General features: G+C 47.1%; 55 protein-coding genes (2 of these 55 running past the window's edge). 42 read left to right on the plus strand and 13 right to left on the minus strand.

Features of this window, described 5'->3' with window-relative positions:
- The 3 genes from AC58UW_RS20320 to AC58UW_RS20330 all read left to right on the plus strand — a co-directional run.
- Window positions 1-43, plus strand: partial view of a carbohydrate ABC transporter permease gene (locus AC58UW_RS20320; RefSeq protein WP_497422429.1) — the end only. 773 nt of this gene lie to the left of the window's left edge; the window shows 43 of its 816 coding nt (coding positions 774-816); the start codon falls outside the window, past its left edge; the stop codon is at window positions 41-43.
- A 378-nt stretch (window positions 44-421) separates the two neighbouring features.
- Entirely contained in the window at window positions 422-1,429 is a 1,008-nt protein-coding gene (locus AC58UW_RS20325; RefSeq protein WP_497422430.1) for an LLM class flavin-dependent oxidoreductase, read from the plus strand.
- A 99-nt stretch (window positions 1,430-1,528) separates the two neighbouring features.
- Window positions 1,529-1,747: a hypothetical protein gene (locus AC58UW_RS20330; protein ID WP_497422431.1), complete on the plus strand. Its 219-nt coding sequence runs from the start codon at window positions 1,529-1,531 to the stop codon at window positions 1,745-1,747.
- Between the two features lie 53 nt (window positions 1,748-1,800).
- On the opposite strand, the gene AC58UW_RS20335 is transcribed toward AC58UW_RS20330, so the two are convergent.
- The 4 genes from AC58UW_RS20335 to kduI are packed head-to-tail and all read right to left on the minus strand — an operon-like array spanning window position 1,801 to window position 5,027.
- The gene (locus AC58UW_RS20335; RefSeq protein ID WP_497422432.1) at window positions 1,801-2,631 is read right to left on the minus strand and encodes a sugar phosphate isomerase/epimerase family protein; all 831 of its coding nucleotides are present in this window, start codon (window positions 2,629-2,631) and stop codon (window positions 1,801-1,803) included.
- Complete coding sequence (gene kduD, locus AC58UW_RS20340; protein WP_497422433.1) at window positions 2,632-3,384, minus strand: 2-dehydro-3-deoxy-D-gluconate 5-dehydrogenase KduD; 753 nt, start codon at window positions 3,382-3,384, stop codon at window positions 2,632-2,634. It abuts the gene before it with no gap.
- 18 nt (window positions 3,385-3,402) lie between these two features.
- Window positions 3,403-4,158: a DeoR/GlpR family DNA-binding transcription regulator gene (locus tag AC58UW_RS20345; RefSeq protein ID WP_497422434.1), complete on the minus strand. Its 756-nt coding sequence runs from the start codon at window positions 4,156-4,158 to the stop codon at window positions 3,403-3,405.
- A gap of 35 nt (window positions 4,159-4,193) precedes the next feature.
- Window positions 4,194-5,027, minus strand: a complete 834-nt coding sequence (kduI, locus tag AC58UW_RS20350) for a 5-dehydro-4-deoxy-D-glucuronate isomerase (protein WP_497422435.1) — start codon at window positions 5,025-5,027, stop codon at window positions 4,194-4,196.
- Between the two features lie 174 nt (window positions 5,028-5,201).
- On the opposite strand from kduI, the gene AC58UW_RS20355 reads away from it, so the two are divergent.
- Window positions 5,202-5,357 carry a hypothetical protein gene (locus tag AC58UW_RS20355; protein WP_497422436.1) on the plus strand — a complete coding sequence of 52 codons (156 nt, stop codon included), beginning with the start codon at window positions 5,202-5,204 and terminating at the stop codon, window positions 5,355-5,357.
- A gap of 938 nt (window positions 5,358-6,295) precedes the next feature.
- Here AC58UW_RS20355 and AC58UW_RS20360 read toward each other — a convergent pair.
- On the minus strand, window positions 6,296-7,156 hold the full coding sequence (locus tag AC58UW_RS20360) for a helix-turn-helix domain-containing protein (protein WP_497422437.1): 861 nt from the start codon (window positions 7,154-7,156) through the stop codon (window positions 6,296-6,298).
- A 132-nt stretch (window positions 7,157-7,288) separates the two neighbouring features.
- On the opposite strand from AC58UW_RS20360, the gene AC58UW_RS20365 reads away from it, so the two are divergent.
- Entirely contained in the window at window positions 7,289-8,125 is an 837-nt protein-coding gene (locus AC58UW_RS20365; RefSeq protein ID WP_497422438.1) for a phytanoyl-CoA dioxygenase family protein, read from the plus strand.
- 1 nt (window position 8,126) lies between these two features.
- Here AC58UW_RS20365 and AC58UW_RS20370 read toward each other — a convergent pair whose 3' ends face one another.
- Window positions 8,127-9,350, minus strand: coding sequence for an aspartate aminotransferase family protein (locus AC58UW_RS20370; protein WP_497422439.1), 1,224 nt, complete (start codon window positions 9,348-9,350; stop codon window positions 8,127-8,129).
- A 222-nt stretch (window positions 9,351-9,572) separates the two neighbouring features.
- Here AC58UW_RS20370 and AC58UW_RS20375 point away from each other — a divergent pair, with 222 nt between their 5' ends.
- The 5 genes from AC58UW_RS20375 to AC58UW_RS20395 all read left to right on the plus strand — a co-directional run bounded on the left by AC58UW_RS20375 (window position 9,573) and on the right by AC58UW_RS20395 (window position 15,232).
- Entirely contained in the window at window positions 9,573-10,490 is a 918-nt protein-coding gene (locus AC58UW_RS20375) for an AraC family transcriptional regulator (RefSeq protein ID WP_497422440.1), read from the plus strand.
- Window positions 10,491-10,597: 107 nt separating this feature from the next.
- On the plus strand, window positions 10,598-12,106 hold the full coding sequence (locus AC58UW_RS20380; protein WP_497422441.1) for an alpha-glucosidase/alpha-galactosidase: 1,509 nt from the start codon (window positions 10,598-10,600) through the stop codon (window positions 12,104-12,106).
- 139 nt (window positions 12,107-12,245) lie between these two features.
- Window positions 12,246-12,563 carry a cupin domain-containing protein gene (locus AC58UW_RS20385; RefSeq protein ID WP_145657127.1) on the plus strand — a complete coding sequence of 106 codons (318 nt, stop codon included), beginning with the start codon at window positions 12,246-12,248 and terminating at the stop codon, window positions 12,561-12,563.
- A gap of 72 nt (window positions 12,564-12,635) precedes the next feature.
- On the plus strand, window positions 12,636-14,480 hold the full coding sequence (locus AC58UW_RS20390; RefSeq protein WP_497422442.1) for a sensor histidine kinase: 1,845 nt from the start codon (window positions 12,636-12,638) through the stop codon (window positions 14,478-14,480).
- A 5-nt stretch (window positions 14,481-14,485) separates the two neighbouring features.
- Window positions 14,486-15,232, plus strand: coding sequence for a response regulator transcription factor (locus tag AC58UW_RS20395; protein WP_497422443.1), 747 nt, complete (start codon window positions 14,486-14,488; stop codon window positions 15,230-15,232).
- A gap of 423 nt (window positions 15,233-15,655) precedes the next feature.
- Here the strand turns inward: AC58UW_RS20395 and AC58UW_RS20400 are convergent, their stop codons facing one another.
- The 4 genes from AC58UW_RS20400 to AC58UW_RS20415 all read right to left on the minus strand — a co-directional run bounded on the left by AC58UW_RS20400 (window position 15,656) and on the right by AC58UW_RS20415 (window position 20,286).
- Window positions 15,656-16,717, minus strand: a complete 1,062-nt coding sequence (locus AC58UW_RS20400; protein ID WP_497422444.1) for a TRAP transporter substrate-binding protein — start codon at window positions 16,715-16,717, stop codon at window positions 15,656-15,658.
- 33 nt (window positions 16,718-16,750) lie between these two features.
- Window positions 16,751-18,043, minus strand: a complete 1,293-nt coding sequence (locus tag AC58UW_RS20405; protein WP_497422445.1) for a TRAP transporter large permease — start codon at window positions 18,041-18,043, stop codon at window positions 16,751-16,753.
- On the minus strand, window positions 18,043-18,546 hold the full coding sequence (locus tag AC58UW_RS20410; RefSeq protein WP_497422446.1) for a TRAP transporter small permease: 504 nt from the start codon (window positions 18,544-18,546) through the stop codon (window positions 18,043-18,045). The genes AC58UW_RS20405 and AC58UW_RS20410 overlap by 1 nt, the downstream gene beginning before the upstream one ends.
- Window positions 18,547-19,671: 1,125 nt before the next feature.
- A complete protein-coding gene (locus AC58UW_RS20415) occupies window positions 19,672-20,286 on the minus strand; it encodes a LysE/ArgO family amino acid transporter (protein ID WP_497422447.1) in 615 nt (204 codons plus the stop codon).
- 129 nt (window positions 20,287-20,415) lie between these two features.
- Here AC58UW_RS20415 and AC58UW_RS20420 point away from each other — a divergent pair, with 129 nt between their 5' ends.
- From AC58UW_RS20420 to AC58UW_RS20455, 8 genes are all read left to right on the plus strand, one after another.
- A complete protein-coding gene (locus AC58UW_RS20420) occupies window positions 20,416-21,876 on the plus strand; it encodes an aminotransferase-like domain-containing protein (RefSeq protein WP_497422448.1) in 1,461 nt (486 codons plus the stop codon).
- A gap of 7 nt (window positions 21,877-21,883) precedes the next feature.
- The gene (locus tag AC58UW_RS20425) at window positions 21,884-22,114 is read left to right on the plus strand and encodes a DNA-directed RNA polymerase subunit alpha C-terminal domain-containing protein (RefSeq protein WP_497422449.1); all 231 of its coding nucleotides are present in this window, start codon (window positions 21,884-21,886) and stop codon (window positions 22,112-22,114) included.
- The gene (rpiA, locus tag AC58UW_RS20430) at window positions 22,098-22,790 is read left to right on the plus strand and encodes a ribose-5-phosphate isomerase RpiA (protein WP_497422450.1); all 693 of its coding nucleotides are present in this window, start codon (window positions 22,098-22,100) and stop codon (window positions 22,788-22,790) included. Before AC58UW_RS20425 ends, rpiA begins: the two co-directional genes overlap by 17 nt.
- Before the next feature lie 27 nt (window positions 22,791-22,817).
- On the plus strand, window positions 22,818-23,543 hold the full coding sequence (locus AC58UW_RS20435) for an SDR family NAD(P)-dependent oxidoreductase (RefSeq protein WP_497422451.1): 726 nt from the start codon (window positions 22,818-22,820) through the stop codon (window positions 23,541-23,543).
- 20 nt (window positions 23,544-23,563) lie between these two features.
- Window positions 23,564-24,199 (plus strand): ThuA domain-containing protein, encoded by a 636-nt coding sequence (locus AC58UW_RS20440; RefSeq protein ID WP_497422452.1) that lies wholly within the window; start codon window positions 23,564-23,566, stop codon window positions 24,197-24,199.
- 70 nt (window positions 24,200-24,269) lie between these two features.
- Complete coding sequence (locus tag AC58UW_RS20445) at window positions 24,270-24,743, plus strand: DinB family protein (RefSeq protein WP_497422453.1); 474 nt, start codon at window positions 24,270-24,272, stop codon at window positions 24,741-24,743.
- Window positions 24,744-24,932: 189 nt separating this feature from the next.
- A complete protein-coding gene (locus AC58UW_RS20450; protein ID WP_497422454.1) occupies window positions 24,933-26,108 on the plus strand; it encodes an MFS transporter in 1,176 nt (391 codons plus the stop codon).
- Window positions 26,109-26,247: 139 nt separating this feature from the next.
- Window positions 26,248-26,574: an L-rhamnose mutarotase gene (locus tag AC58UW_RS20455; protein ID WP_497422455.1), complete on the plus strand. Its 327-nt coding sequence runs from the start codon at window positions 26,248-26,250 to the stop codon at window positions 26,572-26,574.
- A 132-nt stretch (window positions 26,575-26,706) separates the two neighbouring features.
- On the opposite strand, the gene AC58UW_RS20460 is transcribed toward AC58UW_RS20455, so the two are convergent.
- The gene (locus tag AC58UW_RS20460) at window positions 26,707-27,609 is read right to left on the minus strand and encodes a LysR family transcriptional regulator (protein ID WP_497422456.1); all 903 of its coding nucleotides are present in this window, start codon (window positions 27,607-27,609) and stop codon (window positions 26,707-26,709) included.
- Between the two features lie 204 nt (window positions 27,610-27,813).
- Here AC58UW_RS20460 and AC58UW_RS20465 point away from each other — a divergent pair, with 204 nt between their 5' ends.
- From AC58UW_RS20465 to AC58UW_RS20525, 13 genes are all read left to right on the plus strand, one after another.
- Window positions 27,814-28,290, plus strand: coding sequence for a DinB family protein (locus AC58UW_RS20465; protein ID WP_497422457.1), 477 nt, complete (start codon window positions 27,814-27,816; stop codon window positions 28,288-28,290).
- Between the two features lie 212 nt (window positions 28,291-28,502).
- Window positions 28,503-30,542, plus strand: coding sequence for a beta-galactosidase (locus AC58UW_RS20470; RefSeq protein ID WP_497422502.1), 2,040 nt, complete (start codon window positions 28,503-28,505; stop codon window positions 30,540-30,542).
- Window positions 30,543-30,670: 128 nt separating this feature from the next.
- Entirely contained in the window at window positions 30,671-32,440 is a 1,770-nt protein-coding gene (locus AC58UW_RS20475; RefSeq protein WP_497422458.1) for a sensor histidine kinase, read from the plus strand.
- A 6-nt stretch (window positions 32,441-32,446) separates the two neighbouring features.
- Window positions 32,447-34,000, plus strand: coding sequence for a response regulator (locus tag AC58UW_RS20480; RefSeq protein WP_497422459.1), 1,554 nt, complete (start codon window positions 32,447-32,449; stop codon window positions 33,998-34,000).
- Between the two features lie 113 nt (window positions 34,001-34,113).
- A complete protein-coding gene (locus tag AC58UW_RS20485; protein ID WP_497422460.1) occupies window positions 34,114-35,433 on the plus strand; it encodes an ABC transporter substrate-binding protein in 1,320 nt (439 codons plus the stop codon).
- Between the two features lie 103 nt (window positions 35,434-35,536).
- On the plus strand, window positions 35,537-36,424 hold the full coding sequence (locus AC58UW_RS20490; protein WP_497422461.1) for a carbohydrate ABC transporter permease: 888 nt from the start codon (window positions 35,537-35,539) through the stop codon (window positions 36,422-36,424).
- Between the two features lie 12 nt (window positions 36,425-36,436).
- Window positions 36,437-37,282: a carbohydrate ABC transporter permease gene (locus AC58UW_RS20495; RefSeq protein ID WP_497422462.1), complete on the plus strand. Its 846-nt coding sequence runs from the start codon at window positions 36,437-36,439 to the stop codon at window positions 37,280-37,282.
- A 53-nt stretch (window positions 37,283-37,335) separates the two neighbouring features.
- Window positions 37,336-38,361 carry a glycoside hydrolase family 88/105 protein gene (locus AC58UW_RS20500; protein WP_497422463.1) on the plus strand — a complete coding sequence of 342 codons (1,026 nt, stop codon included), beginning with the start codon at window positions 37,336-37,338 and terminating at the stop codon, window positions 38,359-38,361.
- A 12-nt stretch (window positions 38,362-38,373) separates the two neighbouring features.
- Complete coding sequence (locus AC58UW_RS20505; protein WP_497422464.1) at window positions 38,374-39,492, plus strand: rhamnogalacturonan acetylesterase; 1,119 nt, start codon at window positions 38,374-38,376, stop codon at window positions 39,490-39,492.
- 211 nt (window positions 39,493-39,703) lie between these two features.
- Window positions 39,704-40,522, plus strand: a complete 819-nt coding sequence (locus AC58UW_RS20510) for an AraC family transcriptional regulator (protein WP_497422465.1) — start codon at window positions 39,704-39,706, stop codon at window positions 40,520-40,522.
- A 430-nt stretch (window positions 40,523-40,952) separates the two neighbouring features.
- Window positions 40,953-44,039 carry an S-layer homology domain-containing protein gene (locus AC58UW_RS20515; RefSeq protein WP_497422466.1) on the plus strand — a complete coding sequence of 1,029 codons (3,087 nt, stop codon included), beginning with the start codon at window positions 40,953-40,955 and terminating at the stop codon, window positions 44,037-44,039.
- A 128-nt stretch (window positions 44,040-44,167) separates the two neighbouring features.
- Complete coding sequence (locus AC58UW_RS20520) at window positions 44,168-44,929, plus strand: C1 family peptidase (RefSeq protein WP_497422467.1); 762 nt, start codon at window positions 44,168-44,170, stop codon at window positions 44,927-44,929.
- A gap of 33 nt (window positions 44,930-44,962) precedes the next feature.
- Window positions 44,963-45,100, plus strand: coding sequence for an N-acetylmuramoyl-L-alanine amidase (locus AC58UW_RS20525; RefSeq protein WP_497422468.1), 138 nt, complete (start codon window positions 44,963-44,965; stop codon window positions 45,098-45,100).
- Between the two features lie 186 nt (window positions 45,101-45,286).
- Here the strand turns inward: AC58UW_RS20525 and AC58UW_RS20530 are convergent, their stop codons facing one another.
- On the minus strand, window positions 45,287-45,493 hold the full coding sequence (locus AC58UW_RS20530; protein WP_497422469.1) for a DUF1657 domain-containing protein: 207 nt from the start codon (window positions 45,491-45,493) through the stop codon (window positions 45,287-45,289).
- A 201-nt stretch (window positions 45,494-45,694) separates the two neighbouring features.
- Here AC58UW_RS20530 and AC58UW_RS20535 point away from each other — a divergent pair, with 201 nt between their 5' ends.
- The 4 genes from AC58UW_RS20535 to spoVAE are packed head-to-tail and all read left to right on the plus strand — an operon-like array spanning window position 45,695 to window position 48,418.
- Entirely contained in the window at window positions 45,695-46,555 is an 861-nt protein-coding gene (locus AC58UW_RS20535; RefSeq protein WP_497422470.1) for a DUF421 domain-containing protein, read from the plus strand.
- An 18-nt stretch (window positions 46,556-46,573) separates the two neighbouring features.
- Window positions 46,574-47,047, plus strand: a complete 474-nt coding sequence (gene spoVAC / locus AC58UW_RS20540; protein WP_497422471.1) for a stage V sporulation protein AC — start codon at window positions 46,574-46,576, stop codon at window positions 47,045-47,047.
- A gap of 4 nt (window positions 47,048-47,051) precedes the next feature.
- On the plus strand, window positions 47,052-48,071 hold the full coding sequence (gene spoVAD / locus AC58UW_RS20545) for a stage V sporulation protein AD (protein ID WP_161406152.1): 1,020 nt from the start codon (window positions 47,052-47,054) through the stop codon (window positions 48,069-48,071).
- Window positions 48,068-48,418 (plus strand): stage V sporulation protein AE, encoded by a 351-nt coding sequence (gene spoVAE, locus AC58UW_RS20550; RefSeq protein ID WP_145657083.1) that lies wholly within the window; start codon window positions 48,068-48,070, stop codon window positions 48,416-48,418. Before spoVAD ends, spoVAE begins: the two co-directional genes overlap by 4 nt.
- Window positions 48,419-48,895: 477 nt before the next feature.
- Here the strand turns inward: spoVAE and AC58UW_RS20555 are convergent, their stop codons facing one another.
- On the minus strand, window positions 48,896-49,090 hold the full coding sequence (locus AC58UW_RS20555) for a hypothetical protein (RefSeq protein ID WP_497422472.1): 195 nt from the start codon (window positions 49,088-49,090) through the stop codon (window positions 48,896-48,898).
- Between the two features lie 1,052 nt (window positions 49,091-50,142).
- Here AC58UW_RS20555 and AC58UW_RS20560 point away from each other — a divergent pair.
- The 7 genes from AC58UW_RS20560 to aroE form a co-directional block, all read left to right on the plus strand.
- Window positions 50,143-51,102 (plus strand): AAA family ATPase, encoded by a 960-nt coding sequence (locus AC58UW_RS20560; protein WP_497422473.1) that lies wholly within the window; start codon window positions 50,143-50,145, stop codon window positions 51,100-51,102.
- Between the two features lie 4 nt (window positions 51,103-51,106).
- Entirely contained in the window at window positions 51,107-52,393 is a 1,287-nt protein-coding gene (locus AC58UW_RS20565; RefSeq protein ID WP_497422474.1) for a DUF58 domain-containing protein, read from the plus strand.
- Window positions 52,386-54,617 (plus strand): transglutaminase domain-containing protein, encoded by a 2,232-nt coding sequence (locus tag AC58UW_RS20570; RefSeq protein ID WP_497422475.1) that lies wholly within the window; start codon window positions 52,386-52,388, stop codon window positions 54,615-54,617. Before AC58UW_RS20565 ends, AC58UW_RS20570 begins: the two co-directional genes overlap by 8 nt.
- A gap of 61 nt (window positions 54,618-54,678) precedes the next feature.
- Complete coding sequence (locus AC58UW_RS20575) at window positions 54,679-55,458, plus strand: alpha/beta hydrolase (protein ID WP_497422476.1); 780 nt, start codon at window positions 54,679-54,681, stop codon at window positions 55,456-55,458.
- A gap of 90 nt (window positions 55,459-55,548) precedes the next feature.
- The gene (locus AC58UW_RS20580; protein WP_497422477.1) at window positions 55,549-56,043 is read left to right on the plus strand and encodes a YqeG family HAD IIIA-type phosphatase; all 495 of its coding nucleotides are present in this window, start codon (window positions 55,549-55,551) and stop codon (window positions 56,041-56,043) included.
- Window positions 56,044-56,051: 8 nt separating this feature from the next.
- Window positions 56,052-57,167 (plus strand): ribosome biogenesis GTPase YqeH, encoded by a 1,116-nt coding sequence (gene yqeH / locus AC58UW_RS20585; RefSeq protein WP_497422478.1) that lies wholly within the window; start codon window positions 56,052-56,054, stop codon window positions 57,165-57,167.
- 17 nt (window positions 57,168-57,184) lie between these two features.
- On the plus strand, window positions 57,185-57,671 hold the 5' portion of the coding sequence (aroE, locus tag AC58UW_RS20590; RefSeq protein ID WP_497422479.1) for a shikimate dehydrogenase. Its footprint extends 374 nt past the window's final position; 487 of the gene's 861 nt are visible here — the first part of the coding sequence; its start codon is at window positions 57,185-57,187; its stop codon lies beyond the right edge, outside the window.

The following is a 57,671-nucleotide window of genomic DNA, read 5'->3' on the forward strand; positions in this document are numbered from 1 at the left end:
TTATTTTGTTGCTGGCGTGATGGCGGGGTCATTGAAGGGGTAGGTAGTGCGGCTGTCATTGGATGAAATCCAACGAAATGTGATGATTTGGGGTGCATATGCTATTTTCGTTGGATGAAATCCAATAAAAGTCTAATTTTTTAGTGAAAAAGCGTGATTTTCCCCGAGGTCATTGGATTTCATCCAACGAGAAGGAGAAATTTCTCCTGATGAGGGCATTCTCATTGGATTTCGTCCAATGAGCATTGCGCATCTGTGTTGGCCACATGCAGAATGCCAAAAAAGTTGCCTTTGCCTTACGTGTTAAACACTCCCGGATAGCACAATATATGGAGGGCAAAAACAGTCAAGGATTGAGGCTTGACTGTTTTTTGCTATTCTGTGCTTTCTTGTGTTACAGTTAAAGATGAGGTGATCGACGATGTTTAAATTGGGTATTTTGGACCAATCACAAATAGGGGAAGGCCGTACCGCGGCAAGTGCGCTGGCCGAAACGACGGAGCTAGCGCAAGAAGCGGATAAATTAGGGTATTCGCGATACTGGGTATCGGAGCATCATGCTTCACAAGCGCTCGCGCACTCAAGTCCAGAGGTGCTTATCGCACATTTGGCTGCCAAAACGAATCGCATACGATTAGGGTCAGGCGGCATTATGATGCCTCATTACAGTGCTTATAAAGTAGCAGAGAACTTCCGGTTGCTGGAGGCGCTTCATCCGGGACGGATTGACGTTGGTCTCGGCCGCGCACCAGGCGGTATGCCGTTATCCACGCGTGCCTTGCAAGAAGGAAAATACACAAGTGTAGACCAATACCCTCAGCAGGTTGCTGATCTAACGGGCTATTTGTATGACTCGCTGCCGCCGAGCCACCGTTTTGCGGCTTTGCACGCATCTCCAATTATTGAGACTGCACCGGAAATTTGGCTGTTGGGTTCTTCCTACGACAGTGCCCGAATAGCTGCTGATCAAGGCGCCGCTTTTGGCTTTGCGCAATTTTTTGGCAATGCAGACTGCGAGCAGGCATTGCGGATTTATCGTGAGAACTTCAAGCCGTCGATCCTGAATGAACAAGCTCACTCACTTGCAGCGATCATGGTCATATGCGCGGATACGGAAGAAGAGGCAAAACGTCTAGCTTCGAGTTCGGATTTGTTTTTCTTGTCACTAGGCCGCGGTGCACTGCTGCCTTCCTTTCCTTCAGCAGAGACTGCAACGAATTACCCTTATACGCCGGGGGATCTGGCTTTGATCCAAGACCGCCAACATAAGCGTGTCGTCGGTACACCAGAGCAAGTCAAAGCGCAAATGATAAAGCTTAACGAAGCTTATCAAGCTGATGAATTAATGGTTGTGTCGCCCATTCATGATGTAGCAGCGCGAATTCATTCCTACCGGTTATTGGCTGAAGTATTTGACATGCAGGACTAATATAGGTGAGATCCGCTTTCCGTAATCCGTTATTTTAGAGTAAAAATTTGCGTTTTTTTGCTCTTGCCATTACACTTAAACCAAAAATGGAGTGGTGAAATGAGCAAGAACAGAGTTTGGAACAAGGGAAAACGTAATGGCGGCGGTGGACCGGCACCTGGAACGGGTTATAAGGAGAAGCTAGCCGAGGCTGCAAAGGCAGAAGGCAAAAATCCGGAGATTGACTACAACAATCCGATTAACCAAGTTCGCCCAATGAAACGCGAGAATTGGGTCGAGCGGCCTGTTCGCGTCATCCGGGAACAACCTAAAACATAAATAAAAAACCTATTCGATCTTGTAAGGATCTGGATAGGTTTTTTTGTTTTATTTTAAGGCATAAGACTTCTTACATAATGGAAAGTATCGTTCATCGTTTCATCCGAAAGCTGCTCTAATGAAATATCAACGCCTGGTTTAACGCGGTGGAGCTTTTCCAGGAATGATTTGGTTTGGAAAATTCCTTCGCCGGAACGCACGGACTTGAGATTGCCGTCTTGAACAACAACATCTTTCAAATGCGCAAGAACGATGCGATCCCCGAATGCTGTAAATGCGTCATCCAAGAACTTCTCTTGTGCATCGATGGCAGTTGGTGGAAGCAAATTGACGGGATCAAATACTACTCCCAAGTTACTTGATGGGACTTCTTTTAGGATACGGACCATTTTTTCTGTGCTGGATAATGTATGTGTTAATACAGGTTCAAGACCAATGTGAACACCCCAGCGTTCCGCTTCCTCCGCTAATTCCTCAACAGTTTGCTTAAGAAATTCCCAACCGATGGCTTCATAACGCTCAGGATCCTGCGTGAGATAAGTCGTTAAATCAGCTGTTTCCGTTGCTACGATGGACGTTCCTAGATCTCTCGCATAACGCAGATGTTCTTTGAATCTGTTGATTTCATGGCGACGTTGCTGCGGGTCTGGATGAATCGGATTGATGTAACAACCGAGTACGCCAATGCGGACGCCAGCGCGCTGGAACTGTTCGCCAATATGGCACGCGAGCCCAGGGCTAAGCTTGCCCAAACTTGTGTCGATATCGCTGATGGCTTTGCTAAGAGCCAACTGCACGAAGTCAATGCCTCGTCCGCGCAGCTTCTCTGTTAATTGATTCAGTGGAAGATGACCGACCGTATGAGCTAGCGTCCCGATACCCATCTATCTCGCCATCCATCCGCCGTCCACGCATAATACGTGTCCGTTCATATAATCAGAAGCGCTCGAGGACAAGAAAACGACAGGCCCTTTGAGATCCTCAGGTGAGCCCCAACGGCCAGCTGGAATGCGCTCTGTAATGGATTGTGTACGCTTCTCGTCTTTCAAGATCGGCGCTGTATTATTCGTTGTCATATAGCCAGGAGCGATGGCGTTGACTTGAATGCCTTTGCCCGCCCATTCGTTGGCCAGTGCTTTGGTAACACCTGCAATCGCATGTTTGCTAGCTGTATAGCCAGGCACGTTAATGCCGCCTTGATAAGTTAGCATGGAAGCAATATTAACGATTTTGCCGCTGCCGCGTTCGATCATGTGACGGCCGATCAGCTGGCATAGGAAGAAAGCAGAGTTCAAGTTCAAGTCGATGACATCGTGCCAGTCTTCACGAGAATGGTCAACAGCCGGTGTACGACGAATAATTCCCGCGTTGTTCACAAGAATGTCGATGCTGCCATAAATGCCAACAGCCCGGTTCACGACATCCTCAAGGATGTCTTCGTTGCTTAAATCAGCTGCGATCAGCTCAGCTTTACCGCCTAATGCGCGAATTGCTTGGGCGGTTTGTACGCTTTCGGAAGAAGATACAGCAATGACGTTAGCGCCTGCTTCTGCAAGTCCGATGGCCATTGCTTGCCCTAGACCGCCGGAAGCTCCGGTTACGAAAGCTGTTTTTCCTGCTAAGTTAAAAAGTGTCATGAAACATACTCCTTTTCACTAGTGAGTGACGATTTGGATGCCCGCATCACGGTATTGTTTGGCCGTTTCTGCGGGCAGGTTACTGTCGGTGATAATCATGGCGACCTCAGACAAAGAGGCAAACGTGCGCAGGGCGCATTGGCCGAATTTGTAATGATCGACAACTCCATAGACGGCTGCGCTGGATGCAATTAACGCCCGTTTGTAGTCGGCGTGATCGCTCGTATAAATCGTAAAGCCGTGCTGCAGATGGACGCCCGTTGCAGAAATAAAGCATTTCTGAATGTTAAGCGAATTCACATAGGCAACAGCTTCTGGTCCAGCAAGCATATTCCGTGTTCGGTACCCTCCAGGTACAACGAGCCGGATTTCTTCCTTATGAACGAGCTCGGAAATAATGTATAAATCGTTGGTCACGACAGTAAGCGGCTGATTGTCCAGCCGCCTAGCAATCTCAAGTGTTGTACTGCCGCCGTCGAGGGCAATGATGTCCCCTGGCTGAATGTAGCGAAGGGCTATCGTCGCAATTTCCGATTTTTGATCGGCATGCTTGATGATTGGCTCCTTCGCCGAAAGAATGCCAAGTTGATCGCTTTGAGCGAGCATGGCGCCGCCATGAATGCGGACGAGCAGCCCTTTTTCCTCCAGCTTGGCCAAATCTTCACGAATTGTTTTACCTGTTACGTCCAGTCGTTCACTAAGCTCGTTAACCGTGACTTCTTTCTGTGCCAGGAGTATTTCCATTATGGTTTCATATCTGCGTAAAGGGTTCATCGATGATCATCACTTTCCAAAAGAGAGATTACCGATTATTTTAAATCTTTCATAGCCACGGCGTCCATATCATCGAACATTTGATTTTCGCCAGCCATGCCCCAGATGAATGTATAGTTATTAGTGCCTACGCCGCTGTGAATGGACCAGCTCGGGGAAATAATCGCTTGCTCATTGCGCATAACAACGTGACGCGTTTGTTGCGGCTCGCCCATCATGTGGAAAACAACAGCATCTTCCGGCATATCGAAATAGAAGTAAACCTCGGAACGGCGGTTATGTGTGTGTGAAGGCATTGTGTTCCACATGTTACCCGGTTTGAGAAGAGTCATACCCATAACGAGTTGACAGCTTTGAATGCCATCTAAGTGGATATATTTGTAGATTGTACGTTCATTGGATGTATTGATGCTGCCCAGATGAGCTGGAGTAGCTTCGCTAATTGCTGCTTTAACAGTTGGGTATGTTTTGTGAGCAGGCGTTGAGTTGAAGTAATACTTAGCTGGATCCGCTGCATTTTCGCTGGCAAAAGTAATGTCCTTCGAGCCTAGACCGATGTAAATGCAATCCTTGGGATCCATATTGTAAACCGTACCGTCAACAGTGATTGTTCCGCGGCCGCCAACGTTAATGATACCGATTTCGCGACGCTCTAAGAAATAATCAGCAGCCATTTCTTTCTTATCAGCTTGCAGCTGCAGGGAACCTGTAATCGGAAGAACGCCGCCAATGATGAAACGGTCAACGTGGGAGTACACGAGTTTAATCTCGTTGGGTACAAACAAAGCGTTGATTTGAAACTCGGATTGTAAGCGCTCTGTGTCAAATTGTTTAACTTCGTTCGGGTGTGATGCGTAACGGATATCCATGTGATAATCGCTCCTTGGAATGGTTTATTTGAGTTGATATAGGTTCATATAGGTTTAATTTACTCCAATAAGGAGGATTAAGCAAGTGTTTTCGAAGGATGTTACAAATCATTCCAAAGAAGTGTATAAAGGAGAAAGGTTAGGGAAAAAACAACCCTACAGGAGGTTATGTCTATGGATAAAAATCATTATTTCGACCGCGTCGGCAACGATACGATCCCGACTAAGCCAGAGGAAGAATCTACGACGCCAACCGATTTGCTCAGTGAGGCAGTCGAGGAAATTATGGACAATATCAAAAGCGCCTTCTCGACGAACGAGCGGGATTAAGAGAAAGGACGAAGCAGGGTTGCTGCTTCGTCCTTTTTTCATTTTGTTAACTGCATGGCGGCTGCCGATGCACGCTCCTAAGATGCATCATTAGAACGCTGATTTCATCAGAGTTCCGTGCGCTCATCCCGCCGAAAGTCGCAGATAGCGATCTCTTCAACTAGCTTAACAACAGAGGGTCTGTTGCCCCTCTGAACTATCACCGACGGCTGAGTTCAGCCGTTGATGGGAACTACAGGGCGCTATTTCTGGGAAATGCGCCGTTTTTGAAAAGAAGCGGAACTACGCTCCGCTATTTCAAGTTATTTGGCGGAAGTTCCGCCTAAAACATTGAAATAGCGCCCTGTAGTTCCCCAATGCTTAACCCATCGCCGCTTTTCTGCGAAATAGCGGCCTGTAGTTCCGCTAAGGTGGCTGCTGCACGCTCCTAAGATGCATCATTAGAACGCTGATTTCATCAGAGTTCCGTGCGCTCATCCCGCCGAAAGTCGCAGATAGCGATCTCTTCAACTAGCTTAACAACAGAGGGTCTGTTGCCCCTCTGAACTATCACCGACGGCTGAGTTCAGCCGTTGATGGGAACTACAGGGCGCTATTTCTGGGAAATGCGCCGTTTTTGAAAAGAAGCGGAACTACGCTCCGCTATTTCAAGTTATTTGGCTGAAGTTCCGCCTAAAACATTGAAATAGCGGCCTGTAGTTCCCCAATGCTTAACCCATCGCCGCTTTTCTGCGAAATAGCGGCCTGTAGTTCCGCTAAGGTGGCTGCTGCACGCTCCCAAGATGCTTCATTAGAACGCTGATTTCATCAGCGTACCGTGCGCTCATCCCGCCGAAAGTCGCAGATAGCGATCTCTTCAACTAGCTTAACAACAGAGGGTCTGTTGCCCCTCAGAACTATCACCGACGGCTGAGTTCACATCACGCCTCTCATCACCCTCATTGACACATCCGCCATTGCACAGGCGTCATCCCAATTATGCGCTTAAACACAGTGGCGAAATGCTGGGAGGAGGCGTAGCCCAGGATATTTGCGATTTCGGTAATTGTAGCGGTGCTTTCAGCCAGCAAGCTGCAAGCTTTTTTGATTCGTATCCGTTCGATATAACTCATTGGAGGCAGTCCCGTGTACGACTGAAAGGTTCGAAAAAAGTGGGAGGGACTGACGCGGACAATGCCCGCCAGTTCTTCAACGTCAGGTCGCCATTCAGGCTCATCCTCGATGCGGCGAAGCAGCAGGGCGAATGGATCGGCCAGATCGTCCGCAAGCGAAACCATTCGCTCATTCGTCTGCACAATGGCAAGCAGCAGCCCCAAAACAGCCTGCCGTATGGAGGTGGACCGCAGCGGACTATTGCTATTTATCGCGTCGCCTAGCTTCCTGAAGCCTTGAACGGCTTGCAGGCCGATATGGCGAACTCGCGGGAGCATCTGCAAAGCGCTAGCGAAGCATCCGCTTTCTCCCGAAGGGAGTCGAAGCCAATCTTCCGTATGGGGTGGTGTGACGATAAACCACCAAAACCTGCTCGGTTCAATGACGTTGAAGCCACCGCGATGCAGCTCGCCAGGGCAAGTGTGAAAGACATCGCCTGCTTTGGTTTCATAGACTTGGCCATCCAGCTCCCAACTTGCTTTCCCGCGTTCTACCAAAACAAATTCATACCCGTCATGTTTATGATAGGAGAGGGGAAGCGCCGATTTGATCTCATCGAAGCCGAAAAGGACCAGCTCAGGAACATCAGGAATCGATTCTTGCAAAGCAACGTCATAGGTCCAGCGGGGACTTTGTTTGGCAACCACAGATAAGCCTCCTTGTTCGAATATGTTCTTATTTATCTTCTATGTTTCTCATACTACTCAGCAGGTCTGTGAACGTCAATAATCAGCGGAATTCGTATGATGAAAGCAAGACGAATAAGGAGGCATGTTACAATGACTATGCAAGCAGAAAGAACTTACAAGATTACTACTCAGGACAAAGAAACCTTCGAGCGGGATGGCTATTGGATTTCGCCGAAGCTACTGGACGATGGGCAGATTGAAAGACTTCGTGAGGCGCACGAACGAATTTGGAGCGGTGATTATGACGGGGACGGGCTTCCGATGAACCATTATCGGCCAAACTCGAACCCTGACGCTCTCCGCAAGCTGGACAATGGTTGGTGGATTAATGACGAGGTCCGCCGCACCGTCACGGATCCGTTGATCGGCGAGTTAACGGCGGACTTACTGCAAGCGGATGAAATTCGATTGTGGCATGATCAGGTGATCTATAAGCCAGGTGTCGGGGACAAAACGACGGCGGTAGGCAACGTGGGCTGGCATCAAGATTATGGTTACTGGCAGTGTTCCAGCAATCCGGGCATGGTGACCGTGTGGATTGCGCTTCAGGACACTGACCTGACAAATGGCGGGATGAAGACGATCGTTGGTTCGCATAAATGGGGGTTGATCCCGGATAGCAACACGTTCTTCAATCCCAATATGGAAGAGCTCAGGGACAAATATGCAGCCGGCCGCGATTGGGTGGAAGAGCCCTGCATCTTGAAGGCAGGGCAAGCTAGCTTTCATCACGGACTTACGTTCCACGGGTCCGGCGCGAACACAACGACGGAGCCACGTATGTCAGTTGTCGCACATTTGATGCCAGGCGGCACAAGCTACCGGGCAGGTATTCAGCGTCATGACAATATCCGGTTGTTAGGGCCGCGCCCGCAGCAGGGTCAGCCTTTTGCGAACGCGTATTTTCCGGTTTTGTTTAAGAGGTAAGTCAGCCTTGCACAACTGTGCCTTTAAAAATTCGATCCATCACGCTGCACAAAAGGGTCATCATCTCGTCGATGTCCGCTTTCGATACAATCAACGCCGGCATTAAACGGATGGTATTCGGACTAGACGAGTTAATCAGCAAGCCAGCATGCAGGCAAGCGGCTGCCAGCTCGGCACCACGCGGCTCAGGGAGATCAAAGGCCAGCAGTAATCCCTTCCCACGGATGTCGGTGAGTCCATATTGCTCCTGTATCTCGTGAAGCCGCTGCAGTAAATAAGCTCCTTGCTCTGCGGCTTGCTGAGGAAGTTTGCGCTGAAGCACCTCTCCTACGACTGCAAGGCCCACGGCCATTGCAAGTGGTTGCCCTGTATAGGTTCCACCTTGGTCGCCTGCTTCAAAAAGGTTATACGCTTCTTTCGTAAGCATCGCCGATAGCGGAAATCCGCCGCCAATCCCTTTGGCAAGTGTGAGGACATCCGGCAGTACACCGTAATGCTCATAAGCGAACATGGTTCCAGTCCGGCCAATTCCGGTTTGGACCTCATCGAACATGAGCAAAATCCCCATCTCATCGCATAACGTGCGAAGTTTCTGGATGTAGGCAGTATTAGCTTCATATACGCCGCCCTCACCTTGGATGAGCTCCACTAAAATAGCGCAAGTATGGGGAGTAATCGCTTGCTTCATTGCTTCAATATCATTAAAAGGCACTTTCACGAAGCCGGGCAGTTGGGGAGCAAACATGTGCTCCCAGCCGGCTTTTCCCGTTGCCGCCGTAGTTCCCAACGAACGCCCGTGGAAGCTGCGCTTTGTTGTAATAATTTCGTAAGCGCCATTTTTACGGACAGCTCCATATTTACGAGCTAGCTTAATCGCACTTTCATTCGCTTCCGCGCCTGTGCTGCCAAAAAACACTCGCTCTAATCCCGATAATCCTGTCAAGAGGCGAGCAAATTCAACCATCGGCTTGTTAAAAAAGCCAGGACTTGCATTAACGAGCTTGCCTGACTGCTCTAGCAAAGCATCGCTGATGACTTTAGGAGAATGGCCTAGGCTGGTAACCGCCCAACCCCCAATAAAATCCAAGTACCTTTTCCCGTCCGTATCCCGCAAGTACATCCCTTCGCCATGCTCCATGACGACCTGAGGCCGGTTTGCAATAAACAAAATTGATGCATTAGCCTCTGCCAATAATTCATCCGTGAATGATTTTGTCTTTTCCATGCAGACACATCCTTTTTAATAAAAATAAGAAATAATGAATAATTATACACATATACGTATTTTTATTCAACCAAATAAATGTGGTGATCTTCCATTTTTATTTTGGTGGTGGAATGCCCTGCATATGGCTTGTGCATAATTGGTTGCCAGAGGATTTTCTTTTTATTAATAGGCAGTTACAATGACCTTAGGAATGACAACGTGTTTGTGGAGGGAAAGGAGATGTTTATGCCTGATAACGCATCGTTATTTCCGGCTCTTTTGATGGAAACGAACGGCCACCCGCACGTGATGGCGTACTATTTTAAACAGTGGCAAGGCTTTGAAATGCCCTTTCACCGTCATGATGCGACTGAAATTATGTATACGATCCAAGGCTATTGCGAAATCGAGATCCAATCCCAGCCGTCACATACCGAGAAGGTCGCTCTCAAAAAAGGCGAATTTATTATTATCAACGCCAATGTCCCCCACCGATTGCTAGTGGATGCAGCTAATCCATGCAGAATGCTGAATGTAGAGTTTCGGTTCATACCCAATAAAGGGGTATTCCCCTCGATTCAGCAGTTGGCTGCCGAAGATAACCTGTTGATCGCCTTACTGGAGTCAGAATCCCCCTATTTGGTGCTGCGCGATGGGGACGAAGTTTACCATATTATGAAAAGCTTGGTGCTTGAGCTGGATAAGGCAGCAAACAAAAGCGACTTGATGGTTCAGCTTCTGATTACACAGCTTCTGATTCGAATTGCGCGAGTTTGGCGTGAAACGGTAAATAGCTCAGAGGCGCAGAGTGAAAGATATGTCAAAATTTCAATGGAATATTTGCATCAGAACTATGATCGCGACATTCAAGTGAAGGATATTGCCGGGGCTGTTAATCTGCATCCTGGGTATTTGCAGCGAATTTTCAAATCCCTGACGGGTCAGACACTTATGGCTTATTTAACCGGTATCCGGATGGAAAAAGCCAAGATGCTGCTGCTCGAAACCGATGTGCCCATTTCTGATATTTGTGATTACATCGGCGTTGGAAGCCGGCAGTATTTTCATATGCTTTTCAAAGATTATACGGGTCTGACTCCAACGGATTTTCGTAAATCGATGTATGCGGAGAAACGGAATTATCCAGAAGGAAGTTAGAATTTTTGACAAAAGTGAGATGAGGAAGTTAGAAATTTGATAACGGTTTCTCTTTCGTGCTTGATACAATGTGAAAGGTAGAGAACACGATAGAGAGGGCGATCAACATGTCATTTAAAGTAGCTTTTATTGGAGCAGGAAGCATTGGATTTACACGCGGATTACTAAGGGATTTATTATCAGTTCCTGAGTTTAATGATATTCAGGTCGCTTTTACAGACATTAATCAACATAACTTGGATATGGTTACGGAACTATGCCAAAGAGATATAACGGAGAATGGTCTGAACATCCAAATTCAAGCAAGCACAGACCGCAGAGAAGCTTTGAAAGACGCAAAGTATGTGTTATGTACGATTCGTGTCGGGGGTCTGGAGGCTTTTGCAACGGATGTAGATATCCCGCTCAAATATGGCGTTGATCAGTGCGTCGGGGATACGTTATGCGCAGGGGGCATTATGTACGGTCAGCGTGGGATTTCGGAAATGCTGCGTATTTGCGGGGACATTCGCGACGTAGCTTCACCGGATGTGCTGCTGTTAAACTATGCGAATCCAATGGCGATGCTGACATGGGCTTGCAATACTTACGGCGGGGTACGGACGATCGGGTTATGTCACGGCGTGCAGCATGGACATCGTCAAATTGCTGACGTGTACGGTTTGAAGAAGGAAGAAGTCGATATTATTTGTGCAGGCATCAATCATCAAACCTGGTATGTACAAGCCCGCCATCAAGGCAAGGATCTGACGCAAGGACTGCTTGAAGCGTTCGAGAATCATCCGGAATACGCCCGCACAGAGAAAGTGCGCATCGACATGCTTCGCCGTTTCGGCTACTACAGCACGGAATCCAACGGGCATCTTAGCGAGTATGTGCCTTGGTACCGGAAGCGTGCCAGTGAGATCCAAGACTGGATCGATCTAGGGAGCTGGATTAACGGTGAAACCGGCGGCTACCTGCGCGTATGTACAGAAGGGCGGAACTGGTTCGAGACGGATTTCCCGAACTGGATGAAGGAAAAGGCTATGGTTTACACGGCCGAGAAGCGCAGTGAAGAGCACGGCTCCTATATCATCGAGGGACTTGAAACCGGCCGTATGTATCGCGGACATTTCAACGTAGTGAACAATGGCGTCATCTCGAATCTGCCAAACGATGCGATCATTGAAGCGCCGGGTTATGTGGATGCCAACGGCATTTCGATGCCGCATGTTGGAGATCTTCCACTGGGACCTGCTGCTGTATGTAATGTCAGTATTTCTGTGCAGCGTCTTGCAGTGGAAGCGGCTGTGCATGGGGACGATAAATTGCTTCGTCAAGCGTTCATGATGGATCCTCTTGTTGGGGCTGTCTGCAATCCGAAAGAAATTTGGCAAATGGTGGATGAGATGCTGGTTGCCCAAGAGAAGTGGCTGCCTCAGTATGGAACTGCGATTGAAGACGCCAAAAACCGTCTTGCCGCTGGCAATCTTATCCCAACCCGCGGGGACTACGAAGGTGCAGCGCGCTTGAAGGTGAAAACGGTGGAAGAAATGAAGCTGGACCGTGAAGCCGCTAACAAAAATGCAGGCGAAGCCGATAAAGGGAAAGATCGCGCAGCTGTTTCCTCGTAACATTCAGCGTAATGTTCGTTTATTTTCAAGTATGTTCATTTTGGTTCTTTTAAGTTATAATTAGTTCTGTAAGTGAAGGGCCGCTTGCGGTCCTTTTTTATTTTTCTATGATCGCTCAAATCGGAGAGGGGAAAGTCAGATGTCGAATATTGGCGTATGGGAACCGGCTGAGCCGGGTGTTAAGCGCTGCATTTTGAAAGCTGAAGTTGGGTTAATGATGATGGAGGTTCACTTTGAGCCAGGAGCCGTAGGATATCAGCACAGCCACGTGCATGAACAAATGTCCTATTGTTTAAAAGGCAAAATTGAGTTTACGATAGATGGTGTTGTGACGGTCATCGAACAAGGACAAACGGTTTACATACCTAGCGGAGCGCAGCATGGCGTAACAGCTTTGGAAGCATCTGCTTTGCTGGATGTATTTACACCGATTCGTGAAGATCTTGTGAAACGTTAACCAGTTGCTCTTGCAACTGGTTTTCTTTCTTTTGAATTGAATGCGTTTACATGTTGAACGGGAGAGCTAACTATGGGGAGAAAAAGCCGCCGAGCTTGGACCTGGTTCTATAGGAACTTGTTTTTACGCGATCGGCCGTTGACCGTCAAACTGCTTGTATATTCCGCTATGCTGGTCGTTACTCCGCTGCTTATCGTCGGGCTCATTTCGTATCAGAAGTCATCGGAAGTGCTGCGCGAGGAAGCGAGTTTAAGCAATGAACAAATCATAGAGCAGGTGAAGCTGCACATCGAATATTACATTCGAGATTTCGAAATCGACTCCATCCGGATGCAAAATCACCCCTCGATGCAGCTGTTTCTTCGCATGACAAGTGAGCAGGAAGTGAGAAATTCGGGCATACGCGAGCCGATGATGCAGCTTCTGAAAGATACAGCCTACTCCCGATCGGACATTTCCCGGATCATGCTTATAATGGAAAATCAAACGGTGCTCGATACGAGTATGAATAAAAATGTGACACCGGCGCTGCAGCTTATTCAGGAGCCGTGGTTTGCCAGCGTGCCTTCTAACAGCGACATTATGCTCATTATTCGCCCGCCTTCCGAACGATATGAGCTGGAGGATGTGCCGGTCCTGTCCATTGTAAAGCGGTTGGTCAGCCCCAATACGTTAGAACCTGTTGCCACTCTCATCATGGAAGTGAATTTCAAACGCATTCAAGAAATAGCTGAACGAGTAACGATTGGAAGAACAGGGTATTTATCGATTCTAGACCCGGGCGGAAGGTACATTTATTCCCCGGAGTACGCGGATATTGGTCATTTGGCGGCGTGGGATCAGCTGGACTATATTTTGCAGCAAGAGAGTGGCTCCTATCAGGCGTTAACTGGAGATAAGCCTTTTTATACGTTTAGTCGATCGTCCTATTTGAATTGGAGGCTGGTAACGACCATCCCTGAGCACGAGTTGACGCGCGGAACCCAGTATATCCGGCAAACGATTTGGTGGACGGTAGCTGTGACACTCGTTATCGCTTATTTGATCGGGATTGGCTTTGCGACAAGCATCGTTCGCCCCGTGCGGGCCTTGCAATATTTTATGAAACGGGTAAAAGAGGGAGATTTTCAAGCTCGGGTGGACATCGAATCGAAGGATGAGATCGGGCAGTTGACGAATGATTTTAATAAAATGGTGGAAAAGCTGCAACTCTTGCTGGGCGAGATTTATTATTCCCAGCTGCGGGAGAAGGATCTCCAGCTTCGCCAGAAGGAAACCGAGCTCAAGGTGCTCCAATCTCAAGTGAATCCCCACTTTCTTATGAATGCCTTGGAAACGGTACGGGGGATGGCGCTGGAAAAAGATATGACTGACATTTCGGTGTTAGTCGCCTCCTTGGCGAGGCTGCTGCGCTACAATTTGAATCATGCGGGAGCAACGAGCGCTGTGCAGCAGGAAATTCATATCTGTGAGATGTATTTGCGGATACAGCAGTACCGTTTTGAGGAGAAGCTCAGTTATGAGTTTCAAATTCCGCAGTGGGCGGAAAATCAGATGATTGCGAAGTTCGCGCTGCAGCCCTTAGTTGAAAATTGCGTGATCCACGGCATTGAGACGAGCGACCGTCCCGTTCATATCGTCATTTCCGCTAAGCAGCTGGATGAGCAGCAATTTGTCATCGAGATTCAAGATACCGGGATGGGGATACCGGCAGAAAAACTTCGTGCTTTGCAGCTCGATTTGCTGCAGAAGGATATGGTTGCGGCTGTTTCACAGATTGGGATCGTGAATGTGCATCGGCGCATCGCCTATTTATTCGGGGAAGCTTACGGTTTGGAGTTGGAAAGCAGCGCAGGCGCAGGAACGACCGTTAGCTTGAAATTGCCGCTTGGACATGGGCTGCGGGAAGGGGCATAGGGATCATGTACAAAATCATTCTCGCCGACGATGAAAAATGGGTTCGGGTTGTGCTGCGCAAGGCTGTGGAGCAAACGAAGCTTCCCGTTGTGATTGTGCAGGAATGCGCCAACGGGCTTGAAGCCTTGGATGCGGTGCACAAGCATGCTGCGGATCTAGTTATTTCCGATGTGAAAATGCCGATTATGGACGGCATCGGTTTGGCGGAACAGATGGCGACGATGACAGCGAATCTGGTGCTTGTGAGCGGTTATGACGATTTTCAATTCGCGCAGAAAGCGATACGCTACGGGGTCAAAGATTATTTGCTAAAGCCGGTGGAAATGGAGGCGATGACGGATTGCTTGGAGCGATGGATACAAGGTAGAGCGTTGTTGAAAGAGGCGATGGGAGGCACGAACGATACTTTTCAGACGGAGAAAGCCGAAATGTCTGTCATCGAGCAAGTGCAGCAGTTTGTTGCAGCTAATTTAGCGAAGGATATTACATTAACCGATGCAGCAGCGTTGGTTCATTTGAATCCTAGCTATTTGAGTCAGTTGTTCAAGCAGCAAACGGGAGGTAAGTTTGTTGATTATGTTATCGTCATGCGGATGGAAGAAGCGAAGAGGCTGCTTATCAAAACAGCTTTGCGCGTATCCGAAATCGCGGAGAGGCTGGGATATGGCGATATTGCGTATTTCAGCAATACGTTTAAGAAGCTGACGGGTAGCTCTCCTTTGGAATACCGGAAAAGTGGAGGGAAGCCGTAGGAGAAGAAAGGAACCTGAGGTGGGCGCAGGTTCCTTTTGTTTATTTATGTTAGCTGAGGCGCCTTCATGGAGCTCAACTTGGAATCGATCAGCTGTGTAGATGGATTATTTGTGGATTACTGGTGATTACTAGTGATTACTGGTGATTACTGGTGATTACTAGTGATTACTAGTGATTAACGCCGATTACTCCTGCTATTCTCCGTAATTGATCCATGTTTGCCCAAATAACTGGATTTCCTACCGCTAATATCGACTTATCCAGGAGATTTTGCTCCGTTTCCGGCGATTTAGATGGAGTTTCTCCTGCTATTATGCTTTCTGCTTCATAACGGCGTAGAATAGCGGTAGATTTTCCATTTATTTGGGAAACGAGATTTGGAGAACAATATTTAGAGAACAAGATTTAAAGAACAAGCGACTTTACTTTCTCGCCTTTTCAATAGCTTCCAGCGTTTCTTTATACTCTGTGCGATACTTCTCGATAACTGGTTTTACCGCGTCTTGCCATGGCTTGAGATCAGAAACGTCGGTGATGGTGACTCCTGCCGCTTTGACTTTGGCCTCGGAGTCTTTCTCGAATTTATCCCATTCGGCTTTCTGGGTTTTGACGGATTCGAGGGCCGCTTTTTTGATCAGCGCTTTGTCGTCATTGCTGAGCTTATCCCAAGCTACTTTGGAGATCAAAAGCACTTCCGGCACACGTTGATGCTGGTCAAGAATAAGATTTTTTGCCTGCTGAAAATGATTGGAGGAGAAATAGCTCGGATAGTTGTTCTCAGCGGCATCGATGACACCTGTTTGCAAGGCATTGAACACATCCCCGTATGGCATAGGCGTTGCATTCGCACCGAGCGCGTTCATAAGATCAATGTTCACTTTATTTTGAATAACGCGAATTTTAAGCCCTTTCAGATCAGCAATGCTTTTGATCGGTTTCTTGGAGTAGAAATGACGCGCCCCTGAGCTGTAGTAAGCAAGACCTTTCATACGCGAGGACTCCAAGCTGTCCAGCAGCTTCGTGCCTTGTTCGCTCTCCAGGAACTTCCATTGGTGATTGTCATTGTCGAAAATATAAGGCAAGCTGAACACTTCATATTGCTTGTTGAAGCCGCCAAGCGCTCCAGTGCTGACTCGGGTGAACTCAATCGCACCTAATTGCACCTGTTCGATAACGGCTTTCTCTTCACCGAGTTGGGAAGCTGGGAAGACGTCGATTTTGATGCGGCCATCGGAGGCTTGATTCACGAGTTCGGCGAATTTTTTATCGCCAAGTGTCGTCGGATAGTCAGCAGGATGCGTTTCAGCCAAGCGAAAAGTTAGCTTAGGGCCATTAGCTTTCTTGGACGCTGCAGGGCTAGCTGCTCCCGGTGCCGTTGTGGAGCTGCTGGTTGTGGGGGTGCTTCCCCCGCCGCAAGCGACTAGCAGTAGACTTGCACCGAGCATTGTGCAAAGTATGGTTATGTATGATTTTTTCATTTTCATAATGGTGATCACCCTTTTCATAGATTTAGTTGATTATTTCAGAAGATTTGGCAGCCACATCACAAGGCCAGGGATATAAGTCAGGATCATGAGCACGACGCACATGACATAGAAGAAGGGCATCATCGCCTTGGTGCCTTCAGAAATGGAGATATTGCCAATGGCAGAGCCGACGAATAAAACGGTTCCAACAGGAGGCGTCAGCAATCCAATGCCTAAGTTTAACATCATAATGATGCCGAAGTGAACAGGGTCCATCCCAAGGGCGGTGACGACAGGCAGCAGAATCGGTGTCATGATTAGGATGAGCGGAGCCATATCCATAGGTGCGCCAAGCAAGAGCAGCAACACGTTGATGATCAGCAGAATGACAATGGGGCTATCGGTGATGCCGAGCATCCAATCCGTAAGCATGCCGGGAACCTTGAGGAAGGCGAGCACATAACTGAATGTAGCGGAGGCGGCAATGAGGAAAAGCACCATCGCGACTGTTCGGAACGTGCGTTTAAGGATGACCCACATGCGGCTAATCGGAATATCTCGGTATACGAGAAAGGTTAGGATAAAAGCGTACAAACACGCTAACGCGCCGCTTTCTGTAGCCGTGAACCAGCCGGTGAAAATACCGCCAAGAATGATGACTGCTGTTAAAAGTGAAAGCAGACCGTCGCGCACAATTTTGGGAATGTCCCTCATCGGAACGGCTTCGCTTTTGGTGTAGCCGCGTTTAATGGCAATGATATAGCTTGTAATCATAAGCGATACGCATAAGATCAAGCCGGGTACGATGCCGGCGAGAAAAAGCGAAGCAATCGAGATCCCGCCTCCAGCTGCGAGAGAATACAGCACGAGATTGTGGCTTGGAGGAACGACGACGCCTTGAATGGCGGCGGAAACGGTGACACCTACGGCGTAGTCGGTGTCGTAGCCTTTTTTCTTCATCATAGGAATCATGACGGACCCGATGGAGGAAACATCCGCAATGGCGGAGCCGGAAATGTTCCCGAAGAACATGCAGGCAACGCAGTTGACCATGGCTAGGCCCCCGCGAATACCACCTACGAGAACTTGGGCGAGATTGATGAGGCGCAAAGCCATTTGGCCTTCGCTCATGATTTGCCCGGCCAGGATGAAGAATGGGATGGTCAATAGCGAGTAAGAATTCATCCCTTGAATCATCGTTTGTCCTACGGTGGCGAGCGGGACTTTCAAGTAAAGCAGAGTAAGCAGCGAAGAACCGGCTAAAGCTAGCGAGATCGGGAAGCGCAGGATAATCAGGAGGGCGAAGACGATGCAAAGAATGAGTATGGCAATGGTCGGATCCATTAGTGGATGCCTCCTTCCTGAAGATTAACATGCCGCTTCGTTTCGATCCCGAACAACTGCAGCAGCGCGTAAGCACAGGTCATAACGCCTGTTATCGGCATGATGATATAGAGTGTGCTGTTCGGCAGGCCAGTGGCCGGCAGTTCAGATTCATTCATCATGACGGTGAAATCCCAGCCATAGAACACCAGATAGATTCCGAAGCCGAGAATGACTAGCTCGATGACTTTATCCAAAGCTTTGTTGATGGGCGCTGGAAGCTTGTGGGTGAAGGAATCAATGCCGAGATGCAGCTTTTCCCGAAAGCCAATTGCGATGCCCATGAAGGAGAACCAAATGAGCAGCAGCATGGTCACTTCTTCTGACCAGAAGAATACGAAATCGAACAGCTTGCGCGTCATCACCTGCACAGTGACGATGATGATCATGCTGAGCAAGCCGATGAGTGCGGCGGATTCGATGAAAGTATCGATGCCTAGCGCTATTTTGCGAAGTAATCGCATCGTCAAGCGACCTCCCTTCTTTATTTTTGTAAGTGCTTTCATTTGGTTTGACTTAAGTATAGCGTTCCAGGGTTTGGGCTGGAACGCCATTGCTTTTAGGTTTTTTTGTAGTTTTTTTAGGAGATTGAGGAAAGTGTGTGGTGAGAATGGAGGAGAAGTTGTGGAGATGAGTGAGGGAGAATGGGGGAGAGAAGTTGTGGAGATGAGTGAGGGAGAATGGGGGAGAGAAGTTGTGGAGATGAGTGAGGGAGAATGGAGGAGAAGTTGTGGAGATGAGTGAGAGAGAATGGAGGAGAAGTTGTGGAGATGAGCGAGGAAGAATGGGAGAGAAAAGTTGTGGAGTGGAGTGAGATGAGAAGTGAGGCGAGGCGAGGCGGAGAGAGTACATGCTGTGTAAAAACAAGATGGTTATTCAAGGGTTGATGCTATTTTGAGAAAAAGACCTGATGCCAGTAAAGTCTTGAGGGTCTTTGCTATGACCGAGGATTTAGGCAGCGGTACTTGGTCGCATTGCACTATGTTGTAGTTTGTACAACCTTAGGGGTGTCTATTTGGTTCATTACCCCTCTATGTTGCAGTTTATACAACTATTTCGCATGAAATGGGCATTTCTTTGTTATTTAGGGCTCAAATGATTGTATGTTGTACAATGAAGATGAAATTGCTGCGTAAAAAGCGCCTGTATGTTGTATAAGATACAACATGCAGTTGGCTTTTATGTGTTCATCGTGGCGAGGTGAAACTGCTCCACCTATTGGCGCAGAGCACTACCTCCTACTCCCAAAAATCTCATTGGACATATTCCAATGAAGCCAAGCTTTAGGCGCGTAAATTCTACTTTTCATTGGACATATTCCAATGAGAGGACTCATTTCACCGCTTTTTGAGGTCAATTTCTTAGTGTCTCTTGGAATTCGTCCAATGAGATGATGCATTCTGCGCTGAATTTGCTGAGTTCATTGGATTTCAGCCAACGGCCATCAGCGATAGAGTAACATTCCAGTAGAATCAACCTGCAAAGATACTTTCATACTCCACGGGTGAGTGATCCGCAGATGCACCTGACCTGACCTGATCTGGCCGCACCACCGCACGCACCATACTCACCCCACCAAACCTCTCACTTCACGCGAACTGCAACCCCATATACACGGCTACACCCCATATCATGCAAGCCGACACTTTATTCAACCTCGCGATAAAACGCCCGCTTGTATCATGTTTACCAACGAGCCGCCCTGCAAATGCTAATCCAAAAAACCATAGCCAAGACACACAAACGATGCTAATAAGGAACACCCATTTTTCCCCGCCAGCATAGTTCAAGGAATTTGTACCAATAACGCCAATCGTATCTAAAATAGCGTGAGGATTCAGCAAGGAAACAGATGCCGCAAACAGAATTTGCTTTTTTGGTTGGCGTATCTCTGCTTCCTGTGTAGAAGGATCAGTGCTGGGCTTACTGCGCCAAAGCACCCAGCCCATGTAGAGCAGGAATAAGCAGCCAACTCCATACAATGCCGTTTGCAGCCATGAAAAGGTCAACACGATAAGGGAAACCCCAAAAACCGCTGCGAGAATAAGCAGGGTGTCACAGAGGGAAGCCGTGAGGATAACCGGCAGTGCCCCAAGGTAAGAGCGCTGGCTGGCGCCTTGATTAAACACAAAAACATTTTGTACCCCTACTGGTAAAATAAGGCCAAAGCCCAAAACAACCGCATGTATGATCGTTTGCAACAAAATAATCGCCCCTATCTAGCTGTCGAATTATTTCTTAGTATAGAGGGAATCTGATAATTGTCTCCGTCCAAATGGATGGAATTGACCCCAACCAAATGATATAGTGGAGCTGTAAGGAAGGAGGAAACGATGGATTGGAGACCTGATTTATCATCTGAAACTCCGTTATATCAACAAATTAAAGAGTTTATTATCCATAAAATATCGTTGGGTGAGTGGGCAGTGGGGACCAAAATTCCCTCGCAGCGGGCTCTGGCTGAGCATTTTGGCGTGAATCGAAGCACCGTTGTAACGGCAATCAGTGATTTGATTGCTGATGGATTATTGGAGGGCAACACCAAGGGCGGAACGAGGGTTATTAATAACTCGTGGAACCTGTTAACCGCTTCTCCTCCGCCAGACTGGAGCTCGTATGTACAAGCTGGAGCACACTATCCGAACCAGCCGGCTATCCAGCACATCAATCGCGCAGAATTTCAAGAAGGCATCATTCGGCTTGGAACCGGGGAGCTTTCACCTGATTTGCTGCCATCTGAGCGGATGAAGGAGATTTTCGCCGAAAGCTCGACGAATTCGTTCCTCTTGGGCTATGAAGAACCGAAGGGGAATCTTTATTTACGCAAGCAGCTAGCAGCTTACCTGCAAGGAATCGGCGTCAACACTTCGCCATCGAACATCCTGATTGTCTCCGGGGCTCTTCAAGCTTTGCAGCTCATTTCCATCGGGCTGCTGCCGCGTGGTTCTTCGATTCTCTTAGAAAAGCCGTCCTATTTGTATTCTGTCCATGTTTTTCAGTCAAACCGTATTAAGCTTGTAGGTTTACCAATGGATGAGGATGGCCTGCTTACGAACCAGATTGGACGTTACAAAAAGGGATATAATGCCTCGCTGCTCTATACGATACCAACTTTTCATAATCCAACAGGCACTTTGATGCCCGAAGGGAGGCGTCAGGCGCTCATGAACGCTTGCGCCGACGAAGGTCTCCCGATTATTGAGGATGACGCGTATAGAGAGCTTTGGTTTGATGAACCGCCTCCGTTACCACTTAAAGCGAGGGACCCACACGCGTTGGTCCTATATCTGGGGACGTTGTCCAAGACGCTAAGTCCAGGGCTTCGAATTGGTTGGGTGGTTGCTCCTGAGCCCGTCATCGAACGACTAGCGGATATCAAAATGCAGAATGACTATGGCTCGAGCTCTGTCTCCCAATGGGCTGCAGCGGAGTGGCTTGGAAGAGGCTTGTATCAGGAGCATCTTGTCACGATTAGAGCGCAGCTGAAGATGAGACGGGATAGTACAGTGCAGCTGCTCCATACTTATTTTACTGGGATTGCTAGTTGGACTGTACCAACGGGAGGTTTCTACATTTGGGTTCAGCTAGCTGTCGAGGTTCCCATGCAAATCCTATTTGAGCGAGCTTTAAAAGAGGGAGTTTTGTTAAATCCCGGTTCGATCTATAATCGACTTACAGGGAACTATTTGCGAATCTCGTACGCCTATGCCAAGCTGCATGAGCTTGAATGGGGTATGAAGCGAGTAGCGATTTTGATTCGAGATTTGGTTGGGTACAAAAGAGTGGAAAGGTGAGCGAGACATGTCCACGAATGACACGCGAATGAATAAGGAAGATGAGCAATCAGACCTGCCTAAGCTTTCAAACCCAGCACTTCGTGCACTCGCAGGTGCCGGAATTCACCGGCTTGAACAGCTCAGCAAGACAACTGAGAAAGAGATTATGAAGCTGCATGGCATGGGACCTAAGTCGCTGGACCCGCTTCGCCGTGCACTTGCCGAGAAGGGACTGACATATGCAGATGAATCTTGAGAGCAGTAATCCCAAGCGAACTGCCGCCGAAAAAGCAGTGGAGTATATACAAGATGGCATGACCGTAGGCTTAGGCACAGGCTCCACAGCTTATTGGGCTATCCAACAAATTGGAAAAAAAGTTCTTGACGGACTACAAATAAAGGCAGTAGCAACTTCCGTACAATCTGAGAATTTGGCCAAGGAGCTTGGAATCCCGTTGATTCCTTTTTCTGAAGTAGAGGAAATTGATGTGACGATTGATGGCGCTGACGAAGTGGATGGAGCGTGGAATCTGGTCAAAGGCGGCGGCGGTGCGCTGCTGCGTGAGAAAATCATTGCTTCTTCCAGCAAACAACTTATTATCGTTGTTGATGAAAGCAAGGTTGTCGACCAATTGGGGAAATTCCGCTTGCCAGTTGAAGTTGTGAAGTTCGGTTACGAGCTTACACGCAACAAGCTTAGCGCGCTTGGCTGCGAGCCAAAGATGAGAATGATGGATCAGCAGCCTTTTACGACGGACAATGGCAACTATATTCTGGATTGTGATTTTAAGCAGATTTCAAGGCCAAGTGAATGCCATGATGCCATCAATAACATTCCGGGTGTCGTCGATAATGGATTATTTATTAAGATGGCTGCCCGAGTCATCGTCGGTTATCAAGACGGATCTGTGAAAGAGCTGAGGCTTGTCTAATAACTAGGAATGGTGGGAGCGCAGGAGATGTTGTTGAACAAGGCAGTTTGTGTAACCGGGACGGACAGAGGGATTGGACTCGCAATAACTGAAGCTCTATTGCATCAGGGATATACCGTTTATGCTGGCGGCATTCGAGGCAATAACGAGGAGCTCAGCAAGCTCGCGGTACAATTTCCGAATCAGCTGCACGCTTTCCAATTGGATGTGGGATCTGACGAGAGTGTGAGGGAAGCAGCCCGTTATATCAAAAGTAAAACGAATCAGGTAGAGCTTTTGATTAACAATGCTGCCATTCTGGGCGATACGGTGAAAACGATCGAAGATGACCTCGATTTTGAAGAGATTCAGAAGGTGTACAATGTGACAGCTCTTGGCGCCATTCGGATGTCTAATCGCTTGATTGAACCGATCATGAATGGCGGGAAGCTGATTGTGAACATATCCTCCGAAGCGGGCAGTATTGCGAACAGCCATCGGGATGCGTGGTTCGGGTATTGCATGGCCAAATCGGCTTTGAATATGGGCTCTACCGTCATTCATAACCAAATTCGCAAAGAAGGCGGGCGTGTCCTGCTGATCCATCCAGGCTGGGTCAAGTCTTATATGAGCGGTGAATGGAATTCAGCGGGCACCTTTACATCGGAAGAAGCCGCGGCGAATATTTTGCTGCGAATTGAAGAGCACAAGGACAAGCCTATGGAGCTGCCGCTTTATATCGAAGTTGGCAGTGGAAAAGAGCTGCCCTGGTAAATGGGAGAGGAGAAGGACATATGCGCGAGATAAAAGTCATGTTGATTGGCGATAACACGGATGCTCCTTGGCATCCACTGGAGCCTGCTAGAGAGCAGCTTGCAGCCATTCTTGGCAACGAGTTTGCGATAATCGCTACGGAAGATTATCAAACCTTCGCGGAACTGGACCATGAAGTGTATCCTCTATGTATTTCCTACACGGACTGTTGGAATCGAGACCTGACGCAGCAGCAAACCGCAGGTCTTCTGCGATATGTCGCAGGGGGAGGCAGCTTGCTAGTCATCCATAACGGTATTTCTCTCCAGAGCAGCTACGAGCTTCTGCAGATGATCGGCGCCAAGTTTACAGGTCATCCTCCTTATCAGCCTTTAGCTTATTATGGTTCAGCCGAAAATCATCCTTTGTTAGAAGGTGTCGAGAACTTCAACTTGGAAGAAGAGCCGTACTTGTTCGAATTTGATCCTTTTACAAAGAAAACGGTTTTTATGGAGTTTGAATTTGAAGGGAAACGGTACCCCGCGGCATGGGAGCACGATTATGGTCTAGGGAAGGTCGTGTATGTGCAGCCCGGGCATCATGCCCCTTCTTTTCAGCCGGAATCGTACCGACGTCTCGTGCTAAACAGCGCGCGTTGGTTGACCAGGCAGGCGTAGATTTCCATATACTCCCTAGCGGGGAAGTGTGCTACAATTGGCCAAAAGAGTCGCTAAAGGAGTGAGAATGTTGGAACATTATTTGTTCAAGCAGCTGGCATTCGTTAGAGATCAAGTTTTACAAGCAGTCGAAGGGATTTCGGAAGAGACAGCAGATCAGATTCCGGATGGATTCCGCAATTCAATCCGTTGGCAGTTGGGGCACATTTATGTCGTGATGGAAAGGTATGCTTTTCAATACATGGAGCTTCCTCTTCATCTACCGCAGGGGTTCAAGGAGCAATTTGAGTATAAGACTTCCCCTTTAACTACGCCGTCAGACATTGTCGTTCCTACTCTCTCGGAGCTGAAAATGCTGCTAAGAAGGCAGGTAGAGAGAATTCACAGTAAATTGGGTAACCGACTGCACGACAACGTGACGCCTTATACAACTTCCGCAGGGATGAAACTCGAATCCTTGGAGCAGTTCCTCAGCTTTAATTTATATCATGAAGGCATGCACTTTAGTGTTATTAAAATATACAAGGTATTATTATTCAAATAAATTATCCAATCGATTATCCAACTAAAAGACAGGTTGACGAATGGAGGAGATCCTCAAATGATGAGGTTTATCAAGTTTGCAAGACCTCCCTGCTAAGACGTAACCTTTCGTTGTTCACGAGCACCCCCGATCCGATTGCGTCCATATACCCAATCAGATTTCGGAGAGGAGCTCCATATGAACCACACAATGAATATACGAATCCTATTTGCGCTTCGCTTTTTTTCCAGTCTCATCCCAGCTTACGTCATCGAGAGATTGTACTGGGAGGAGCGGGGCATGACGATTCAAATGGTCGTGTATACGGAAATTATATTTGCACTGACCATCGTACTGCTAGAAGTTCCAACAGGTGTAATCGCGGACAAATGGGGCAGGAAAAAAATGCTCGTACTGAGTGCTCTGCTGGGCTGCTGCGAGTTCCTGATTCTGATCGTTGCGACCGAGTTCTGGCATTTTGCGCTCGTCGTTTTCTTGGCCGGTATTTCTCGTTCGGCAAGCAGCGGCTCTGAGAACGCCTTGTTGTATGATACGTTAATGCAGCAGGGCAAGGCGTCCCAGTTCGAAAAACTGCTTGGACGATTGAACGCCTGTGATTTGCTCTCAGCTATCCTTGCGGCACTCTGCGGGAGCTTGCTCGCTGGCAAATTCGGTCTTGAACTGAATTACTGGCTATCGCTCGTCAGTTCATGTATTGCCTTAATGTTAGCATGCCTGTTGATTGAGCCGCCGATGGGTGGAGACGGCAAGGAGAATACGGAGGCAGCCATTCCATTTAAAACGTATGTTACGGCATCGTTGCGTTTTTTTAGGAAGAATCCCAATGTCTCTCTTGTTATGATTTCCGGCATGGTCACAGGCGCTTCGATGAGCTACATTGAGGAATTTTGGCAGTTGTACGCTAGCCGAATAGGGACGCCTGTATATTTTTTCGGGATGCTGTCATCGGTTATCATGGTGTTGCAGCTGCCTGGCAATCTGCTGGCCTATTCGCTTTTGCGGCAATTCAGCTACAGGAGGCTGATCGTCCTTATTGTGGCGATCATCACGAGCGGCTTCCTCTGCGTTTCTATCAGCCATGATTTCATCGGACTGGCAGCCATGCTGAGCATTTGCCTATTCTCTGGCGTCATGCAGCCGCTTGCCTCCGGTTATCTGCATCACCGCATAGATTCGAACATGAGGGCAACGATCGATTCCTTCCAGTCGTTGGGGGAGAATGTGCTGAGCACGTTCGCTGGTCTTGGCTTCGGCTATTTCGCTGCCCGGAATGACGTGTTTGGCGGTTATGGGTTTATTGCTCTACTTTGTTTTGCTTCTTTTGTTTGGTTTGTTTGTGCATCGCACAATACGAAACAAATATAAAGACGGAAAAACGGAAGTCCTTGGGACTTCTTTTTTTTGTTTATTTTTATTTTGAGGAGGATGAGCATTGACGGGACAGGGTTAGCGCGGTAAAGTAAAAGTAATCGGTTATCCAATATATGGGGAGAGGGTGTAGCGCATGACCACTAGCGGGAAGTTCGCATGGACATGGACGATTCGGGAGGAAGATCTGGAGGAATACGTCCGAATGCATTTGGCGCCTTGGCCAGAAATCATGGATGAACACAGTAAAGCAGGGATCAGGGATTACTCGATCTTCCAAAATGGCAATCAATTTTTCTATTGCTTTCTATGCGATGATTTGGAAGCCGCTTTTGCTTATTTGGCTGAGAGTGAAGCTTGCAATCGATGGAACGTAATTACGAGCAAAATGGTCGTGGGTTCCTTCGATTTCCGTGAAGCCGTGCCGATTCAACCGATGCGTGAAGTTTTCTATTTAAAATAGGACATAAATCACAAAAGAGGCTATTCCAGAAGTCATGAAAATGACGGAGGGATAGCCTTTTTTTGTGGTCGAATGACTCGGTTGGCTGAACTCGCCTGACCCTAAAAGGGGAACTCTATTCCCTTATTTCCTCTACGAAGATTTCGCTTGTTGAATGACGGCTTCGAGATAGGCTCTAAGAGTTTTAATAAAGGTTCGCATAGCGTATCCGACATACCTGTCACTGCGGTAAATCAGACAAATGTCCTGAGAAGGAGTAGGATGCCGCAGGTTCACAACCTTAATGTCTTTGTTTGGAAGGGTATCCAGCAGCAATCGTGGCAGAACACATGCGCCAACTCCGCTCTGCACCATCTGTAGGAGGGAGGATAACGTTGTTGTCACCATATGCGGCTGCAGAGTAAACCCTTTATCCATGCAGAAGCGATCGATCAGCTTACGACATTGATGGTCGGGAGGAAACATGACCATTTTTAACTCATTTAGCCTGCTTAGTGGGATGAAATTCTCAGTTGCAAGGGGATCATTCACACCGACGGCCAGTGAAAATTCTTCGTGAAATAGAGGAATAGCGGTGAGGCGTTCATCGCTAACAGGTCCGATCGTGACGCCAACATCGATGCTTCGGTCCAGAACTTGCTCGGTGACTCTCGTGGTTTCCAATAGAGAGAGCGAAATGGTGGGATAGGTCTGATGGAAATTCAGCAGCAAGGCATTAAACATGAGATCCGCATCGCCGGGCAAGACACCGATGGATAGCGATCCTCCTTGCATCTGCTTCAAGTCAGCAATGGCGTCGCTCGCCTGCTGCAGATGCCCGAACACGGCCGCCCCGTGTTCTTGCAGAATGGCTCCTGCTTCCGTTAGGACGATAGTTTTGCCCACTCGATCGAAAAGGAGAACGCCTAACTCTTCCTCCAATCTCCTAATCTGTTGGCTGATGTTGGGAGCGCTGACGCCCATCTTATCTGCGGCTCTCGTGAAGTGAAGCTCTTCACAAATCGCCATAAAATACTGTAGCTGCTTTAACTCCATAGCTCACACTCACTTTCAAAAGCATCGCTGAAGGGCTGAAGGTATTTTCAATCCTTATTGTTGCTTCATCTTGTTTCTCTGTCAATGCATGATCGTTAACTTATACTTAACGTTCCGGTAATTCGCACGGCATTGATGGAACATCCCATCAAACCTATACTAAAAACAGATCAAACGCTTCTCAATTCGAAGGAGGTTAAACATATGTCAGCAACAATTATCGGTACGGCAAAAACAGTACGTCAAGTGGCCCTGCACAAGGTGCAGGGCATCTCAGAAGAACTATTCGATATTCAAGCAGATTCCTATAACAATACGATTCGCTGGAACGTTGGGCACATGATTTATTGGATGGACGCATACATGAAGATTGGTTTCTCAAAGGATTCGATGATTCCCGAAAGCTATACCTCGTTCTTCAATTCCGGAACATCGCCGGCAAGCTGGGACCAAGTGCCACCTTCGAAAGAAGAACTCACCCAGCAGCTATCTGCTCAACTTAACCAAATAAGCGAGTTATCTCCTGAGAGTCTGGAAGTTCGGTTTGAAACGCCACTGCAATTTGGACCACTCACGTTTCATAAAGTGGGAGAGCTGCTTAACTTCGGAGTTGTCCACGAAGGAATGCATCTTGCAACCTGCGATTGCTTGCTTAAGGTGATTCAAAGTGATTCAAGGTAATTCAAAGTAAGCCTTAAAAGATGCACCAAATAAGCCGGGGTATGGATGAACCATGCTCCGGTTTTTTTATTGAAAAATGAGGTTGCACTTGTAAACGATGTCATGGATACTTATGGTATGAAATTGAGACTTCTCTCAACACCAAAACTATCTAAGAGGTGAACAGCTTGCCACACAAATATCCGCCCGTTAGCCCTAAGCTGCCTGTATTCATGCATGGCGCCGATTACAATCCCGATCAATGGCAGCATGATCCGCAGGTGCTTGAAGAAGATATTCGTTTAATGAAGCTTGCCAAATGTAATGTAATGGCTGTCGGCATTTTTGCCTGGTCCGCTCTTGAACCGGAAGAAGGGGTGTTTACCTTCGAATGGTTGGACCGTGTGCTGAATGCCTTTGCCAAGAACGGCATCTACGCCTGGTTGGCAACGCCGAGCGGAGCAAGACCGGCATGGATGGCGGAGAAATACCCGGAAGTACTGCGTGTTGGCGCTAATCGCGTGCGCAATCTCTTCGGTGCTCGCCATAATCATTGTTACACATCTCCCGTGTATCGTGACAAAATAGCGGTGATGAATCATAAATTAGCTGAACGATACTCCCAGCATCCAGCCGTTGTCGGTTGGCATATCTCCAATGAATATAGCGATGATTGCCATTGCAATTATTGTCAAGACGCATTTCGTGAGTGGCTGCAAAGCAAGTATGGAACACTTGATGCGCTGAACCAGGCATGGTGGACAAGCTTCTGGAGTCATACGTATACAAGCTGGTCACAAATCGAATCTCCGGCACCGCACGGCGAGAAGCTTGTGCATGGCATGAATCTGGATTGGAAGCGCTTCGTGACAGATCAGACCGTTGACTTCTGCCGTCATGAGATTGCTCCACTGAAAGCCATCAACGCAGAACTTCCTGTGACAGCCAATCTCATGGACGCTTATGAAGGATTGAACTACTGGAAATTCACTGATGTGCTGGATGTAATCTCGTGGGATGCTTATCCAACTTGGCATCATGCGAAGGATCAAAGCAGCTTGGCAGCCTGGTTCTCGCTCAATCATGACATGTTCCGCTCTTTGCGCGGCGGACAGCCATTTCTGCTGATGGAAAGCACGCCGAGCCTAACGAATTGGCAGCCCGTTTCCAAGCTTAAGAGGCCGGGCATGCATCTGCTATCCTCTTTGCAGGCTGTCGCTCATGGTTCAGACTCTGTTCAATATTTCCAGTGGCGCAAAAGCAGAGGAGCCAGCGAGAAGCTTCATGGCGCTGTTGTCGATCATGTCGGGCATGAGAACACGCGCGTATTTCGCGATGTTGCGGAGCTTGGTGGTCATCTTGAGCAGCTGACTGAAGTTATAGGTACAACAGTTCCTGCGGAAACAGCTATCATTTTCGATTGGGAGAACCGTTGGGCAATTAAAGACTCGCAAGGTCCACGCAACATTGGAATCAACTACGAGCAGACAGTTCTTAGTCATTATCAAGCTTTCTGGGATCAGGGAGTTCCCGTTGATGTCATTGATATGACAGGTGATTTTAGCAAATACAAGCTCGTCGTCGCTCCAATGCTTTATATGGTTCGTCCTGGGGTAGGGGAGCGGATTGAGCAGTTCGTTGCTGACGGAGGCACTTTCGTAGCTACCTACTGGTCAGGCATCGTGGATGAGAATGATTTGTGCTTCCTTGGCGGATTCCCAGGGCCGCTTCGTCAAACGCTCGGCATTTGGTCGGAAGAAATCGACGGGCTTTACGATCATGATGAGAATCAAATCATCTACACCGAGGGTAACTCGCTTGAACTCTCAGGGACTTTTAAGGTGCATGAGCTTTGCGAGCTAATCCATTTGGAAGGGGCTCAGGCTCTTGCTGTCTATGGGGACGATTTCTATGCGGGAAGACCAGCCCTGACGGTTAATCGATTTGGTCAAGGCAAAGCTTACTATATCGCAGCTAGAGCGGAGCAATCGTTCCAGAGCAGCTTCTATAAGCAGATTATAAAAGAGGCAAATATCAAACCAGTTCTACAAACGGAACTGCCTCACGAGGTTACAGCGCAAATTCGAACAGATGGCGTGAATGAATTCGTCTTCCTGATGAATTTCAGCGACCAAGATCAGACAATTATGCTGGGTGAACATGCCTATTCAGATATGTTTTCTTCTGATGACACGGCTGGTTCTGGCAACGTCAGCACAAGCTTAGAGCTTCAGCCATACGGCGTGCGAGTTCTGAAACGAAGCAGATCGTAGACCGATAAGTGGGATGTTGGGAATTAATTCCAACATCCTTTTTTTATGCAGTTAAAGGGAATGACGCCCTCAACCGCGAAGAATCAGTGCTACAAGACTTTACACAGGAAGAAAAGTGGTGACCTTACATGAAGACGGGCTTCCGCCTCTGGTTCGATGAAATCCGTAATATGCGGATTAAAGCGAAGCTGTTTCTGCTTATTACCATTACGATGGCTGTTAGCTCAAGCATTTCACTCGTAGGCTTACAGATCGGCTTTTCGATGTATGATCAGCAAATTTACGAGAAATCGTCGCAAGTTCTTAATCTTTCCTCCACGCTGATTGAGAATGAACTCAATAAAGTGGAGCGGTTGACTTTTAGCATCATGTCGGATGAGCAAATTCAGCAGCATTTGAGTGTAATGAATTCGGATGAATCGGACTATATCCGCATCCAGTCCCGTGCTAAGCTCGTAGACAGGCTAGTCCAGTATATCAACTCTGAGACGTATATCTCAGCCGCGGATATTACCGATGTGATGGGAAATAGCTACTCCAGCGGAAATTTGACAACGCTTTCTCCTGAGCGGAAAACCTTGATCCAAGAAACGTCCGATCGTGGAGCGGGCAGCTTGGGTTGGGTAAATCCGGATGCACAGGATTACAGTCTCATTGCGACGAGGCAAATCCGATCCTCCGACAATTTGGAGCTGAAGAAGCTCGGCAGCCTGGTGCTGCATGTCAATTTGGACAAGATGGTGAATCAATATGCCCGAGAAGCTGTGACGCGGGACGGCGAGCTCATTATTGTTTCCAAGGGGGGCTTAGTATACCCGAGGTCTGTGAGTATGAAGTCATTGATTAGCGAAGGCAGTCCAGTAGGATCTTCCATGAGGGGATTTCGCATTATCGAACAGGATGGCGAGAAATATTTCGTGTCGCATATTCATTCCGATTATTTGGGGTGGACGTACTACAACACGCTGCCGTTCCAAACGATCTTTTATAACCTCACATTGATGAAAAATTGGATGATCGCCGCATTCCTTATTTCTTTTTTTCTGCTTGTCGGATTCGGTATGGCGGTTGCGCGAAGTGTTACTCGTCCCATCGAAGGCTTAATAAGCAATATGCGAGGGCTGCAAATTAGCGATCTGGAAAATTCGGAGCTTCCGCCGATTGCACCGATTTCTCAGCAGATGGATGAAGTTGGATTGCTTCAGCGGACGTACCGCATGATGATTGTGCGGATTCAGGAATTGATCAAAGAGAATTACACGAAGCAGATCATCATCAAAGAGACCGAGTTCCGCTCCTTACAGGCGCAAATCAACCCGCATTTTCTGTACAACACGTTGGAATCGATCAACTGGATTTCTAAGATGAATGGGCAGAAACAAGTTTCGCAAATGGTGGAATCGCTCGGTTACCTGCTTCGTTCGTCGATCAGTTTAAAGCAGGATATGATCTCGATTGAAGACGAACTGAAGCTTGTGCAGCATTATATTACGATCCAAAAGGTTCGCTTTGAGGAGCGGCTTGATTTCCGCTTGGAAGTTCCTGAGGCTTTGCGAGGTCATTGCATTCCAAAATTGACGCTGCAGCCCCTGTTAGAAAATGCGATTAAGTATGCTGTCGAGGTCATGCTGGAACCCTGCATCATCCACATTACGGGGCGTGAGGAAGGCGATGCTGTCTTGCTGATTGTTGAAGATAATGGTCCCGGTATCGATGAGGCTTACTTAGAACAAATCCTGACGGGCGAACGTCAATCCAGAGGCACAGGCATTGGCCTGAAAAATATTGACGAGCGAATTAAGCTTTCGTTTGGCGAAGAATTCGGTATTCAAGTAGAAAATCGCACGGATGGCGGCGCACGGATTACCATTCGAATTCCGATTACGAAAAGAGGGTAACGACCTATGTACAAGGTGTTATTGGTTGATGATGAACGGATGATTCTAGAAGGGATTTCTTCCATTGTGGATTGGAAATCTGTCGATACCGAGCTAATCGGAACCGCCCGCAACGGGATTGAAGCCTACGCCTTTGTCTGCGAGCATCAGCCGGATATTGTCATCAGCGATATTCGGATGCCCGGCATGGACGGCTTGCAGCTAGTGGCGAAAGTCAAAGAAACCCATCCCCATACACGCTTTATTATGCTTTCGGGCTTTGATGAATTTGAATATGCGCAAATTGCGATGCAGCATGGCGTTAAGCACTACTTGTTGAAGCCTTGCAACGAGAACAGTATTTTGAAAGCGCTCAGTGAAATCGCTTCCGAGTACAAACAGGAAGAGAGCAAGGAAGGCTTCATCCAGTCGATGAAAGCAAATTTACAGAAGGTCCTGCCTCATGTCAAAGAGCAATTCTTGAAGGAATTCGTAACGAATAAATCGTATGGCAGCCGAGACTGGGAGTATTATCAGGATTTATTCGGACTGCATGTCAGCGGAAGGAAAGTTCGATTGTTGTTATTTCGGTTGGAAGACAAGTTCGAATATGAGCATTTATTTGCCGTGAAAAATATTGCCGAAGATATTCTCGATGAGCCGCTCCTCAGCTCTACCATTGCCGAGCAAATTTTGGTGATGATAGAGGATCAGGACGATATGAAGCGACTGCAGGAGCAAATTGAAGAAATTCGACGTATTTTTATGCTGTATTACAAAATCGATACAACCGCCGCTTTAAGCGAGGCTGGGGAAATCGGGGAAGCAAGAAAGCTCTATTTGCAAGCGATTGATTGCTTGAGCCATCGTTTTTACCTCGGCGAAGGTGGGCTTATCACGATGCGCGACATTTTGGGTTCTGCGCAGCCGAGTAAAGCCCAGTTTGTCTTCGATGAAGATCGCATTATATTTCCGATCCGCGCAGGAAACTGGGGAGAAGCTGAAGCTAGTATTGAAGCGTTTCAAGAACTTCTTGTGAACTCCCGATTAGACATTCAGACGACAAAATCGTATGTCATTCAAAGCTTTATTTCCATGACAAGATTATGTGCAGAACCGCAAATGCACCAATATATGGGGCTGATTGGCCATATCTCACAGCTGGAAACACTGCAGGCGAGCATCCAGCTGTTGAAGCAAACCGCATCCGAAATTACCCACGCCATTTTTGAACAGAACAGAAATAAACACTCCCAAGTCATTCAGAAAGTGATCGACATTGTGAATGCGGAGCTATCGAACGCCGAGCTGTCACTCAATTGGGTGGCCCACAAAATGCTGTACATGAACCCGGATTATTTGGGGAAATTGTTCAAAAAAGAGACTGGCGAGCGCTTCTCTAATTACGTCGTCACGGTGAGAATCCGAAAAGCCATGGAGCTTATCAAATTGAATGATGATGTCAAAATGTTCGAGCTAGCCGAGCAATTAGGCTTCGGTGATAATCCGCAGTACTTTTCGCAGGTGTTCAAAAAGATTGCCGGCTGCGCTCCTTCTGAGTATAAGAAGCTGGCGCTGTAAACACGTATTCACTGTTTTTTGAACATTTAACGCGGTAAATTAGATTCAACTTTTGCTCCTGCGAGCCCATAATAAGACATGTGGAGTGCAGGGTACACAGGAGGACGCTAACAATGAAACGCAGACTATTCCCGGCCATGCTTTTAATTCCATTGATGTTCTCCCTAATCGGATGCAGCGCGAAACAGCCATTTGTGAATGGAAACACGAAGACAATTGAGTCTGAAGGAAGCAGCTCCAAGCAAGAAGTTAAGCTGCGAATTGCCTGGTGGGGCGGTCAATCGAGACATGATTACACGTTGAAACTGATTGCCATGTACCAGGAACTGAACCCGAACGTGAAAATTGATACGGAATATGCCGGCTTTGATGATTTCTGGAAAAAGCTAGCTCCGCAGGCTGCGGCGAATCAATTGCCCGATATTATCCAGATGGATATCTCGTATCTAACCCAATATGCGACGAAGGATCAATTGGAAGATTTGTCTGAGCTGACGAATGACGGCACGATCGATGTGAGATCAGCATCGCCCGAGACGATTGATTCCGGACGAGTGGACGGGAAGCTGTACGGCATGCCGTTAGGCGTGAATGCGATGGGTACCACCTACGATGCTGCGATGCTGAAGGAGGCAGGGATATCTGCCATCCCCGAAAGCTGGACTTGGTTCGATTTGGAACAAATCGCCAAGCGAATGAAGGCAAAAGGAAAAGTGCTCGACCATATGCGCTTCGATCAGTTTTTTCCTTACTATCTGCGCACGCAAGATCAGCACTATTTTAGCCAGGATGGTACGAGTCTTGGATTTAGCGATCCGCGATATTTTATAGATTACTTCACCATGTATCTTGAGTGGTACGAAGCTGGTTACATGCGCGATTGGGACAAAGAGTCGCTGTCCAAGCTGACGCCTGAGGAGAATCCGATTGCCTTAGGAGATGGCTTCATGACAATGGCGTGGTCGAATCAATTCACATCACTGCAAGAAGCCGCCAAAAAGCCCCTCAGCTTAACCGGACTGCCGGGACCCAATGGGAAACAAGGGCTATACTTAAAGCCCACCATGCTGTTCTCCATCGCCAAAAGCTCGAAGCAAAAGACCGAAGCGGCCAAATTCATCTCATGGTTTTTAAATGATTTGGAGGCTAATAAATTGATCAAAGGTGATCGGGGGATTCCCATTTCCTCTAAGGTCAAGGACGGTTTGAAGCCTACACTCTCTGAAGAAGAAATGAAAGTGTACGATTATGTAACGTGGGTGGAGAAGAACAGCAGCCCCATGGATCCGCCTGATCCGATCGGGTCCGCAGAGGTGAGCAGGCTGCTCCGTGATATGCAAGAGCAAATCTTGTATCGCAAGATTTCGGTGGAAGAGGCCGCTGCCAAATTCATGAGTGAAGCCAACGTCATTTTAGCTAAAAATAAGAAGTAAATACTTGGATGGTTGCAACACATTGTACAGGTATAAAAGGGTGGCTCTAAATCGGCTGCCCTTCCCAATACACAGAAAATGACAAGCATAAAGGAGTGGAATTATGAAACTACGTGAAAATGATCACATAGTCGGCTATGTGTTTGTCTCACCTTTCATTCTTGGTTTTTTGATCTTCACGCTGTTTCCCATGTTTTCTTCGCTCTATTTCTCATTTACGGAGTATGATTTGTTGTCTCCACCGCGATGGGTAGGATTTTCGAATTACGAGAAGATGTTCACGAGTGATGACAAAATCATAGATTCGATTCGTGTGACGTTAACTTACGTACTTACATCCGTTCCGATGCGTCTAATCATCGCATTGCTAGTAGCCATGCTGCTCAATCGTGCTGCCAGAGGGATTGGGTTATATCGGGCCACCTATTACTTACCGTCGTTGATTGGTGGAAGCGTAGCAGTATCTATCATGTGGCGTCAAATTTTTGGAGACAAAGGGCTAATCAATGCGTTCCTAGGCAGCATAGGTATCCACACCACCACCTCTTGGATTGGCTTGCCGGCTACGGCACTTGGTACGCTGGTGCTCTTGTCGGTCTGGCAGTTTGGTTCTTCGATGCTTATCTTTCTAGCTGGGCTCAAAAACATCCCAGGCACCTATTACGAGGCAGCAAGCGTAGACGGAGCGGGACCTGTTCGCAAATTTTTTCACATCACATTGCCTTTGTTAAGTCCAATCATCTTGTTTAATCTCATTTTGCAAACGATTTCGGGCTTCTTAACCTTCACGCCTGCCTATATCATTTCGAACGGTGAAGGCGGACCGCTGAATAATACGCTGTTGTATTCGCTGTATTTATTCCATCGCGCATTTGTCTTCTTTGAAATGGGTTACGCCTCAGCAATGGCTTGGTTCATGCTCATCTTAATCGGTCTCATCACCTTGGTTATTTTCAAAACATCAAAATATTGGGTTCATTACGAGAGCTAGGAGGGATCTGACATGGTTTTTCGAGCCAAAAATATAAAAACAGTGCTGTATCATCTGTTCGTCTGCCTTATCGCACTTACAGCGATTTATCCGATTCTCTGGCTGGTCGCCAGCTCCTTTAAGCCAAATGAGGAGATATACACAACTGCAACCTCTCTGATCCCCAGCCGGCTGGAGTGGAGCAATTATGTGTCCGGTTGGAAGGGATTTGCAGGCATCACGTTTGCAACCTTCATGAAAAACAGCTTCATTATCGTTATTCTGTCAACGATCGGTGCTGTAGCTTCTTCTGCTGTTGTCGGATACGGCTTCGCTCGCATCAAGTTTGCCGGGAGTAAGTTCTGGTTCGCCATGGTCATGCTGACGCTATTGTTGCCTCAAGATGTGACCATTATTTCGCAGTATATTTTGTTCGCCAAAATTGGCTGGTTATCGAGCTTTAAGCCGATTATTGTACCGCAATTTTTTGGAATTCCGTTCTTTATTTTTCTTATTATGCAGTTTATTCGCACGATTCCGCCTGAGCTTGATGAAGCCGCGAAAATGGATGGCTGCAGCAAATACAGTATTTTCTACAAAATTATTGTTCCGCTTATCGTCCCGGCTCTAGTGACATCGGCAATCTTCTCCTTCTACTGGAGATGGGACGATTTCTACACGCCGCTGCTCTATTTAAATAATGCCGAGCTTTACCCGGTATCACTAGCGCTTAAGCTTTTCTTGGACAGTGAGTCCTTAAATAACTGGGGCGGTATGTTCGCCATGTCGACGTTATCCTTAGTCCCGATCTTCGTGGTCTTCATGATTTTCCAGAAATATATTGTTGATGGAATATCGACGAGCGGCTTGAAAGGATAACGAGTATGCATACTCATTTAATCAATAACCGTCTACAGGGAGGAAATGAAGAGATGCCAGCTTTACAATTCGATCCAGATGAAATTCGCCAAGTCATTGACCGCGTTGTTCATAGAACGTTCCGCATGGACTTTAACTGGGATTGGCCAGGTGGCGTAGCTTTCTACGGTGTGACGGAAGCTTATGAAGCAACGGGAAATAAAGAGTATCTTCATATGTTAAAAGAATGGGTCGATGAGAAATTGGTGGATGGGCTGCCCAAGCTGTCCGTCAACGGCATCTCGATCGGTCACTCTTTGTTAACCTTGTACAAGGAAACCGGAGAAGACCGATATATGGAAATCGCTACACAGATGGCGGACTTCCTGAAACATGAAGCGGAGCGTTTTGGAGATGGCATTTTCCAACATACCGTGAACTCGGAAACGTACAATTTCCCTGAACAGGCATGGGTGGATACGATGTTCATGGCGGGCTATTTCCTGGTCCGTATCGGATCAATGTTGAATCGTGAGGATTACTTCGAGGACGGCTTGAAGCAGTATCACGGACATGAAAATGTGCTGCAGGATGCTGCAACGAACTTGTATTATCACGGCTGGGACAATTTGGCGCAAAATCACATGTCAGGCATCTATTGGGCACGCGGCAATTCATGGGCTGCCATTACGATGGCGCGGGCATTGAGACTTGTGCAAGTGACGCATCCCTCTTTCATGATTATTGAAGGATCTCTGCGTGATCAATTAAGCGCACTCGTGCGTTTGCAGGACGAGAGTGGACTATGGCACACGGTTCTGACGGATAAGGATGCGTATTTGGAAACATCCGGTTCCGCAGGAATTGCGGCCGCTCTCATCGGCGCAGGACCGTTATACAATAAATATACAAACAAGTCGATTAAGGGTATTCTTTCGCGCATCACAGAGGACGGTACTGTTGCGGGCGTATCTGCTGGCACAGCGGTAATGCGGGATAATGAGGGCTACAAAGGGGTTCCTTACAAAAGAATTCAAGGATGGGGTCAAGGTCTGGGACTCATCTTCTTATCTTCCTTGCTTAACCGCAGGGACTGGTAGAGGGTAAAAATAATGAACATCCATTTGAAATTTGATTTTGGTCCTGAGCAAAGTGGTGCGAAAGAGGGTTATACGAAAATTAGCCATGATTCTTTCTATCAAGAGAGTAGTGGTGAGGGATTTGGCTTTCTGGCTGGCTCTGAGGTGTATGAGAGGGATCGCGGGAGACCGGAAGCGCTCCGTCAAGACTTTTGCATTCCTGCCCGCGCTGTATTCCTTGTCGATTTGCCGAATGGCAATTATACGATTCACACGCTCATGGGTGATCTGATTACGGCAACCTCTACGGGCTTGAAGGCAGGACAGGGTAGACTCCTGCTGTCGGAATGCCGTACGGCGGCGGGGGAGTTCGTGTCTAATAGCTTTAGCTTAAATGTAACAGATGGACAATTAAGGCTTGCGTTCTCGGGCGTTGCGCCTCGTATTAACGCGTTAGAGATCATTTCGGCGCCTCAAGCGGCTACCTTGTACTTGGTTGGCGACTCCACTGTAACCGATCAGCCGCAGGATGGATATCCTTACACAGGCTGGGGGCAAATGCTTCCGCTTTTCTTCAAAGCAGATGCTGCGGTAGCGAATTATGCGCTGTCAGGACGCAGCTCCAAGAGCTTCTTGAATGAAGGGCGTTTTGCGCCGATTCTTGAGGCGATGACAGCGAATGATTATTTGTTCATACAATTTGGGCACAACGATCAAAAGCTGGACGAGGAGCGGGCGACTTCCCCTTTTACAACGTATAAAGAGCATCTAATGATCTATATTCAGGAAGCTCGGACGCGGGGAGCTGTTCCCATTCTAGTGACGCCGGTGCAGCGGAGATTTTTTGATGAAGCTGGTAACATCATCGACACGCACGGTGACTATATCACGGCTATGAAGCAGCTGGCGGAAGAGGCGGACGTAACTCTCATTCATTTGGCGGAAGAAAGCAAGCAATTGTTTGAAACGCTCGGTCCTGAGGAATCCAAATCCTTGTTCATGTGGGCCTGGCCCGGGGAGTTTCCGAATTTCCCCAAAGGCGCAGAGGATAATACGCATTTCCAAGAAAAAGGCGGTATCGCAATCGCTGAATTAGTAGTAGCGTGTATTCGAAAGCAACAAATACAGCCGCTTTGGCGTTATCTTCGATAGGTTAAAACCCCATGCCCATATTTGGGCGTGGGGTTTTATTGTTGTATCCAGCAAGCGAATTCCTGTGTGAGAAATACGTAAAATTGTTACTTATAATGAATACATTTGTTACTTATTTTGCGGGTAAATACAAGCAATAATAGACAGAAATGAGTTGTGTATTCAAACAAATTAGAAAGCGTTATCAATTCACGTTGGAGGGGGTATTCCAATGTATAGACAAGACATCTTCTACGAAGTCATTCAGCCACAGTTGTCACTTCCATTCCGTCTTTCCTCAGCAACCTATGCCCTCAATCCTATTGGACATTTTACTGAAGGGAGCAGTTATGGCGAAATCATATTTTGTATAAGAGGCAAAGGCTTGCTTCGAATGAGTGGCGATCTCGAGTATGTCATTCAGGCAAATCAGATGATTATTTTTATGCCATATACGAAATATAAATATCAGCCATTAGATGAATTATGGGAGATCGCATCCGTTCGCTTTGCATGCAATTCTACTCTTCTTTTGCAATTTGGTTTGAAAATGAACAAGCCCTTGCTTGTCAATGCGTCAAATAGAATTTTAGTATTGATCAATACCCTTTGTAAGCCCGAGGAGGATTCCAAAGACAGACCATTAAAGAGCTCTGAAATTATTTATTCATTACTGGCAGAAGTTAAACTTCAGACTATGAGCATGCCTATTCATGCAAGCACTCCTAAAGTGACCATCGAGAAAGTCGTAAATTTTATCAATATTCATTACTCAAGCAAACTCACGTTAGATGAAGTTGCCCGTAAGTTCGGTTATACATCTCAACATTTAAATAAGCTTTTCAAGAATGAATTAGGTAACTCCATCTATCAGTATATTTTGAAGGTGCAATTAGAGCAGGCAGCAATTTTGCTTGAGAATGAAGATATGACAGTTGAACAGATCGCTGAAAATGTTGGTATGGAGTCACGATCTCTATATCGAATGTTCCAAAGAATGTACAGGATTTCACCTGGTGAATTTCGCAGAACAATGAGAAAATCTGTGTAGTTGAACATTGGAGCCGCGTATTTCTATGTATGGAGTGTAATTACATTTAATTATTGCTTTAACAATAATCGTACCCGTCCTGATTACAAGGCGGGGCGATTTTTTTGTTAGACACGAACAAATTGAATAAAAAAAGGCTCCCTTACGGGAACCTTAGAGAAAGCGCATTCATTTTGGAGGAGAAGGCGCTGAAATACCGCAGGGTAAACGTGTCCTAACTAGTTATGTTCATATTATATGCCAAATGAGCGAAAAACCAATGTCGAAAAGAAAGGTGTTCCCTGTATAAAATGAATTTTATTCCTTCATTATCGTCATATACAGGTTTCATCTGTACATCACATAATTCCCCCTATTTCGCTAAACTGAATGTGACAAATGTAAAACTTGCATTTTGTGTCATTGTTTAACCATTAGGGGAGGAAAAAAAATGAAGAGAAGTTTCAAAATCATTACTTCGTTAGTATTGGCATTCTCATTATCAACATCGGTTGCATTAGCCGCTGGGGTGGATCAAGAAATAACAACCTCATCGGTTAAAACTACTGGGGACTTTAAAGATTTAGGCACCATTGATGCTGAACTGAGAGCCGCAATCGACGCTTTGCTCAAACTAGGTTATATGGATGGCAAAGGAGAGAACTTTGATATCACGGGGAGCATGACTCGGTCTGAAGCTGCCAAATTGATTGCAAAAGTATGTAAACTAGCTGTTGATGAGAAGGCGAAGTCAAGTTTTGCGGATGTTGTCGAATCGGATGCCTCCATCCTTTGGGCCATTCCTTTCATCGAAGCCGCTAAAACCAAAGGGGTGATCGACGGTGTAACGGTTGATACATTTGCCCCCAAAGAAGAAGTGACAATCGGTCAATTGGCGACTTTAATTGTGAAAGGTTTAGGGAAAGCCTCGGAAGTAAAGCCAACGAATCCTTGGTATAACGGCTATCTGGAAGTTGCAAAAGCCAATGGGATTGACCTTGGGACAGACGGCGCGAAAATCGCGACTCGCACCGACCTTGTTAAAGGGTCATTTAAAACGTATCAAGCACTTGAGAATGTAAACAAGCCTGCTAAAGCATCTGTCAAAGCTGCCAAACAAATAGGTGCCAAAACGGTTTTAGTTGAATTTGACCGTGATATAGATACAGCAAAGGCAACACTTACGCTAATGAAAGGAGCGTCGAATATTGCATTTTCCGTTAAATGGTCAGAGGATAAGAAATCAGCTGCACTTGCGCTTACGGATACGAAAATTGGGGATGGCGATTACACCGTGACGATGGCGGGAATAGATGCTTCATTCATTGACAAAGCCAGTGCCACTTTTAAAGGAGAAGCAGAGAAAGTTGCAAAGATTGAATTTTTGAGCACAAGCGATACGATCGCGAAATCGCCCAAAGTGCGTGTTGAAGTGATGCCATCGAATCAATTTGGTGAGACAGCTACTTTCAATAGTGGGAGTTATACGGTCTTCGCATCTACGGCAAATCCGCCCACTTTACTAAAAACAGAGGATGGCAGATTGTACATGAAGTTAAATACGTCAGATGCTGGGCTAATTTCGAATAACAGTCAAGTTACTATTAATATCTACGATAATGATCAACACGTCTCCGCAACAAAAAACTTTAAGATAGGCAGCCAGCCGATTTTGTCTAAGGTTGAGTTGGGTGGGGTTACATACAAAAGCGGTAAGTCAGCATTAAGCTTAGCTGGTGAAGTAGCTGTGATCTCCTTGATGCAATATGATCAATACGGTTCAATCATTACCAAAGATTCCGAAGCGATGGTAAATCCATTGGTTTCTATGGCACCCTTCGAGCCAAAACTGAGTGCCCAAATCATGGATGAGAACAATGATGGTACCGATGATGTCGTCGTTAAGGCAACTTCCAAATTAGAAACAAGCGGCGAGTATACGGTTTCCGTATTTGGGGGAGGATCGACAGCAACTGCCAAACTAGCAGCAAAGCCTACGGCTGTAGCGAATAAAGTAGAGTTAGTTCAACCAAGCGGCACTTGGGCTTATGGAGACAATAACAAATACATTGATATCATTGCTTATGATTCAGAGGGCAGCAAGCTAACAACAGACGATATTGCGCAAAATGCGAAAGATGGCAAATTTACGATTTCAGTTACAGGTAACCTGATTACTGGCCCTTCAACCGACGTACCAGCTGTTATGCTCGATAGTAAAGGGCTAATTGTAACTGAAGGGCCTAATAAAGGGAAACTTTATGTGAAAAAAGTAGCGGGAAAAGGGAATGCCAACGTATTCATTGGTATGTTCGGTCTTGGCGTAAATAGCCAGTCCCAACTCAATATTCCACTCGTTGCCGTTCGATATCCTACTAGTTTAAAAGTTGCAACAGATGTTGCATCTAAAGCTGTCGACAATGCGACTGTTAATGGAAAGCTTCAAATCATTGATCAATACGGAGATACAATAACTGGATTCTCTAAAAATCAATCAGGAGACGTGATTGAAATCGCTGAGAATGGCCGTTCCGTTACTTATGACGTGTATGCGTCAGTAACTCCATCAAGTGACTACGTTGGAACTTATTCTGGTGACTTAACACTTATCTCGGGCACACAAGTGCTCACAATCGGTCAAATTAGCGATAAAGAGTTTAAATTCACACCGACTTCGTCTGCCAAAAATTCCTCTTTATCCGTTAAATTTAGCTTAAGAAAACGGGATTATACTGGCGGCGCGGCTGGTGCCATTCTTGACGATGGTGTTGGTTCAATAACCAAGAAATTCACGGTTATCGACCCTTCGAGCGTGAAGCTGACATACAGTCTAAAAGGAGCAAGGGATTTGTTCAGTACTTTAGCTGATGACACTGCAAAAAATATTGTGGCAGCACAGCTTATCGATTCTTCGAATAAACTGACTGCCGAGCTTACCCTTTCAGCAACGGATGAATCAGCGGCAGAAGTGAAAGTTCCAAATACGATTTCCACAGTAGTTTCCGATACTTATCAAACGGCTCGGGCACAAGTTGTAGCCGGAAAAGCATATGTACTCGGGAACAAAGCTGGGAAAGCCAATATTATTGCGGTTTATACGAATGCGAAAGGCGACTCCCAGTTCGTTTCAACTGCAATTACTGTGAAAAGTGATCCCATAGCTATTCAATCTATTACAAGCAGCGCCACTAAGACTTTTGCAAGATCAACGGTTTATGACATTGATGGTACGACAGTAAAAGTCCAAGGCGCTGACGGTGCATTCGCCTGGCAGTTAATGGAAGTAGTATTAAAAGACCAGTATAGCAATGAATTTACTAAAGCCAACATCGCTAAATACAAAGAAATTGTTCCTGTAATTTATATGATAAACGACGTATCGCAAGGAATGACGATCAGTCTAACTAACAGCTCTGAGGGTGTTAGCAATCAAGTTAATGTTAGCTTCGTTCCAGGCATAACAAGCGGAAGTTTTACAATAACAGCGGTTGCAAACAATGGAAAAACAACGTCAACTAGAGTTTTGGTTAACAATTAAACAAATGTTGAACATTAATTAATTTTGCCGCGCGCATGCCCTACGGGTATGCGCTTTTTGCACGCTCCTGCCTATGGGTGAATATACTGGAGTACAATTCCACAAACGGGCAATGGGGAGGAAAACAGATGAGAAGGAAGTTAACGGTAAAGCGCGATCAACGTGACTTTCGCGACTATTTTTACAGAAGCACCAATTATGTCCGTGAATCTCAGCTCCCCCGCAAAGTCGACTTGCGGAGCAAGCTTTCTCCAATTGTCAATCAAGGGAATTTAGGTTCTTGCACATCGAATGCCATTGTAAGTGGGCTGCGTGAATATTGGCTGCGTCAAGAAAGCGATTCATCGCTTCGCTTATCCCGGCTTTTTCATTACTGGCATGAGCGGCAATTAGAAGGTACGGTAAATAGGGACTCGGGTGCAACGGTCCGCGACGGTATGAAAGTGCTTCAGAAAGTCGGTGTTTGCCCAGAAAGCGAATGGCCGTATCAAATTGCGAAATTTAAAGAGAAGCCTGATAAAGAGGCTGAGCAAACGGCAGGGAATTATCGAATTGGCAGCTATCATCGCATTCACGATCTCGCGGGAATCAAAGCGGCTCTGGCAGACGGCCAGCCTGTTGTCTTCGGCATATATTTATATGCCTCTTTCGAAAGCCTAGCAGTTCTAAGAACAGGACGTGTCCCCTATCCAGACCGGAAAAAAGAAATGCTGTTAGGCGGGCACGCCATGCTGGCTGTTGGGTACAGGGATGGCAAGAAGAAAGGCCAGGGTGAGGTGATCGCCCGAAACTCATGGGGAAAAGGCTGGGGTGACCAAGGCTACTGTTATTTGCCTTATTCCTTTTTCAAAAGTAATCTTCTGACCTTTGATTATTGGACCGGAAAATAAAGTGAGTGATCTTCTAGGAGGGAATAAGCTGTGATGAGTGTTGAAGATGCTAATAAAATCATTGCCTTTTTATCAGCGGCGTACATGGCAACGGAGGATCCGCAGGCAAGAGAAGAGTTTCACCGACTTGCGAATGAATTGAGAAAAGCTTCCGGTCAACCAACGCAATAGCATAATTTTGACTAAAATGATCTGAAACAAGGGGCGGCTCGCATGCCAAAAGAAGATAATCTCAAATTGCTTATTTTAGTGCTTTTTGTATTGCTTACGCTAATTCTTCTCTTGATGTATTAAATGCAAAAACAGCCGGTACACGAGAACTTTTCTCGTGAGTATCGGCTGTTTTTGTATACAAAACTAGAATCCTTTGTATTGTGGCTCTTCGTTTTCCAGTTGCTGCACCCTGGAGGAAACCTGATTAACAATGTCTTGCGCGGCCATCGCGGCCGTTTCATACAGTTGTTTCGCTTCTTGATTCTGCGTTGCTAACGCAAACGTCTCTAGGCTTGCTTGCGCGCTTTTGAGAGAGGCTAATGTTGTTTTTACTTGAGCAGCTACAGTCATGATAGACACCTCTTCATTTGAGTTTGGATTATTGCAACCAAAGAGAGCATAATGATTTCACTTGTTTGCGCTCATTAATATACCCTGTCTCATCTTTCTCATAATTAACAATTAAATACAAAACAATTCAATGATAGCACTCGCTTATTTTGCACATAATGACTTTGTTTGGAGCATGATGAAGGAGAGGGGAACGAGCCCGTGGCTGATTGGGTACATATCATTATTCGGGCGTTTAGCGCGCTGGTTATTCTGTTTGTACTGACACGAATCCTTGGGAAAAAACAAATATCTCAGTTGACTTTCTTCGAGTATGTGATTGGGATCACGCTCGGTGACTTGGCAGGTGCCATTTCAACGGATATAGAAAGCAACTTCATGCATGGGATTGTCGCCATATTAGTTTGGTGTCTTGTGCCTTTTATATTGGAACTACTGACACTCAAGAGCAAAAGCTTGCGCATGTTGTTTGAAGGGAAAGGCACAGTGGTCATCAAAGATGGGAAGGTTCTTGAGGATAATTTGAAAAAAGAAAGATATACAGGGGACGAGCTACTCGAGCAGTTGCGCACAAAAAGTGTTTTCCGGCTGGCGGATGTGGAGTTTGCTATGCTTGAATCCAGCGGTGATCTGAGCGTTTTGCTCAAAAGCGAGATGCAACCTTTGACGCCTAAACATCTAGGGATGAAGCTGGGAACAGAAAAACCGACCCAGACGGTTATTATGGATGGTGTGATTCAGAAAGAACCGCTGGCTGCAGCAGGCAAAGGAATGGGATGGCTGCAAACGGAACTGGATAAGCTAGGAGTAACGAAAGAAAATGTGTTTCTTGGCCATGTGGATACCAACGGGGAATTTACCGTTGATCTCTATGATGACAAGCTGCAAGTGCCTCAGCCGAGCGAAAGACCTGCGCTTCTAGCAACACTGAAGAAATGTGAAGCGGATCTAGAGCTGTATTCCTTAACAACGAAGCATCCTGATGCGAAGATAATGTATCAAGATTGTTCCGTGACGATGACGAAGGTCATTCAGGATCTTCATTCCCTGTTAAGAACCTAATCAAGCAGGAGGGAAAGTATGGCCAACAATAAGAAGAAAAATCTAACAATGACCCAACAGGAATATCAGGAATTAGCAAAACGGATTGAACCCAAGAGACCTGTTTTGAAAAATTGCCTTAGAGCTTTTTTAGTTGGCGGCGCGATTTGTTTAATTGGTGAGTGTTTTATGCAAATCTTTATCAATTGGTTCGGGTTTACAGAGAAAACAGCTGGCAACCCGACCGTGGCTGTCCTGATTATTATTTCAGTCATTCTAACAAGCTTCGGCGTCTACGATAAAATTGCTCAGTGGGCTGGCGCGGGCAGCGCAGTTCCTGTTACAGGCTTCGCGAACTCCCTGTGTTCCGCTGCGATCGAGCACCGGGCTGAAGGACTGGTCCTTGGAGTAGGCGGGAACATGTTCAAACTCGCAGGCTCTGTTATTGTTTTCGGCACCGTGGCTGCTTTCGTTGTGGGCCTCTTGCATCTAATCATAATGGGTGGGGGCTGATTATATGCTGAAAGGGCATCAAAGCTGGGTTTTTGAGAATCGTCCAGTCATTCTATCGACGGGGACAGTAGTTGGGCCTGATGAAGGCGAAGGCCCGTTGGCTGAAGATTTTGACATCGTGCACGGCGATCTGACCGTAGGTCAGAAGACGTGGGAGAAAGCAGAGAAGGCGCTGCTTGAGGAAGCCGCACAGCATGCGCTCGACAATGCCGGGCTCACCGGCGGCCAAATCCAGTTCTATATTGGAGGCGATCTGATGAATCAGATCATCTCCAATACGTTCGCGGCACGCACGCTGGGCATGCCGTATCTTGGCATCTTCGGCGCTTGCTCGACCTCGATGGAAGGGCTGGCGCTCGCCGCGCAGCTGTTGGATTCAGGCGCTGCCAATTATGCGATGGCAGGCACCTGCAGCCACAACTGCACGGTCGAGAAGCAGTTCCGCTATCCGACGGAATACGGATCGCAGAAGCCGCCGACAGCGCAATATACAGTGACTGGCGCTGGGGTGGCAGTGCTTGGGAAGACGGGGGATGGTCCCGTCATCACATCGGCAACGATCGGGAGGGTCGTGGATATGGGCATCACCGACCCTTTCAATATGGGCGCAGCGATGGCTCCGGCTGCGGTGGATACGATTCAAGCTCACTTCCGCGATTTGGGCCGTGAGCCGGGGTATTACGACCTCATTGTAACCGGGGATCTTGCTGCGGTCGGTTCCGAAATTGCACGTGAACTATTTGAGAAGCACAAGGTTCCGATCGAACAAACGACGTATGACGATTGCGGTTTAATGATCTATCAGCGGGATAAGCAGAATGTGCAGGCAGGAGGCAGCGGCTGCGGTTGTTCTGCAACGGTCACATATGGGCATCTCCTCAAGCGCATGAAGAAAGGAGAGCTGAAACGCATTCTGGTTGTTGCTACAGGCGCGTTGCTGTCTCCGCTCTCCTTCCAGCAAGGGGAAAGCATCCCGTGTATCGCGCATGCAGTATCTATCGAGTCTGGAGGGTTGTACGCATGAACTTTTTTTGGGCTTTTGTCATTGGCGGCGCTATCTGTGTCTTCGGACAGCTCTTAATGGACGTTGGGAAGCTGACGCCAGCACATACGATGAGTACGCTCGTCGTTCTTGGGGCTATCGCAGACGGTTGCAATTTGTACGACCCATTCATTGAATTTGCCGGTGCGGGAGCGACCGTACCGATTACTAGCTTTGGTAACGCCCTGGTGCATGGAGCTCTGGAAGAGCTGCACAAGGATGGCTACATTGGGATCATAACCGGGATCTTCAAAGTAACCAGCGCGGGTGTCTCGGCAGCGATTATTTTCTCGTTTATTGCCGCTGTGTTTGTTAAACCAAAGGGATAGAAAGATCTACAAAGAGGGGCTGTTTCAGAAGGTCAGGAATGACCTGATGAATAGTCCTTTTCGGCATCTATTTAATCCATATTGGATCCCACTCCCGACCTTGCAATCAGCCTACTTGGCTTAATAGCGCCCTGTAGTTCCCATTGTACAAGAACAAGCGATAGGCAAATGAGCCTCCGGTAGAAGTTAACGTTGCAAAACAAGCTTAATGCGTCTTGTGAGAGTCTCGCTCGCGCCAACGGTGTCCCTTCCAACCCGACAAACTGCAAAACGTACAGCAAATGATCTCACTTTTGCCGTTTCTGGCGATAAACATGTAAAAAGTACATGTCATTCATTGCTTTTTACCCGACATACGCAGAAATCACCAATTTAGCTGCATTTTTTGCAGGATATAAGTCTAAATCTGTGACTTCCGCCAAATTTGCTGCACTTTTTGCAGGACTTGTATGGCACGAGACATACGTCTCCACTCCCCTATCCAAACTCGCGGCGCCCGCCACAACATCCCCGCCCCACGTATTCGCAAAGTTCAACCAAAGCTACTCTGAACGGAATACTTTTAGCATGCTGCGTTTGGTTATAGTACGGCAATGAATGGGCCGTTACACACGAATTGACCATCAGGCTTTCGAGAAAGTCTCGTGGAGTTTTCGTCAGTTTGATTTTCATGTGCTGGATCTCTCCTTTTAAAAAGAAAAATCAATTTAAAACGATCTGAGCACCAACTTTTTTTATAAATGACACCATTTCTATCAAACCAAAAAAGGGCACTTTCTCGACAGCCTGAGAAGCTCCATCTAAATCAGGGGTAGCTGAATGAAAACCGGTAGATCCATCGAAATTAGCGGTAGATACTGGAGCTAATTGTGAGAAAGTGGTGCAGCAGCGGAGAAGTAGCAGGAGGAATCGGCGTTAATGACAATTCATCAAGCTACTCCTGTGCCCAGTTACAGGTTGGCGCGTCATTTAGGCGGTTCGGCTGAGTTAGATGGAAAATCTACCGTTAATCTGCGCTGATTGTTGGCAGGGAATGGAGTAGCGGTAGAAACTCCATCTAAATCGGCTGTAGCTGGACGAAAACCGCTAGATCCGCCGATATTAGAGGTAGATATTCCAGCTACTTGGGCAAAAGTGGATCAGCAGCGGAGAAGTAGCAGGAGGAATCGGCGTTAATGACAAGTAATCAAGCTACTTTTGTGCCCAGTTACAGGTTGGCGCGTCATTTAGGCGGTTCGGCTGTGTTAGATGGAAAATCCACCGTTAATCTGCGCTGATTGATGGCAGGGAATGGAATAGCGGGAGAAGCTCCTTCGGGTGTCCGACAATTCAATGATTCATGCTTATGGGACACCCGCTTTTTTACCTTTTCCAAACACCGCTCAAACTCTTATCGAAGGGCCAAATTCACATGGGTAATTTTAACAAATAAATTTAGAGGAATTACAAGTATACGGACGAAAAACTTTGCTGTAAACTGGATTTACGCACTTTTCTCTTCTATTTTAAGAATTACGGTCATTTTGGCGATTTTTTGGCCTGACGGTCGTGATAAGATGAGGTTTACATGTCATGCAGCAAACGCTTACGAAAACTAAGCCCATGCTTACGACGTAAGTTTTCAAATGATAACCATCAGCGCTTACGAAGTAAGTTTTCTTACGAAAACTCAGCAGTGCTTACGAAGTAAGTTTTCTTACGAAAACTCTAAGGAGGATTAAGTCATGGAAACTGCCACCCATCATCATGTAGAAGTTTTAACTAGACTGAAAACAAATTTAGAATCATGCATTCTCGGCAAGAGCGCTGAGATTGAATTACTTTTGACTGCAATGCTGGCCGGCGGTCATGTGTTGCTCGAAGATGTGCCAGGTACGGGCAAGACCGTGCTGATTAAGGCTCTCGCTCGTTCCATCGACGGCCAATTCCGTCGCATTCAGTGCAATCCCGATTTATTGCCTTCCGACATTACAGGTGTTTCTATATATCATCCTAAAGAAGAAAAATTCCTGTTTCGTTCAGGTCCGATTATGACGAATATTTTGCTTGTCGATGAAATCAATCGCGCAACGACCAAAACTCAGTCGGCTCTACTAGAAGCGATGGAAGAGCAGCATATCACGGTAGACGGCGATATTCATGAGCTGCCATCTCCTTTTCTCATGCTGGCCACTCAAAACCCAATTGATTTCGAAGGCACTTACATCCTGCCAGAAGCACAGCTTGACCGTTTCATGATTAAGCTTAGCTTAGGTTATCCGAGTGAAGCTGCCGAGAAACAGATGATTGCTTCGCAAAGCAAGGCACATCCGATGGAAGCCTTGCATGCGGTGATGGATACTTCCGAAGTATTAGCAGCCCAAGAGCAGGCACGCAATGTACATATGGATGACGCAGTCTCGGATTATTTAGTCAGTATCTCCAGAAAAACGCGTGAGCATCAGGCTGTATTTCTGGGCGCAAGTCCGCGAGCCACGCTTTCATTAGTGCTAGCGTCCAAGGCGTTTGCTTTCCTGAAAGGCAGAGATTATGTCATTCCGGATGACATCAAATACCTTGCGCCTTTTGTGCTCGGTCACCGCATGATTCTTCATTCCGAAGCACGCATGGATGGAGCTACCGTTAACTCCGTGCTCGGTTCGATTTTCGAGCAGGTTCGCGTGCCGGTTCGATTGGAGAAGTGAGCCTATGACTCGACCGGTATTCAAACGATTCGGGGAACGTCCCCGGTTTCCGGCTCCTTTATGGCTACTGATCGGCTGCTTCACAGCTAGCTTATTCTTCATGCTGTTTCAAGGAGGCAAGCTGGCCTCCATGCTTTTCATTATCATCACCCTTTTGTCGATCTATTTGCTATCGGGCAACTGGAGCGGCATCAGGCGTGCTCAAGGAACGAGAAAGCTCTCCATTCCAGGGCAGGACGCACAGCTTGAAGCGGGTCAATCGCTGCAAATCGGCATCGGTGTGCAAATTCCTGGTTTTTGGCCGATTCCTTATATGATCATCAAAGATCAGTTCATTCGTCAGAGCGGAGAAGAAACCATCTTTGAAGGCTCATTGATCCCCGATTGGAAGCGAAGAGGGGAACTGCTGTACAGCACGCCTCCACTGCGAAGGGGGTATTACCGGTTTGGTGATACGGAGTGTCTGACCGAGGATATCTTTGGCTTCTTTCAGCACAAGGGCCGCTTAGAACTGCAGCAATCGATTACGGTGTATCCACAAACCGTGGCCATTCGGGAATGGGCGCAATTTCATCAAATGCTCAAAGGCATGCAGCATCATTCCACGACGACAAGGGCGCACCGGGAAACAACGCAAATTAACGGTGTCCGTGAATATATTTATGGTGATCGCTTATCCCGCATTCACTGGAATGCAACAGCGAAGACGGGGACTTGGAAGTCTAAGGAGTTCGAACGGGAGTCACTGCCCAAAACGATCATTTTATTGGACCGGACGGCTCGTGCCTATGGTGACGCTGCTGAATTTGAGCTTGCTGTCTCTGTGGCGGCATCCTTGTTCCGCTATGGGTCCGGCCGCGACTTAGCGCTGGGATTGCTATCGATCGGGAAAGAATCCACCTATTTTGAACCGAAACAAAGTCAAAATCACCACAAACATATTTTAAAACATTTGGTCGGGGTTGAAGCTGACGGCTTTCACTCACTGCAGCAAATATTAAAAGAACATGCGCGGGAACTGCCCGCTGGCTGCTTCTTTGTGCTTATTTCCCCGCAAAAGGGATCTGTCATGATGCAGGTGCTGACGCAGCTCGAGCATCTTCAAATGAATCCCTGCCATATGTGGATTCATGCGGAACCTTCGCATGCCTTCAAACTGCAGGGTGCGGTTCAGGAGAGCGCCAAGGACGATTGGGTTAAGGCGATTCGCTCACAAGGTTATATGGGGTATGAGGTTAGTCAATTAACGGACTTGCCTAACCTGTTGGGAGGGGCGAAACGTTATGCTTAGCTCATTCTGGAAAAGAATTGTTTTTACCGATTGGGAGCAGCGCCTAAGTGCCCTTCTTACAGGTATTTTTCTGTATCAATTTGTGATTTGGATTATGAAGGAAGACGGCTTATGGCTCCCTGAAACAGTCGTTTTTGTCACAGGAACATTAAGCCTAGTGGCGGTTACCTATCTGATTCCGCATCTTCGCCGCTTCTGGCGCATACTCATTCAGTTTGGATTGGTTATTGCTCTTCACGTCATTGGGATGGGTTACCATTTCGTTGCTGTACAAGTGACGACTTGGAAAGGCGCACTCCGATGGATCGCATTAAACGCAGGTCAGTTAGAGCCGTACATTTGGTTTAGCTTAATTGCTTGGCTCACTTATTTGTTTGCCATGTGGTCAGTGAAATCAAGGCTTCGGGTCTTCGTACTCATTGCTGTCAGTATTTTGTTTTTTGCTGTACGAGATTCCTTCAGCACAATTTTCCTATGGCCGCAAGTAGCAATGGTTATCTTCTGCGGATTTTCGCTGCTGATGGTTCGTCACTTCGCCAAGCTGAAGAAACGCGCACCTGTTATTTGGGAGACGATTACCGATTATCCCTCATCGCTTCTGCTTCCAGTTGGGCTGATCGTGGGTGTTATTACGCTTGTTGGGATACTGGCTCCTACTGTAGAACCGGTTCTAACTGATCCTTATACGGCTTACAAAGTGAGTAGGGGAGAAACCGTACCTCTATTAGGAAAAGGAGTCAGTGTCACAGCGTCTACCGCTGATACTTCATCGGGCTACAGCAGGGATGACAGTCGGCTAGGCGGAGGATTTCAATTTGATTACACACCTGTAATGACAGTAGAAACGAGCAAACGCACATATTTCCGTGGCGAAACGAGAGCGCAATATAATGGAAAAGGATGGGAGCTTAGTCCGAATGAGAAAAAGCTTCCAATGAATCGGGTTAATCTGAATACACTGTCTCTTGATCCAAAGTTTGATCTCTCACTTTTGAAAACGCAGGAAGTCACACAAACCGTTGTCATGCAGAGAGAGGATGTCTTTCCGGTTCTCTTCGGTGGTTATGCCATCCAGCGTCTGGTGGAAGTGAATCAAGGTGAGAATCAGGTCCAGCGAATTCTATGGTCGCCTCGGCAATCGGAGCTGCGCTATACAGGCAGAACGAGTTACCCCAAAGAGTATGCCATTATTACTCAGGAGCCGATTTTGGATGTAGCGCAACTGCGCGAGGTGAAGAGTGATTATACGAACAAACCGGAATGGGCGGAGTATTTGCAAATACCAGCGGATCTTCCGGAACGTGTCAAACAACTTGCGATTGACATCACCAAATCAGCGACTAATCCTTATGATAAGGCCAAGCTGATTGAGGCTTATTTGTCTGAGCATTACCCGTATACGAACACACCGGACGAAAGCAAAGGGAAGAGCAAAGATTTTGTAGATCGTTTCTTGTTCGAAATCAAACAGGGGTACTGTGATTATTATTCCACGTCGATGGCCGTGCTAACTCGTTCAATCGGGCTTCCGACCCGTTGGGTTAAGGGCTACTCGTCAGGAACTTCACCAGCCTCTGAGCAGATGCGTGAACTTGGTATTTTGAGTCAGTTGGGTGAAGACATCGATGCTGACGCTGCCGGCACTTATACAGTCCGGAATTCGGATGCTCATTCCTGGGTTGAAGTGTATTTTGAAGGCTTCGGCTGGATACCTTTTGAGCCAACTTCCGGTTTTGCGCTTCCGAATGTGTTTCCAGAAGAGACGCCACCGCCTGTTGATCTCTCCACGGAGAGCGATCCGGTTACACTGCCTGAAGAAGCTGAGCAAGCTCCAAGCTTAAGCTGGTTATGGTTGACGTTAAGCGGTGTTGGTGCTGCTCTAGTGATCGCTGCTGGCGTCCTGTTCGTGCTCAAGAGCAATTACTGGCGGACATGGCGCAAACACAGAAAGCAATTGAAAGCCGTTAATTTTAATCAGAAAATTATTGTGGAATTCGAGAAGCTTCTGCGGATGAGCCGGCGTAAGGGCTATACAAGATTAGAGCATGAAACGATGAGAGAAGCGACGGCTCGGTGGTCAAGCCAAAGCAAGTGGATGAAAAAAGATCTGGAAACAGTACTAGAGCTGTTTGAACGAGCAAAATACAGTCAAAGTGTTTCTACCGAAACCGATTATCAAACTGTGAGTCAATCGATTACGAAATTAAAAGAACAAATGAAATAGGCAAAGAGAGCCACTCCCCCTTCCCGGGGGGTGGTTTTCCCTATGAGAGGAGCATATTCAAATGGCTTTTATCGACTGTCACTTTTATTCAGATTCCCTGGGTGTTTCGGCTTCCATGTATGTTATATTACCTCAGCCTGCTCAAAATCAGATCGGGATGGCCTCAGCAAGCTACGGAACAACAAAGCATCCCACACTGTACTTACTGCATGGTTTATCAGACGATCACACCATTTGGATGCGAAGAACGTCCATCGAGCGGTACGCAGCGAAGCTAGGGATAGCCGTTGTCATGCCGGCTGTTAATCGCAGCTTTTATACAGATATGGCGGCAGGACCGAAGTACTGGACGTTCATTAGCGAGGAACTGCCGGCAATTGCTAGATCCTTTTTCCCATTGGCAGAGGAACGAGAATTGAATTATGCTGCGGGCTTGTCGATGGGCGGATATGGCGCGATAAAGTTGGCTCTTACACATCCAGACCGATTTGCGGCGGCTGCCAGCTTATCTGGAGCCGTAGATATTTCGCATCGAGCATTAAACTTTCCAGGTGATTTCAAGTTGATTTATGGTGATGTGACGACTATTAAAGGCAGTAAGAATGATTTGTTCTACCTGGCAGACCAGGTGAATGCTAGCAAGGGACCGAAGCCTAGCTTATATCAGTGCTGCGGTACGGAAGATTTCCTATTTGAAGAAAATATCCGGTTCCGCAATTATTGCAGGGAATTGGGTCTAGACTTGACCTATGAGGAAGAGCCTGGAGAACATGAGTGGGGCTATTGGGACCGTAAAATTCAAAATGTCCTAAACTGGCTGCCGCTCCCAGCCCGTACCTAGTGGGAAAATATGTTCTTTTCTTTTTGCAACAAACGGGTCACTATGGTATAGTTTCTCGTATATGTCGAGGAAGCAGTGGAGGGAAATGGTTTGCTGAAAAAGCTCGTACCCAGACAGTCCGTGCATACAATCTATGATATTGATGCCAATCATCTATGGGGATTTGGTGTTCGCGGTATCATTACCGATCTCGATAACACACTCGTTGGCGCGCGCGATCCGCATGCGACTCCAGAGTTAATAGAGTGGTTGAACCGATTGCAGAAGATGGGCTTCAAGGTCGTCATCGTGTCCAATAACAATCATGGGCGCGTATCCGCCTTTGCGGAGCCGTTAGGCATTCCTTTCATTCACAGAGCCAAGAAACCATGGAACGTTTCATTTCACAGAGCTATGAAGCTGCTTGGTACGAATGCGAGACAAACAGCGGTCATAGGCGATCAAATGCTGACGGATGTGCTTGGCGGCAATCGAATGGGGCTTTACACGATTCTGGTAAATCCGATTTCCATTAATGACGAAGGTTTCTTCACGCGAATTAACCGGCGGATTGAGAAATGGGCGAATACCAGGATGAAGAATTAGGAGGTTTCATGAGTATAGAAACGATTAATCATTGTGCGGGATGCGGCGTATTGCTGCAAACAGAAGACAAAAGCAAGCTCGGATTTATTCCGTCAGAAGCGCTGCAAAAGGAACCGGTTATTTGTCAGCGCTGTTACCGGATCAAGCATTATAACGAATCTTCGAGTATCACGCTGCAGCAGGACGACTTCCTGAAATTGCTGGGACATGTCGGTCAAACCAAGGCGCTAGTTGTGAAGATTGTGGACATTTTTGATTTTGAAGGCAGTATGATCAGCAGTTTGGGTCGTTTTGTCGGCACGAATCCGGTGCTGCTTGTCGTCAACAAGATTGACTTGCTGCCGAAAGTGACAAATGCCAATAAGATCATTAACTGGGTGCAGCGTAGAGCCAAAGAGGCCAACCTTAAGGTTGTTGACATTGTGCTCTGCAGTGCGAAGAAGAACATTGGCTTCGATCGCGTGATTACAGCCGTGCAGGAACACCGCGGCGACATGGATGTGTATGTTGTCGGTGCTACCAATGTCGGCAAATCGACGCTTATTAACCGTTTAATCAGCGATTACAGCGATTTGGAAGCGGAGCTGACGACATCCCAGTACCCGGGCACGACGCTGGATTTGGTCAAAATCCCGCTTGATGATGGCCGATTTATTGTAGATACGCCGGGGATTGTACACTTGCATCGTCTAACCGAGGTTGTGAAGAAACGTGATTTGGCCCGTATCATGCCAGATAAGCCGCTCAAACCGGTTGTCTTTCAGTTGAATGAAGAACAAACGTTGTTTTTTGGTGCGCTAGCTCGGTTTGATTTTATTAAAGGTGAACACCAGTCGTTCACATGCTACACGTCCAACGCGATCCAAATACATCGCACGAAGTTGGAGCGGGCAGATGATCTGTACGCAGATCACAAAGGCGTCATGCTTGCACCTCCGAATGAAGCGGACTTGGACGAGTTGCCTCCGCTTGTGAAGCATGGGTTTAACATTCCAAAGGGGAAACAAATGGATGTGCTCATCTCCGGTTTAGGTTGGATCAAAGTGAACAGCCTAGCTGGTTCACAGCTTGCCGTTCATGCACCGAAGGGAATCAAGGTTATCGTACGCGAGTCATTGATATAGGGGGACCAGAGGAAACCATGGAGAAGAGCCGGGCGATTGACAGTCATACGATTCTATATGGGGTTTTCGGAGATCCGATTCGGCATTCCCGTTCTCCCATCATGCTGAATCGTGCTTTTCAAGAGGCAGACATTAACGCGGTTTATGCTGCTTTTCATGTGCGGCCTGACGAACTTGGAGATGCGGTTCGGGGGATTCGGGCACTGGGGTATCGGGGGATTAATGTAACGATTCCACATAAAGTAGAAGTTATGCAATATCTGGACGAAATTGACGAGGGAGCTCGGGTCGTTGGCGCGGTGAATACGATCGTGAATGAAGACGGCAAGCTCATCGGTTACAATACGGACGGCATCGGCTACGTACGGTCGCTCAAAGAAGAAACTGGCATCGAATTGTTGGGGAAAAGCGTTCTTGTACTCGGAGCAGGCGGAGCCGCTAGAGGTGTTGCCTATGCGCTCGCCAAAGAGGGAGCAGGCTGTATTTATATCGCCAACCGAACCA

Source organism: Paenibacillus sp. J22R160 (assembly GCF_059692135.1).

Coding starts and splice junctions, on each gene's coding strand:
- AC58UW_RS20470 (WP_497422502.1), top strand. CDS start 28,503: ATGCATGGCGCCGATTACAATCCCGATCAATGGCAGCATGATCCGCAG.
- spoVAC (WP_497422471.1), top strand. CDS start 46,574: ATGGCCAACAATAAGAAGAAAAATCTAACAATGACCCAACAGGAATAT.
- AC58UW_RS20500 (WP_497422463.1), top strand. CDS start 37,336: ATGCCAGCTTTACAATTCGATCCAGATGAAATTCGCCAAGTCATTGAC.
- AC58UW_RS20485 (WP_497422460.1), top strand. CDS start 34,114: ATGAAACGCAGACTATTCCCGGCCATGCTTTTAATTCCATTGATGTTC.
- AC58UW_RS20565 (WP_497422474.1), top strand. CDS start 51,107: ATGACTCGACCGGTATTCAAACGATTCGGGGAACGTCCCCGGTTTCCG.
- AC58UW_RS20375 (WP_497422440.1), top strand. CDS start 9,573: ATGTTTATGCCTGATAACGCATCGTTATTTCCGGCTCTTTTGATGGAA.
- AC58UW_RS20450 (WP_497422454.1), top strand. CDS start 24,933: ATGAATATACGAATCCTATTTGCGCTTCGCTTTTTTTCCAGTCTCATC.
- AC58UW_RS20515 (WP_497422466.1), top strand. CDS start 40,953: ATGAAGAGAAGTTTCAAAATCATTACTTCGTTAGTATTGGCATTCTCA.
- AC58UW_RS20380 (WP_497422441.1), top strand. CDS start 10,598: ATGTCATTTAAAGTAGCTTTTATTGGAGCAGGAAGCATTGGATTTACA.
- AC58UW_RS20345 (WP_497422434.1), bottom strand. CDS start 4,158: ATGAACCCTTTACGCAGATATGAAACCATAATGGAAATACTCCTGGCA.
- AC58UW_RS20495 (WP_497422462.1), top strand. CDS start 36,437: ATGGTTTTTCGAGCCAAAAATATAAAAACAGTGCTGTATCATCTGTTC.
- AC58UW_RS20510 (WP_497422465.1), top strand. CDS start 39,704: ATGTATAGACAAGACATCTTCTACGAAGTCATTCAGCCACAGTTGTCA.
- AC58UW_RS20490 (WP_497422461.1), top strand. CDS start 35,537: ATGAAACTACGTGAAAATGATCACATAGTCGGCTATGTGTTTGTCTCA.
- AC58UW_RS20435 (WP_497422451.1), top strand. CDS start 22,818: ATGTTGTTGAACAAGGCAGTTTGTGTAACCGGGACGGACAGAGGGATT.
- AC58UW_RS20325 (WP_497422430.1), top strand. CDS start 422: ATGTTTAAATTGGGTATTTTGGACCAATCACAAATAGGGGAAGGCCGT.
- AC58UW_RS20370 (WP_497422439.1), bottom strand. CDS start 9,350: ATGGAAAAGACAAAATCATTCACGGATGAATTATTGGCAGAGGCTAAT.
- AC58UW_RS20405 (WP_497422445.1), bottom strand. CDS start 18,043: ATGGATCCGACCATTGCCATACTCATTCTTTGCATCGTCTTCGCCCTC.
- AC58UW_RS20560 (WP_497422473.1), top strand. CDS start 50,143: ATGGAAACTGCCACCCATCATCATGTAGAAGTTTTAACTAGACTGAAA.
- spoVAD (WP_161406152.1), top strand. CDS start 47,052: ATGCTGAAAGGGCATCAAAGCTGGGTTTTTGAGAATCGTCCAGTCATT.
- kduD (WP_497422433.1), bottom strand. CDS start 3,384: ATGACACTTTTTAACTTAGCAGGAAAAACAGCTTTCGTAACCGGAGCT.
- AC58UW_RS20465 (WP_497422457.1), top strand. CDS start 27,814: ATGTCAGCAACAATTATCGGTACGGCAAAAACAGTACGTCAAGTGGCC.
- AC58UW_RS20330 (WP_497422431.1), top strand. CDS start 1,529: ATGAGCAAGAACAGAGTTTGGAACAAGGGAAAACGTAATGGCGGCGGT.
- AC58UW_RS20355 (WP_497422436.1), top strand. CDS start 5,202: ATGGATAAAAATCATTATTTCGACCGCGTCGGCAACGATACGATCCCG.
- AC58UW_RS20420 (WP_497422448.1), top strand. CDS start 20,416: ATGGATTGGAGACCTGATTTATCATCTGAAACTCCGTTATATCAACAA.
- AC58UW_RS20570 (WP_497422475.1), top strand. CDS start 52,386: ATGCTTAGCTCATTCTGGAAAAGAATTGTTTTTACCGATTGGGAGCAG.
- AC58UW_RS20410 (WP_497422446.1), bottom strand. CDS start 18,546: ATGCGATTACTTCGCAAAATAGCGCTAGGCATCGATACTTTCATCGAA.
- AC58UW_RS20460 (WP_497422456.1), bottom strand. CDS start 27,609: ATGGAGTTAAAGCAGCTACAGTATTTTATGGCGATTTGTGAAGAGCTT.
- kduI (WP_497422435.1), bottom strand. CDS start 5,027: ATGGATATCCGTTACGCATCACACCCGAACGAAGTTAAACAATTTGAC.
- AC58UW_RS20400 (WP_497422444.1), bottom strand. CDS start 16,717: ATGAAAATGAAAAAATCATACATAACCATACTTTGCACAATGCTCGGT.
- AC58UW_RS20455 (WP_497422455.1), top strand. CDS start 26,248: ATGACCACTAGCGGGAAGTTCGCATGGACATGGACGATTCGGGAGGAA.
- AC58UW_RS20475 (WP_497422458.1), top strand. CDS start 30,671: ATGAAGACGGGCTTCCGCCTCTGGTTCGATGAAATCCGTAATATGCGG.
- AC58UW_RS20530 (WP_497422469.1), bottom strand. CDS start 45,493: ATGACTGTAGCTGCTCAAGTAAAAACAACATTAGCCTCTCTCAAAAGC.
- AC58UW_RS20480 (WP_497422459.1), top strand. CDS start 32,447: ATGTACAAGGTGTTATTGGTTGATGATGAACGGATGATTCTAGAAGGG.
- AC58UW_RS20335 (WP_497422432.1), bottom strand. CDS start 2,631: ATGGGTATCGGGACGCTAGCTCATACGGTCGGTCATCTTCCACTGAAT.
- AC58UW_RS20390 (WP_497422442.1), top strand. CDS start 12,636: ATGGGGAGAAAAAGCCGCCGAGCTTGGACCTGGTTCTATAGGAACTTG.
- AC58UW_RS20575 (WP_497422476.1), top strand. CDS start 54,679: ATGGCTTTTATCGACTGTCACTTTTATTCAGATTCCCTGGGTGTTTCG.
- spoVAE (WP_145657083.1), top strand. CDS start 48,068: ATGAACTTTTTTTGGGCTTTTGTCATTGGCGGCGCTATCTGTGTCTTC.
- AC58UW_RS20395 (WP_497422443.1), top strand. CDS start 14,486: ATGTACAAAATCATTCTCGCCGACGATGAAAAATGGGTTCGGGTTGTG.
- AC58UW_RS20520 (WP_497422467.1), top strand. CDS start 44,168: ATGAGAAGGAAGTTAACGGTAAAGCGCGATCAACGTGACTTTCGCGAC.
- rpiA (WP_497422450.1), top strand. CDS start 22,098: ATGCAGATGAATCTTGAGAGCAGTAATCCCAAGCGAACTGCCGCCGAA.
- AC58UW_RS20505 (WP_497422464.1), top strand. CDS start 38,374: ATGAACATCCATTTGAAATTTGATTTTGGTCCTGAGCAAAGTGGTGCG.
- AC58UW_RS20555 (WP_497422472.1), bottom strand. CDS start 49,090: ATGAAAATCAAACTGACGAAAACTCCACGAGACTTTCTCGAAAGCCTG.
- AC58UW_RS20425 (WP_497422449.1), top strand. CDS start 21,884: ATGTCCACGAATGACACGCGAATGAATAAGGAAGATGAGCAATCAGAC.
- AC58UW_RS20365 (WP_497422438.1), top strand. CDS start 7,289: ATGACTATGCAAGCAGAAAGAACTTACAAGATTACTACTCAGGACAAA.
- AC58UW_RS20440 (WP_497422452.1), top strand. CDS start 23,564: ATGCGCGAGATAAAAGTCATGTTGATTGGCGATAACACGGATGCTCCT.
- yqeH (WP_497422478.1), top strand. CDS start 56,052: ATGAGTATAGAAACGATTAATCATTGTGCGGGATGCGGCGTATTGCTG.
- AC58UW_RS20385 (WP_145657127.1), top strand. CDS start 12,246: ATGTCGAATATTGGCGTATGGGAACCGGCTGAGCCGGGTGTTAAGCGC.
- AC58UW_RS20525 (WP_497422468.1), top strand. CDS start 44,963: ATGAGTGTTGAAGATGCTAATAAAATCATTGCCTTTTTATCAGCGGCG.